Here is a 57,671-nt window from a genome sequence, read left to right as displayed (position 1 = left end):
CTGGACTACGAACGTTTAGTCTTATCCGGTGGCCCGCTAGGCATCATGCAAGCGGCAATGGATATCTGCGTACCCTATATCCGCGACCGCCAGCAGTTTGGCCAGCCAATTGGTGAATTCGAGCTGGTACAAGGCAAAATTGCCGATATGTACACGCTGATGAACGCATCAAAATCCTATGTTTACCTCAACGGTATGGCAGCAGAACGCGGCGAAACATCCCGTAAAGATGCTGCTGGCTGTATCCTCTACTCGGCCGAAATGGCAACTAAGATCGCTCTGGATGCGATTCAGTTATTGGGTGGTAACGGCTATATCAATGAGTTCCCAACAGGTCGTCTATTGCGCGATGCCAAGCTTTACGAGATTGGCGCAGGGACTTCTGAGATCCGCCGTATGTTGATCGGACGCGAGCTGTTCCTTAACAAGTAAGCTCCCCTTCGCAAAAACCTTCTAATTTTAGGACTGATACAGGTCTGACGGGTGCCCATCACCCCTCAGACCAGAGAGGAAAGGCTATGTCAGTAATCCAGAGCAAAGTGAACACACGCGCCGAAGACTACCTCGCTCGCCAAGAGTTGATGGAGCAAGCAGTAAAAGATCTGCGCGAAAAAGTCGGCGTTATTGAACAAGGCGGTGGCCCTTCATATCAAGAGCGCCACACCTCACGCGGCAAACTTCTCCCTCGTGACCGCATCAATACGTTGATCGACCCAGGCTCAGCATTTTTGGAGCTGTCGCAGATGGCAGCATATAAAGTCTACGAAGACGTTATTCCAGCTGCCGGTATTATCACCGGTATCGGCCGCGTGTCCGGCCAAGAGTGCATGATCATCGCGAATGATGCGACGGTAAAAGGCGGCACCTACTACCCGCTTACGGTTAAAAAGCACCTGCGTGCGCAAGAGATCGCTGAGCAAAACCACCTGCCATGTATCTACTTGGTGGACTCTGGCGGTGCCAACTTGCCACAGCAAGATGACGTTTTCCCAGATCGCGACCATTTCGGGCGCATCTTCTTTAACCAAGCGCGCATGTCATCGAAAGGTATTCCTCAGATCGCCGTTGTTATGGGCCTCTGTACAGCAGGTGGCGCCTATGTTCCAGCGATGGCTGATGAGTCAATCATCGTTCGTAACCAAGGCACTATCTTCTTGGCAGGCCCACCGCTGGTGAAAGCCGCAACCGGTGAAGTGGTATCCGCAGAGGACCTAGGGGGTGCCGATGTGCACTGTAAGGTCTCTGGTGTTGCTGACCATTACGCAGAGAACGATCAACACGCGCTGCAAATTGCGCGTACGGTTGTATCCAACCTAAACCGCAAAAAGCCACTTGATCTGGATGTCAAAGCACCGCAAGCGCCGCGATATCCAGCAGACGAGCTATACGGCATCGTGGGTACGGACTTGAAAAAGCCATTTGATGTTCGCGAAGTGATTGCGCGTATCGTTGATGACTCTCAGTTCGATGAGTTCAAAAAGAACTACGGCACAACACTGGTTACCGGCTTTGCGCATATCTACGGTTACCCGGTTGGCATCATTGCCAACAATGGCATCCTATTTAGCGAGTCTGCTCAAAAAGGCGCGCACTTTATCGAGTTATGCTGCCAACGCAAAATTCCATTACTGTTCCTGCAAAACATTACCGGTTTCATGGTAGGCCAGAAGTACGAATCTGAGGGGATAGCCAAGCACGGTGCCAAACTGGTGACAGCGGTTGCTTGTGCTGAAGTTCCAAAGCTTACCGTTCTGATTGGCGGCTCCTTTGGTGCGGGTAACTACGGCATGTGTGGCCGTGCTTACAGCCCTAACTTCTTGTGGATGTGGCCCAATGCGCGAATCTCAGTAATGGGCGGCGAGCAAGCAGCAGGCGTAATGGCAACGGTAACTCGGGACGGTAAAGAGCGTCGCGGCGAGAGCTGGAGCGAAGCAGAGGAAGCGGAGTTCAAACAGCCGATCATCGATACCTACGAGCATCAGGGCCACCCTTACTACGCATCGGCTCGCCTCTGGGATGATGGTGTTATTGATCCAGCCCAGACACGTGAAGTGATCGGTATGGGCTTATCAGCTGCACTGAACAAACCTGTTGGCGAAACACGCTTCGGCGTCTTCCGTATGTAAGGAGCACGAAAATGACTGATACAACTCGTGTTCTGTTAGAGGTCGATGATCAGGGGATTGCGCAGCTAACCCTGAATCGCCCTGAGGTACACAACGCCTTTGATGATGATGTTATCAACCAGTTGATCTCATGCTTAAAAGAGGTGTCTGACAGTACCACAGTGCGTGCCTTGATCTTACGCTCTAACGGCAAGAACTTCTCCGCAGGCGCCGACCTTGCTTGGATGAAGCGGATGGCACAAAACTCCCATCAAGAGAACCTCGAAGACGCAGGGCGCCTTGCTGAGCTGATGGAGCGTTTAAATAGCTTAAACAAACCAACCATTGGTCTTGTTCAAGGCGCCGCTTATGGCGGAGCGGTTGGGCTTGCTGCCTGCTGCGATATTGTGATCGCCTCAGCGGAGGCTCAATTCTGCTTGAGCGAGGTAAAAATTGGCCTAATTCCAGCGGTAATCAGCCCCTATGTCGTACGCGCGATAGGTGAGCGTCAATCACGCCGCTATTTCCTGACCGCAGAGCCTTTCTCTGCGGAGCAAGCATGTGACTTCGGTTTGGTACATGAGGTCGTGGCAACATCCGAACTGCTAAGCGATGCAGCAGCGCGCTTCACCAAGCAGCTGCGAAAAAACAGCCCGCAAGGGATGCACGCAGCCAAGGAGTTGATCTTTGCCGTCAGTAGCAAGGTGATCGACCCAGCAGTGATCGATGACACAGCCCAGCGTATTGCGGATATCCGCGTCAGTGCTGAAGGCCAAGAGGGCTTAAGCGCCTTTCTTGAGAAACGCAAACCGAACTGGATTCAGGAGTAAGTCACCATGTTCAGCAAGATTCTAATTGCAAACCGTGGCGAGATCGCTTGCCGCGTGATTCAAACAGCACATCGTATGGGTATTCGTTGTGTTGCCGTCTACTCCGAAGCCGATCGTAATGCCCGCCATGTGGCGATGGCTGACGAAGCCTTTCTTTTAGGCCCAGCACCGAGCAGCGAGAGCTACCTGCGCGCAGACCGTATTATCGAAATCTGCAAAGAGTCCGGTGCACAAGCCGTGCATCCAGGTTACGGCTTCTTATCAGAGAACACTGAGTTCGCTGAAGCGTTAGCCGCTAACGGCATCACGTTTATCGGCCCACCAGCATCCGCAATCGCAGCCATGGGCTCAAAGTCTGCGGCTAAAGCGATCATGGAGAAAGCTAACGTACCTTTGGTACCGGGTTATCACGGTGATGATCAATCGCCTGAGCTGCTCAAAGCTGAAGCTGAAAAGTGTGGTTTCCCGCTATTGCTCAAAGCGATCGCCGGTGGCGGTGGTAAGGGTATGCGTGTTGTTAACGGCCTCGATGAGTTTGATGCAGCGCTATCAGCTGCTCAGCGCGAAGCACAAAACGCGTTTGGTAACCCAGACATGTTGATCGAGCGCTACCTGACGAAACCACGTCATGTGGAGATCCAAGTATTCTGCGACTCACAGGGTAACGGCGTTTATCTTGCAGAGCGTGACTGCTCGGTACAGCGCCGCCACCAGAAAGTGATCGAAGAAGCACCCGCACCTGGTCTTTCAGAAGAGACGCGTGTTGCGATGGGTGAAGCAGCCGTTGCTGCCGCAAAAGCGATCGACTACGTGGGCGCAGGTACCGTTGAGTTTCTATATGACGAAGATGGCTCTTTCTACTTCATGGAGATGAATACTCGTCTTCAAGTAGAACACCCTGTCACTGAAATGATCACCGGCCAAGACCTCGTTGAGTGGCAGTTACGCATCGCTGACGGTGAAGCTTTGCCACTGCAACAAGCGCAGATCAAGATCCGCGGCCATGCCTTGGAAGCGCGTATTTACGCTGAAGATCCAGACAACGACTTCCTGCCTGTTACAGGCAACTTGCGCTACCTTCGCACACCAGACGAGAACGCTCACGTGCGTGTCGATACCGGTGTTATTGAGGGTGATGAGGTTAGTGTGTACTACGACCCAATGATCGCCAAACTGATCGTCTGGGACGAAAACCGCGAGCAAGCGCTAAACCGCTTAGTGCATGCCCTTGAGTCTTACCGTATTGGCGGCATGACCACAAACATTCGCTTCCTGCGTCAAGTCGCGGATAGCCAACCCTTCCGTCAGGAGGAGCTGGATACGGGCTTTATCGATAAGCACAGTGACCTGCTGTTCAAGCGCGGCAACGCGGATATTCAGAGCCAGCTCGCACTAGCAACCTGCTTTGCACTGGAAAACGAGCGCTCTGATAACCTAGTGAAAGGCGATCCTTACTCTCCTTTCAACAAACAAAACAGCTGGCGTCTAAATGCAACATACGCGCGCCCAATAACATGGGTGGTTGGCGATGAGACTCACCAAGTGAGCATCATCGAAGAGAATGATTGCTACGAGATCACCGTGGATGATGCCACGTTTAAGGTCTCGGCAACACTCAACGACGATCATCTACATGCCGTTGTTAACGGACACCGTATCAGCGTGCACGGTTTCATGAACGACACCGAGCTAACCCTGTTCCGCGAAGGCGATCAGTTCAAAGCAATGCAGTTCCGCCCAACCTTCGACGATAATGAAGGCGCCGCTGGCGGCTCGTTAACGGCTCCAATGAACGGCGCTATTGTTGCCGTGCTGGTTGAAAAAGGCCAAGCGGTGAAAGAAGGCGACGCTCTCGTGATCATGGAAGCGATGAAGATGGAGCACAGCATCAGCGCACCACATGACGGTGTCGTTGAAGATATCTTCTTTGCCGAAGGTGAGCAGGTTGCCGAAGGGGCAGCGCTGGTTGCTGTTAGCAACGAGGAGGACTAATCATGGCCCTGCCAAGTTCAGTACGCATTGTGGAGGTCGGCCCGCGGGATGGTCTCCAGAACGAAGCAGGTCCAGTCATCGCTACCGATATCAAGGTCGCGTTGATCAACCGCTTAGCGGCAGCTGGGGTATCCCATATTGAAGCTGCGAGCTTCGTATCACCAAAGTGGGTACCACAGATGGGTGATGCAGCGGCGGTTATGGCCGGTATTACTCGTCATGACGGGGTCGCTTATGCGGCCCTGACACCAAACCTGCGCGGTGTCGAAGGTGCGATTGAAAGCGGCGCCGATGAAGTGGCAATCTTTACCGCGGCCTCCGAGTCATTCACACGCAAGAATATCAACTGCTCGATCGCTGAATCACTGGAGCGCTTTGTTCCAGTGGTTGAAGCGGCTAAGCGTAACAATATCCGTATCCGTGGCTATGTTTCTACTGTTTTGGGTTGCCCCTATGAGGGGGATATCGATCCATCACAAGTAGCGGCTGTCTCCCGCGAGCTGCTCGATATGGGCTGCTATGAGATTTCACTGGGCGATACGATCGGTGTGGGTACGCCCGTGCGCGCACGCAAAATGCTAGCGCGGGTGGCGAACGAAGTGCCAATCAATCAGTTGGCAGCGCACTTTCATGATACCTATGGCCAAGCACTGGCTAACTTGTATGCGGTTTTGCAGGATGGCATCAGTGTCATAGACTCATCCGTAGCGGGCTTAGGCGGCTGTCCATATGCAAGTGGCGCATCCGGCAATGTTGCTAGTGAGGATGTCGTGTATATGCTAGAGGGCCTCGGTATCAAAACGGGGATCGACCTAAAAGAGCTGGCGGCTACCGGCAACTGGATTACCCAGCAGCTTGGCCGCAACAACGGTTCCAAAGTTGGCTTAGCCTTAGGGTGCTCAAGCTAATTAGGTAAACAACAACGCTCTCGCTGAACCAATAAAAATAAACGAAGGACAGCATCATGAGTCAAAACAATATCACCGCTCTGGATCTTCCAATTCCTGAGCAAAGCGACCTTAGCGACGCGCACCAGCGCTATTTTGCCAAGTGCGAAGAAGCTCTGGGCATGATTCCAAATGTGCTCGCAGCCTACAGCCAAAATGAAGCACAACTTGAGGTGTTTTCACGCTTTTACAATGAGTTGATGTTTGGCGAGAGCGAGCTAACCACTCTCGAAAGAGAGATGATCGCAGTGGTCGTTTCTAGCCACAACCACTGCTACTACTGCCTCACTGCACATGGCGCAGCGGTGCGTGAATACTCAGGCGATCCCGTGCTTGGCGAATTGATGGTGATGAACTATCGCGCGGCTGACCTCAGTGAGCGTCATCGCGCCATGCTGGACTTTGCTGCAAAGCTGACCGAAACACCCGACCGCATCCTAGAGAGCGATCGTCAAGCATTACGAGATGCAGGGTTCAGTGACCGCGGGATCTGGGATATCGCCAATATTGCAGGTTTCTACAATATGACCAACCGTGTTGCAGCGGCGGTAGAGATGCAACCAAACCCGTCATATCACGGCAGTAATCGATAACACCTTCTAATAAGAAAGACCTGATAACGAAAAATATTACAGGGATTTGATCATGACAGCTAAATTGCCAAGTTACACCAGTGGAGTATCAGAGAAGCCGTTGATCGGCATGACCATCGGCGACAAGTTTGACGAAATCGCAGCAGCCTACCCAGACAATGATGCACTGATTGTGCGTCACCAAGGGTTGCGCTACAGCTATAAAGAACTACAAACCGCAGTTGATAAAGCTGCGCGTGCCTTCCTTGCCATTGGCGTACAGCCTGGCGACCGTGTGGGTATGTGGTCACCTAACTGTGCCCAATGGACAATTACACAGTTCGCCACGGCTAAAGTAGGCGCCATTTTGGTGAACATCAACCCAGCATACCGTTTACACGAGCTTGAGTACGCGCTTAACCAATCTGAGGCAAAATTCCTCGTTACAGCAGATACCTTCAAAAGCTCCAAGTATACGGAAATGTTGTTCGAGCTTGCGCCGGAGCTAAAAGCTTCAAATGAGGGTGCGCTCAAAGCAATGAAGCTGCCGCACTTAAAAGGCATCGTAAACCTAGCCCAAGAGAAGCACTCGGGCATGTGGCGCTGGGATGACTTCTTTGAGATGGGCGCTGAAGTATCCGCCGAAACGCTTCAAGAGATACAGTCCAAGCTGCAGTTTGATGATGCTATCAACATCCAGTACACGTCTGGCACCACAGGCTTCCCGAAAGGCGCGACGCTGTCACACCACAATATCCTGAACAACGGATACTTCGTTGGTGAAAGCATGAACCTAACTGACCAAGACCGCATGGTTATTCCCGTGCCGCTGTATCACTGCTTTGGTATGGTGATGGGAAATCTCGGTTGTATGACCCACGGCGCAACCATGATCTATCCAGATGAAGGCTTCGATCCAACAACCGTGCTGGAAGCGGTCTCGGAAGAGAAAGCAACAGCGCTGTACGGCGTGCCAACGATGTTTATCGCGGAGCTAGATCATCCAGATTTCGAGAAGTTCGATGTTAGCTCATTACGCACCGGCATTATGGCTGGATCGATCTGCCCTGCTGAGGTGATGAAAGCGGTTAATTCACGTCTACACATGGAAGAGGTGCAGATCGCTTATGGCATGACCGAGACCAGCCCGGTATCAACGCAAACCGCAGCGAACGATCCGTTCGATAAGCGTGTCACCACTGTAGGTCGCACCCAACCGCACCTAGAAACGAAAATTGTTGATGCAGCTACCGGCGCAGTTGTCCCACGCGGCGAGATTGGTGAGCTTTGTACCCGCGGCTACAGCGTGATGCTGAAGTACTGGAATAACGAAGAAGCCACAACCAAGTCGATCGACTCCGCTGGCTGGATGCACACAGGTGACCTAGCCACGATGGATGAAGAGGGCTACATCCAGATCGTTGGCCGTATCAAGGATATGGTGATCCGTGGTGGCGAAAACGTCTACCCGAAAGAGATCGAAGAGTTCCTATACACTCACCCATCGATCTCAGATGTTCAAGTCACGGGCGTGCCTGATAAGAAATATGGCGAAGAGCTGATCGCTTGGATTCGCCTGCACCCTGATGCAGAGAACGTATCTGAAGAGCAACTTCGCGAGTTCTGTAAGGGTAAGATTACCCACTTCAAGATCCCACGCTACTTCAAGTTTGTTGACGAGTTCCCAATGACGGTCACAGGCAAAATCCAGAAGTTCAAAATGCGCGAGATTTCGATCGCAGAGCTGGGCTTAGACGACGTTTAACCGAAGATAAGGGCCTCACGATGAGGCCCTTTTTCGTTGCAGCTAATACGTTATCGTGACAGGTGGTTAGAGATAATCCCGCAAGATGGGATTGGCTTGTAGCAGCGGAGCAATCAGCTTCTTATGTTCGTTGATCACACCCATATCATGTCGATGCTTTAAGCGCTGATCCACTTGGACATTCGCAGGCAGTTGCCAACGCTGGCCCGCTACATTTTTGAGTGCCTTAGCTAACGCAGGAGAAATTAACAATGTAAAACCCCGGTAGGTTTCCTCGCTGTTTATCCGGCTATTGAGGTAAGGATAATCGGGACTCACCAATTGAAAGCCACTACCGAACTCAGGAATCAGAAAGTGCTCACTGCGCCAAGCAGGTGTTGCGTAAAAATCCCAATACTGCTTCGGCACCACAACGTAAACAGCATTACTCCAGTAGGGCTGCGACGGGACATTGGAGAGGTACTCAACGTACCAGTCGCGGCTGTGGTAGTAGATACCGCTGAACAGGTTATTGGGTTCACGGCGCTCAACTCGGCCCTGCTCCCAAGCTTGCCAAAGGGGTTCAATTTGGGTGAGCAATGCAGTGTTGTTGTAGACAGGAAACATCACATGATCGATGCTCAACACCTGCTCAGATAGAGCACTACGCGGCCACAAGGCGGCGAAAAGTAATACAAGCGTGAGTAATTGGGGTGAGAGAGAACGCATAGTAAACCTCCATTTCAAGCGCTAAACGACTCGTGTACTTACCAAGTGACGATGTCCGATCTGTTATCTCGCGAAATAAAAATAAAGAGAAAAACCATGAACTATCTTATTTTAGGGCTGATCGGGTTAGCATTTGTGCTAATCGTGCTGGAAGATGTGATCCATCTTAATAAAGCAAAATCAACGCTATTTATCGGCACGCTGGTGTGGATACTAGCGTTTATCTTTCCTCAAGGACATATCCACGAGATCAAAGAGGGGCTGAACGAACAGCTACTCGAGATCGCTACATTGTGGCTCTTCTTGATGGCAGCGATGACCTATGTGGCTTATCTAAACCAAAAGGGGCTCATTACGCAGCTCGTCTATCGACTGCTACCCAATCAATTGAAGCTAAGCCAACTCATGATGCTCATTGCACTGCTAGCCCTTGGGTTTTCATCGTTGGCCGACAACATCACCGCATCGCTCATTATGCTGTCACTGCTCGCTTCACTAAATCTTGATAAGCGTACAACGCTCAAGTTCGCGACGCTGATTGTTTTTGCAGTCAACTCAGGCGGGGTATCACTGATCACGGGTGACGTAACAACCTTGATGATCTTTCTAGCCGATAAAGTCACCGTCACCAACCTGTTTATTCTGATTCCACCAGCCGCCTTTGGTGTTGTTATTTTGGTACTTTGCCTGATGCGCGGCTGCAGCGAAGAGGTCACTCTTCCCAAGTTCAAACGCCCGATTGCTCGCTCTGATCAACTGATCGCAGTGCTCTTTCTCGCCACCATTATTAGCACGTTAACTTTTAGTATTCTCTGGCAAGTACCACCGGTACTCACCTTCTTATTTGGCTTATCCGTCATGTTTATCGTGCATCGTTTGATCCACAAAGATGAAGCCAAGCCCAACATCCTCGAATATGTGCGTGATATCGAGTTTGATACGCTCTTGTTCTTCCTCGGTGTTTTGCTGCTGGTGGGTATGCTGCGTGAGCTCTCGGTATTGGAGCTGCTGCCACAACTGTACACAGTGATGCCAGCGTACATCGCCAATTTTATCGTTGGCATTCTCTCCGCACTTGTCGATAACGTACCGCTCACCGCGGCCATCTTGCAGTCGGGCGTAGAGATGACGCTATCTGACTGGCTCGGTCTAACCTATGCCGTCGGCGTGGGAGGATCAATCCTGATCATCGGCTCTGCTGCTGGTGTCATTGCGCTGAGCAAGCTCGAAGTGCTCTCGTTTATCAGCTACCTGCGTTTCATCCACTGGCTGCTTGTCGCCTACAGCGCGGGATACCTCGCCGTATTGGCGATTTCACACACAGTCTACGGCTAACGATCAGTACCGCGCGGGGCTGTACACCCCGCGCGGAATAAGCGAAGAAGAAAAATCTGATATTTTTACAAAAAAGTTATTGATAATTATTTTCATTACCAATAATATTAACTCGCTCGCAAGTCATACAAAGCTTTGCAGTTGCAAACACAGTATGTGCTTCACCTCATCAGTTGATGGGCCCTTCTCTTCAACTGATATTATGGTTCTTGTCATTATAGGGGTTGGCTCTGCCGACCCCTCTTTTTTTATGGCTATTTTCCAACCAGCCATCTCGCCAAAGAAGAATCTCCTGTTTCACGATTTCCAAACAGAACTTTCTAAATTCCAACAGTATCGTTTCACGGTTTCACTCGCTTGACGGCCCTAAAAAACTGCCCTATCTTCGCTTTCAGCTTCACAAGAGCAACAGACGAACCTGCCAAGATAAGCAGGATAAAAATAACAAATTTCCAGTACATGACTGCGATCCAGTCCTGTCGAGGAGTCTAGTCAATGACAACAGCATACCCTATCGCCGACACCGGCCTCGCATCCATTCTTCCAACGTCAGAACTGCAATCAAGCCGCATTACGCCGCGCTGATTTAGTCACTTACGTTTAATCACCTTTAATTACCCGCCAACACCGGCGGTAACGGATCAGTCTATTCTGCACCCGCGTTTGTAGTCGCGCGCAAGACCGGTCTGTTCAAGGTTTTGGGAGAATTCCGATGAAAGACGTTACCTTGAATGACAAGTGGGAACTCAACTCTGGCCGTGTTTACCTAAACGGCAGCCAAGCCCTCGCTCGTCTACCTATGCTGCAAAGCCAACTTGATAAAAAGATGGGCCACAATACCGCTGGATTTATCTCAGGCTATCGCGGCTCACCACTGGGTGGCTTCGACAAAACCCTATGGCAAGCGCGTAAATACCTAGAGCAGCACAATATCTATTTCCAGCCCGGCATTAACGAAGACCTTGGCGCCACCGCCGTATGGGGGTCTCAGCAGGTCAACGTATTTGAAGGGGCTAAGTATGATGGTGTCTTTGGTCTCTGGTACGGCAAAGGGCCCGGCGTTGATCGCACCGGCGATGTTTTAAAGCACGCCAACGCGTTCGGGACTTCGCCTTTGGGCGGCGTACTCGCGGTTGCTGGCGATGATCATGCCTGCAAGTCGTCTACCTTACCGCACCAGAGTGACTACGCCTTTATGGATGCGATGATGCCAGTGCTCTACCCCTCTGGCATTCAAGAGATGCTCGACTTTGGCCTCTATGGCTGGGCGATGTCGCGCTTTACCGGCTGTTGGGTGGGTTTCAAGACACTCGCTGAACTACTCGACTCCTCCATCTCTGCCGACCTTGATCTGGAGCGTATCCAGATCAACCTGCCAGAGCACTTTGAGCTACCCAGCGATGGCGTTAATGCACGCTGGCCAGATAAGCCGATGCAGCAAGAAGCCCGCCTGCATACCTATAAGCTTAAAGCAGCAGAGGCGTTTTGCCGCGCCAACGAGATCGATAAAGTTATCATCAAAAGTGATCAGCCCCGCCTAGGTATCGTTACCACAGGTAAATCCTACCTAGACGTCTTACAAGCACTCGAAGATCTGGGGATCAGCCATCAGCGTGCCAGCGAGCTTGGAATCACCCTTTACAAAGTGGGCATGGTCTGGCCGCTAGAGCCTGAGGGTATTCGTGAGTTTGCGAAAGGTGTTCCTGAACTGCTCTTGGTCGAAGAGAAACGCGGAGTGATCGAAGATCAGATCCGCAGTTACCTTTACACGTGGCAAGATGATATTCGCCCGCGCGTCGTCGGCAAGCTTGATGAGCACGGCCAAGAGCTGCTAACCACACTCGGTGAGCTGACACCCGCAATGATTGCCCGCGCCATTGCTGCGCGCATGGCACCCTTCTATACCAGCGATCAGGTTTCACAACGTCTGGACTTTCTGACTCAAAAAGAAGCAGAGCTAACCCAACCGCGGCAGCTCGTGGAACGCACGCCACATTTCTGCTCTGGATGCCCGCATAACACCTCAACCACGGTGCCCGAAGGCAGTAAAGCACTCGGCGGAATCGGCTGTCACTACATGGCAACATGGATGGACCGCGGCACCGAAACCTTCACCCAGATGGGTGGCGAAGGCACAACATGGATTGGCCAAGCGCCATTCACCACCAACAACCATGTTTTCCAAAACCTAGGCGACGGCACCTACTTCCACTCTGGTTTGCTGGCGATTCGTGCAGCGGTTGCCGCCGGTACAAACATCACTTACAAAATTCTTTACAACGACGCCGTTGCGATGACAGGCGGCCAACCGGTTGATGGTCAGCTGACTGTACAGCAAATTACCCACCAGCTGTTTGGTGAGGGCGTCCGCCGTATCGCTGTGGTCAGCGACGAGCCCAACAAGTACCCAAGCCGAGCCGAGTTTGCTGATGGCGTCACATTCCACCACCGAGATGATTTGGATGCCCTGCAGCGCGAGCTGCGTGATACCGCAGGTTGCACAGCTCTAATCTTTGACCAAACCTGCGCTGCCGAAAAACGTCGCCGTCGTAAGCGCGGCCAAATGCCCGATCCCGATAAACGTGTTGTTATCAACAGCGATATCTGTGAAGGCTGCGGCGACTGCGGTATCCAGTCCAACTGTCTATCCGTGTTACCAAAAGAGACTCCACAGGGCCGAAAACGGGAGATCGATCAATCAGCCTGTAACAAAGACTTCAGCTGCGTCCGCGGCTTCTGCCCAAGTTTTGTCACGGTAAAAGGGGCCAAGCTCAAAAAAGCCCCGGGGTTGAACCTTGCACCACCCGCAGCACAACTACCGGAACCCAACGTGGTGCAATGCGACACACCGTACAACATTTTGCTCACAGGCGTCGGTGGCACAGGGGTTGTGACTGTCAGTGCTTTGCTGGGTATGGCAGCGCATATCGAAGAGAAAGGGGTCGGTGTGTTAGACCAGATTGGTCTTGCACAGAAGTTTGGCGCAGTGATGAGCCATATTCGCATCGCCCCTTCGCAGGATCAGATCCATACCGTGCGTATCCCCGCCGGTGAGACAGACTTGTTAGTGGGCTTTGACCTCATGGTCGGCGCCAGCGAAGAGGCTCTAGGTAAGCTCGACCGCCAACGCAGCGCTGCGATTATCAACAACCACGAGACGATGCCAGCCGCGTTCACGCGTAACCCTGACCTGCATGTACCTAATGCAGAGATGCAAGCGGTGATCGAAGCCACCGCGCGCTCAGAGGGCAGCTTCTGCTTTGATGCAACCCAACTGGCGACCGATCTAATGGGTGACGGTATGGCAGTTAACCTATTTACCATTGGCTATGCATGGCAGAAAGGCTTGATACCTCTGCAGCGCACCTCAATTGAGGAAGCCATTCGTCTCAACGGAGCATCGGTTGAGGCAAACTTAAAAGCCTTCCTGTGGGGGCGTTGCTATGCGCATGATGCCGCGGCTGTAGAGACAATTCTCGACCCGCAAGCGAAACCGCAGCCCCTTCGCATCATGCCCTCACTTGATGAGGTTATCAGCCGCGAATCGGCGCATTTAATCGCCTACCAAAATAGCCAACTGGCTGAGCGATACCGCCAACGCGTCGAAGCACTGCGCAACCATGAAAAATCAACAACAAATCGCAGCCAGATTGCTCAGGCAGTGGCCGAAAACTATGCCCGCGTCCTCGCTTACAAAGATGAGTACGAGGTAGCGCGCTTGCTCACCTCGGACGCTTTTAAAGCACAGCTGGAAAGTCAATTTGAAGGCGACTTTGAACTTGAGTTCAACCTTGCACCACCGCTGCTGTCACGCAGCAAGCAGGGTCAGCGCCCCAAGAAGATAACCTTTAGTGAACGCATCCTGCCGCTCTTTAGAGTACTCGCCAAGTGCAAAAGTGTCCGCGGCACGCCACTGGATATCTTTGGCTGGGGAGCTGATCGCCGTTTAGAGCGCCGCTTTATCAAAGAGTATGAAGCAGACCTTGCGCTGATCACCGAGCACCTTAACTCAGAGAACCACGCTTTGGCTCTACAACTGGCGCAACTGCCAAGCCAAGTGCGCGGCTTTGGCCCGGTGAAAGAGCAGAACTACGAGCAAGCTCAACAGCTGCGGAGCACATTACGTGAACAACTAACGAGCCCTGAAACACCTGAGATGTCATTGGGTTCTCCGGCAGTTTAGCCCGTGAAATGAACAGATTATTGAGGTAATACATGTCTATCTTTAGCCATCCAGAGTTTGACCAACACGAGCAGGTCAACTTTTTTCACGACAAGGAAACGGGCCTAAAAGCCATTATCGCTGTCCATAACTCAAATCGTGGTCCAGCGCTTGGTGGATGCCGCATGTGGCAATACGGCAGCGATGCCGAAGCGCTCACCGATGTGCTGCGCCTATCGAAAGGGATGACCTACAAGTCAGCTCTAGCCAACCTTGACCTTGGCGGCGGTAAATCCGTCATCATCGGTAACCCTCGCGAGCACAAGAGTGAAGCCCTCCTAGAGATGATGGGCCGCGCACTGGAAAGCCTGAGTGGGCGCTATATTGCCGCTGAAGATTCAGGCACGAGCGTACCTGATCTGCAGGTGATGGCGCGCCATACCCACTATGTGGCGGGTATTACAGAGCGCACCGGAATTGACGGTTTACCTTGCAATGGCGACCCCTCCCCCGCGACAGCCTACGGTACATTTGTTGGCCTTAAAGCCGCGGTGGCACATAAGTTTGGCACGCAAGATTTAACGGGTTTACGCGTGGCTATCCAAGGTGTGGGCAACGTTGGCTTCCGACTGGCAAAACACCTGCACGAAGCAGGTGCCGAGCTCATCGTATCCGACATTTACCCCGCTTTTGTCGAGCGAGCGGTTAATGGCTTGGGAGCTACAGCCGTTGCTGCCGACGCGATTTTGGCGCAAGAGGTTGATGTGGTTGCCCCCTGTGCACTCGGCGCCACGATAAACGATCAGAGCTTAGCGCTCATGAAAGCCAAAGTGATTGCTGGCGCGGCAAACAACCAGCTTGAGCATGCAGCACACGATCAACAAGTACGCGATGCTGGCATCCTGTATGCGCCAGATTTCGCCATCAACGCCGGCGGTATCATCGATATCTTTTACGAGCGCACCGGCCATACGCCCGATAAGGTGCGCACTCACATCGAGACCATTGGTGACACTCTTGCAGAGATCTTTAAGCGCAGTGACGCATCTGGCGAAGGCACCGGCGTTATTGCCAACCGCTTGGCAGAGGAGCGCTTTATCCGATAGCGCTGGTTGCGCCAGCGGGCTATAACGGCGCGCTGAAATCACCACGTTACTTGCAATAGTTAGTAGACCCTTTGGCGTGAGGGATCACGCCGTTTTTTTGCCATGGACGCTCGAGGCAACGCCTGCCTCTGCTGGGCGAATCTATCTTGAAAACACGATAAAAATAAATACGTGGAGAGAGAAATAGTGACAACGCAAACTCATCAAGCATCCGGTGATGCGATCGCCGATGCACGTGCAGACAACCCAATGTGGTCCTCACGTTTAGCCTTTATTCTTGCCGCTAGCGGCTCAGCTGTTGGCTTAGGCAATATCTGGAAGTTTCCCTATATCACCGGTGAGAACGGTGGCGGTGCTTTTGTTATCGTTTACCTGCTCTGTATCGCCATGATCGGTATCCCGATTATGATTGCCGAGGTGATGATCGGCCGCCGCGGTGGTCGCAGCCCTATCAATACGATGCGTATTTTGGCCAGCAGAGATGGCTTGAGCAAGCGCTGGGGTTGGCTGGGCTGGATGGGGATTATCGCCTCATTTATGATCTTATCTTTCTACTCAGTGATCGGCGGCTGGGCGATCTCCTATGTGGGCCATGCCGCCTCCTCCACTTTTAGTGGCGCCGATACCGAAACGATCGGCGCCCTGTTCGGCGGCCTATTAGGCGACCCATCCACGCTATTGCTCTGGCACTCGATCTTTATGGTGGCAGTGATCATGATCGTCGCTCGCGGTATTCGCTCGGGGCTTGAGAAAGCCGTGAACGTTTTAATGCCGCTACTGTTCTTACTGCTGCTGGTGATGGTTGGCTACGCGTTGGCAAGCGGTGATTTTGCGCAAGGCTTCGCGTTCCTGTTCCAGCCAGACTTCAGCAAGCTATCAACTGAAGGAGTGCTGACAGCGCTTGGCCACGCCTTTTTCACGCTAAGCTTAGGTATGGGCGTGATGATGGCGTACGGATCATTTCTGCCTAAAAAGGTATCGGTTGTTAAAACCGCGGTGACGGTTTCTATTGTTGATACGGTTGTCGCACTGCTCGCAGGCCTTGCTATTTTCCCACTGGTGTTCGCAAATGGATTAGAACCTGGCGCGGGCCCCGGTCTTATCTTCCAAACTCTGCCACTCGCTTTCGGCCAAATGACAGGCGGCGTACTGTTCGGCACTCTGTTCTTTGGTTTACTGGTGGTGGCTGCGCTCACCTCAGCAATCTCGCTACTCGAGCCTGTGGTCGAGTGGCTTGAAGAACAAAAAGGTATTAGCCGCACAGTCGGGGCACTTATCGGTGGGCTATCGATTTGGGTACTCGGCATCGCAACGGTGTTGTCTTTTAACGAGTGGGCAGACTTCCACCCTCTAGCCTTTATTCCCGTCTTCGAGGGCAAGACTGTTTTCGACCTACTCGATTACTTTACCGCTAACCTGATGATGCCGCTTGGCGGAATGCTGATAGCAATCTTCGCGGGCTGGTTTATGAACAAACAAGCCGTTGAGAACGAGCTAGATATAGGTAATGGCGCGCTGTTCAAAAGCTTTATGTTTGTACTGCGCTTTGTGACACCGGCCGGTGTGGCCGTCGTATTTGTCTACAATCTGCTTTAAAAGCACAAGGGCCGCTCAGCGGCCCTTTTTATAACGGCCTGTATTAGCGCTCACCAAGGACCTCAAACAGGTCGCTCTTTAAGCGTGCTTTGCCGTCTTCATCAACAACCCAATGTTCTGAATGAACCACACCAAACGCTTTGTTCATCTTCCACTTAGCCGATAACAGATAACCACCTTCATCAACCTTTGTCCAAGTCACATCGGTGTAAGCAACCTCTTTGAAGCCTTGATCAATAATATTCTGCCAAAACGCTTGTATCGCTTCACGCCCTTCAAACACCCCAAATGGACGTGCTTCCATAACCGTATTTTCTAGGTACTGAGCTGCACACCCTGCGGCGTCTTGCTCATTAAACGCAGCGCGCCACGCATCAATTCCCGCTTTACATAGCATAAGTTCAGTATCTTGCTGCATTGTTCTTCCTCGTTGGTTAACTGACAGAATCCATACTAGGAGGATCATTGACATCAAAAAACAGACATATAAAAATTCATTGTTTAATTTTTACGGACAATAGTTATGAACCGTTCCCGACAAATGTCCATTTTTACTCATATCGTTGAGCAAGGCTCTATCTCCGCGGCCGCTGATCATCTCGAGCTGTCTAAGTCTGTTGTCAGCCAACACCTAAAGACGTTGGAATCAGAACTCGGCGCCACTCTTCTTATCAGAACAACACGCAGGCAGCACTTAACAGATGTAGGCCAGCTGTTCTATCAACGCTGCCGCGAGATGAATGAGGTCATCGATTCCGCTTGGGATTTAGTCAGAAGTTATCAAGTAGAGCCGCAGGGGCGCGTCACCATTACCGCTCCCGATGCGTTGATGAATGCGTTAGTCGCCCCCGCAATAGCGGCGGCGATGTCTCGCTACCCAAAGCTGCGCGCCGAGCTGATCAGCTCCGATGAGCAGCTATCACTCAGTGCAGACACCATCGATCTCGCGATTCGGGTAGGCTCATCTGCTGCAAGCACCCTCAAGCAGCGCCGCATCGGTAGTTTTCGAGATCAGCTATGTGCTACCCCAGCGCTAGCAGCCGCGGGAATAAGTGAGAACACGCTCTATATTGCGAACCGTTGGCAAGGCGATAACATCGAACACCATTTGCAGCCCCAAGAGCAAAATGCAGCAGCGATCAACTTTAAGCCTCGTAACCTATGCCGCGTCAACTCACTCAATACCGCCGTAGCGATGATCAGTTCAGGAGGTAGTATCGGTTTGGTACCGGATTTTTTAGTACGCCAGCTAAACACGCTTGTACCGCTCTTCCCAGACCATCAACTGATCGAGAATCCGGTCTATGCACTGCACCCTTACAATAACCAAGTGCCTCGTTCTGTTGCAGCATGTCTAGCCGCGATTGAGGACTCATTGGAAGATACTTTTTCGCGCAGCGGTGGGTGATTAAATCACGAGTTACGAAAAACGAGCGACTTAAAATAAGCTACTTAAAAAAGCGCAGTACTTGGCGTAACTGAAGATTTGTAGAGGTGATCTTGGCGATGCGCGGGTCCGCTGCAGCCGAGGTAACAACCGGCTCTTCGACCACAGGCGATATATCAAGGCGAGCAAGTGAATCAACCACCTCCTGTATAGCCACGTGTGAATGCTCAGCGCAAAACAGACTATCTTGAAGCGCATGATCGCTTTCGCTTAGTGCAGTTCTGATCTGGCGTGCAGCTTGAGCAGCATCGTTAGCCAGTTCACGAACTTCCCTTGCCACAATACGGAACCCCGCACCACGCTCACCCGCCCGCTCAGCCTCGATCGACGCGTTAAGCGCCAACAGGTTGGTTTGAAATGCGATACCATCAACGACCTCTGACAGCCGCTGAATATCAGTATTAGAGGTCACTACGCCCTGCAATCGTAAAGCAAAACTATCGACTACTTCAGCGGCATGCACTGAGCTTGTACGTGCATCTAATAACGGGTTGATCGCATCATCCGAAGCCTTAGGAGCCGCCACGCTGGTATTATCCATTTCAAGGGGTTTAGCGGCGGCCTGCGCAATCTGATGATTTAATTGATAGAGCGATCGGACTGTTTGAATCAGGTGCTTGATCGCAATATTAGTTTGGTAGTTTAACTCACCAAAACGGCCGGGAGCGTGCTTACTCAGGCGCCCTTTCAAAGGTTTTAACTGCCCTTCGCTAATCGATTTGGAGACCTCTTCTAACTGCAAGAAGTAGGTATCTAACAGCCCCATAAGATGGTTCGCTTTATCGTTAACGCCGCCTTTGGGCAACCGCTGGCTAAAGTCTCCGTTAATCGCAGCCTCGAGTAACGTTTCGAGCGCACTTTCTTCTGCATCACCCACTGAGTCAAACTGCTGCACAAGTAACCACCCGCAGTCAGGCAACGAATGCACGTAAAAGCGGCCGACACGATCAATCACAACGTGTTGCTCTGCTAGCTGGCTCGGCTCAAAGCGCGTGGGTAGGTCATCATTTTGATAGTGTACAGCATCGCTCATACACTCCACATTGCCCTCGCGATCCAGCAGAATCAGAGGTAGGCTGATCGCTGGAACAACCTGCTTGAGTGCTGCAGTTAGACTCGGCTTTCGCAGAGTTTCTGGCTGTTTAGGTAAAGATGCGGGTGGATCGATAGCCGTATTTCGATAGCTAGATAAGCCAGTAAGGACAGGAGCGGGCTCATAAGCACTCACTGCACGTCGGGATCGGTACCATCCGATAAGCAGGGCAACTGCAGCACATACAATTCCCGCCGCCACTAGCAGCTGCGCAATACGCCATCGCTTGGTCTGTTCCATTAGCTTTGGCTGGAACGCCGCTTTGGACCATGCCCGCAGCGACAATATCTCGCTTACGAGCTGACTCTCTGTGAGAGCTAACGAGAACCAGTCCTGCTCTGCAGCAGCCAAGCGGCGCTGCGCTATGACTTTATTGTAGTAGCGGCTAAGCAGTGCTAAAGCACTATGTGTTGGAGCAGAGCCCTGTGGATGGCTCAATCGCAACAGAACCGTTCTGGCATAAAGGAGTGCATCCGCGGCTTGGTCGAGCGCGGGGTCATCCAATGATGTTTTCGCTGGCGCGTTTAGGGCCGCTGCCGAAATAGCCTCCAGAGCGGTTGTCACCGCATCAACATCAAGGTCGATCTGGTGGCTCTCGCTAAAGAGTGTATCTAGCTTGTGCGATTGGATATAAAGATTGACCACCGCAGCGATACATAGCAGCAGCGCAAAAATAATCAGCCAGCGCGGTTTAAATGCAGATTGCAAGCTCGCCATTAGACGACTCGAGTAACTTTATCAAACACAGTGGATGCGAGGATGGAATCAATAGCGCTGGCTAATCTCATAACTTGTGCGCAGATTCCCATAAGTTCGAATCCAGTAACCAGCGTCCTGTACCCCTTGAGGTAGCGTTTTTGCCATCTTTTTACTTGTACGGTTGTTCGGATAATCGCCATACAACAAAACATAGCGATAACGGCCATCTTGGCGTGCGTTAATAAAGAACGCCTTATCACCAAGATCGTATTTATCGATATATTCGATAACACCCTCAACGGTGCTCGCTTGGACTAGCTGAATCGCATAGCGCATTTTTGGCTGTGCATCGACCCACGCCTTATCTCGGAAGAAGCGCTCTGCATTGAGAGAGGTCGCCACTTTCTTCACTGCGGCTTTAGCAGGCTCGTTAGCTACCCGCGGCTTTACGGGTTCAGGTTTTGCTACGTCGGGCTGTGCCGCAGTTTGCACGGACTCGCGTGTTTGCTCAGCTGCGACCTCAGCTTCAGCGGCATCGACCAGTTGCTGCTCAAGATCTTCACTGATGGTTACGACAGGCTTTACGGCCACCGCTTCAACCGCTGCCGCCGGCGCTGCGACCGCAATACTCGTCTCTGGAACGTCTGGTGCAGGTGCAACGTCAGGTTCGTCTGCGACAACAGTTTTAACGCTACTCGCGGTGGACTCTGCAACCTCAACATCCTGCACAGGAGCGGTGGATGGTTTCGATAAAGCAGGGAAAACTGACAGGATCTTCTCTAGCACATTGCCTGTGCGCTGTGTCTGTTGCGGAGAAACCGCAACCGCAGGTGCTGCATCAGCGACCTCTGGCTCCTGAGCCGAAGAGGCCACTGGAGCAACAGCATCCTCAATGGTTGCAGGTTCGATTACGACCACGTCAGAACGACTATCGTTTTGTCGTACTCGGATTCTTGTTAGCAGGTCGCGGCTTTTATCAAAGCCCGCTGCAACACCAACCTCTAGTAACTCAGTTGCTTTAGCGTAATCTTGATTAACGCCAATTCCGTAGTAATACAGCTCTGCAAGGCGATGGTTAGCATAAAGATTGCCAGCCGCCGCAGAGCGCTTAAAAAGTACCGAACTACGCACGGGGTCAGAGTCCACGAGCAAAATGCCCAGCGCAAGCTCAGCATCATGATTGCCGTTGATGGCCGCTTGGTTTAGCCAAGACATACCTAATTGCACATCACGCTGAACACCTCGGCCCTCAAGCAGCATAAGAGCAGTGTTTAGCTGAGCCGTCGAATTGCGCTGCATCGCGCCGTTGCAAAACCAGCGATACGCTTGCTGCATATCTTGCTCAACACCTGCACCATTGAGGTAGTTTTCACCCAAGCTATTGCTAGCAAGACCACCTACCGAGGCGTTCACATCCTTCGACCCGTTAGCATGGCACGATAACGTCGTTCCCGCTTGCGGTGATGCTGAGAGGTACCCCGCTCCGGCGAGTAACGCTCCGACTACAACGAAAGTTAGTTTGAGAGTTGACTGCACTACGCTTAATCCATTTTATCGAATGCACGGATAATCATTGGCTCATCCTACCCTTTGTATGTGAACTTCGCTACTGCTTAACGCACGAACGTAATCGAGAAAGTAACTTAAATTCATAGATATAGGACAGGATTACTGTATGCAGATCAGCATAGCAGGGAAAGCGCAAACACCCCAAGATCAGGTGCGGATATCCCCCTGAGACAAAAAGAATCTCAGAGGGATGCTGATAGCCGTTAAGCGCGCTTACGTTTGCGGCCAACAAATAGGAGACCTAGGGCGAACGCCGACAGCGTTCCATTGATGGAGACAACCGCAGACTGAGGTGCTCCATAAAGATATTGCATACCTGCAATGTCATCAGGCTGTGGTCCATAAAAAGCTTCGCTGTAGTATGCCCCCATCAGCGAGTTCGGCACCTCTGTATGCGCTAACCCGAGCGCATGGCCAAGCTCATGCGTGAACACCTGAAATAGGCTAAATCCGGGCGCTACCAGTTCTAAGCTCCATAGGTCACCGGCATCAAAGTGGATATCCCCTGCCGCACCGCCGCCATTACGTGGCGGATAGTAGCCAAAGGCTAGCGTGCCGGCATTGCCATCAATATCTTTACCTGCGATGCGCAAATCAGCACTACCGTAGTGGCCGAACGGCTCGCCAGAGTCCTCTACCTGTACGAAAGTCAGGTCAGCTACGCTCGACCAAATATCGAAACCCGCCTCGATCACTGCTTCAAAACCCTCAGGCATGAAGGTCTCGAGTCCATGGCACGTTTGTCCGCCGCAATCGGAGCCATCTTTAGTAAAGCTCCACGTGATCGTAGCCCCTGTACCCAACTCTGGGTCTCCCCACTTACCTGGCGTTGTCGGACCTAATACGTAAGCGGAGGTGCTGGTAGAAAGCAGCAATGCGCCCACCGCCAAGCCGGTACCAATAGCGTGACGGGATTTTTTGTACGAGGCTGTTAAAAATTTCGAAACATACATAAGCTCAATCCATATCCTTCTGATAAGCGATAGCAACACAACAAAGCAATGTCGGCGGCACTTCCTACTGCCATCGCGCGTCCAAACTGCGTAACAAGCCGACAACAAACAACTACTTCTCTTTACGTCACACTCAATGTGGTAAAGACATCTTCTGTTTACGGCTAATACGCTGTATTCCTTAACGAAATAGGCCAATTTAACGAAATAAAAGTAGCGCACCCCAGGGTTTTCAAACGTACGTTTGTATCTGAGGCGGCGAAATAATAAAGGATTATTTTTTGAGCATCGAGTCTAAACCCGAAAAAAAAGTAAGGATTTATTGATTACTCCCAGGTCGCTTCCGAGTGATCGGCTTCAAATTCAAGGTCTCGGCCATCGGAGCATAACTGCACCATATGATTGGGGCGCCCCTCACCATCTAGTGTAAGCCATCCGATGCCCGAGGCATTGATAAGGCGCTCTCCGCGTTTTGCATCTTTAGGCTTACGTGGCACAACGCGCATACCACGGCGCTTAGTAAACCAATTCAAAGGTGACCATGGAGCATAGAGCCAACGGTTCACGCGATCGAAAATGTCGAGCAACGTATCGGGAAACTCGTTCTTAACACCACTACTGGTGATTTGCCAAATATCTGGCCCACCAACATGGTCACGCAACTCGATATCGTAAACAAAGGAGTAGTGAACATCACCGGACAAAATAACAAAGTTATCCGGTGTACGCGGGTGTCGAAATAAGTTCATCAAAGCATGTGCAGAGCCTGAGTGCGCCATCCAGTTCTCGGCATCCACCAGCAGTGGATAACCTAATGCTGTAACGATGCGTTGAATCGCTTCGATCAGTTTGACACCAAAAATCGGTGCAGGAGACACCATGACCACCGCGTTGTGCCCCAGCAAATGGCTTTGCAGATCAGTTATCGCCTCCCAATCCATGAGGCCAGATGGCTTATCAAAGCTCTTCTCTGAACGCCACCGATGGGTCCGCGTATCCAACACGATCAATACCGGTTCGGTATCCCAGCTATAGTGCCAATGGGGAAAGCGTATCAGCTCTTCAATAAGGTGTTTGTGTGTCTCACAGCCTGGTGCTGCCATTGCCTGCTGCGTCTGCGCCATTAACGCACTAGAAAACTGCTCTGGCGCATTACCCCAGCCTTGGCAAACTAAATAAGCCACCAGTGCATTACCGATAATCCGCTTTGAAAACGGGTTGCCATAGGCTGTTTGCTCCCAAGCTGCGGTCAAATTCCAATCATCGGTCACATCGTGATCATCAAAAATCATCGCGCACGGCAAATGCGCCATCACCCGCCGAGCATGATGCAGCTGTGAAACGAAACGCCCGATCACCTCAATCTCGTGGTCGTATTTGTCGCGGTGCTCCTCTGGGATGGTGCTTGGTGCTTCTAACGACAGGCCATGCCAAGCAGTCGGTGACCACGCCAACAGATACATAGCGAGCATCTCAGCCAAAGAGACTAAGTGATTGTGTGCGTTGTCTGAGGTAAAAATCGGCTTTTTAGCGCCACCGAAGAAAACCCGCGTTAGTTCACCCGACGCTTTATCATCAGGTAGTAGCTCAGCACGGCGATAGTAATAGGGCGCCGAATCGTGTAGCAGTTGCGTTGAGCTAATATCCGCGCCCTCCAGTGTTCCATGCGGGAGCTCCAATTGGGCGATTAAGCGGTGAATGGCCACCAGCATAGGCCCGGCGACATCATCAACATAGACTTGGTCGCCCGACATCATCAAAACGGATGGCCAATGTTCCGGCGTTTCAAGGTGCTTCTCGACTTGTTGGTCGGCACGCACTAAGCCATCATCGCTAGCATGGTGAGGCTTGCGGCACGACCCATGTAAAATACGGTCTAAACGATGACGGATGACAAAGCCCGGTGTCTCTTTGCCGCCGTAACACAGTTCTGCCCCCCACTGTTTGATACTTTGCCAAGGCTTTTCCGCCACGCCTAGCGACAGGTCATAACCTATCCAGCGATTCGTTGTCAGTGGCTGATCCAATGCGAGGTCGATAAGGTAAAAGTACAGATATTTACCTGCCGTCAACGTTTGCGTTGCCGAGGCAAGCGCGGACTCATCGTAACGCTGCTCGATACCATCAGCAGGCATGAGTTGCAGCTGTAGGCGCACGGGTTCGCGCGTAGCAAGCCACAACGTGATGCGTTTGGTAGTAATACGTCGCAGAATTGGCCCTGCTAACACAAGAGGTGGGACAGCATTTGTCATAGAACGAGTGATTTCCTTTCTTACAGCAATCGAGGTAGCGGGTACTATGCTGGTACGCTATCTCAAATAGATCGTTTTAATACGTTACACGGCCTTACTTGCAAACACTATGAGCCAAGCATCCGAGCATTCAACGGCGCTCACCGCTGCCGATATCAACAACCCATTTTACTATCAAGAGAACTTTATCACCGTCATAAAGTGGGTTACCGAGTTCCATGCACGCTTATTACTTAAAGCGGAGCTTGAGCTCATTGATCGCTTCCTTACGCTACCCCAGCAGCCCCAAGCACTGCTGATTAGACTACTACTGCGCAAAGGGCCGCTGTTTCGTGTCGCTAAACTATCCTACCCTGAAATCGATAGCATCACGGCTAGCATCTGCGCACTTGAAACAGACGGCTGGCTCACGACAGAAGCCTTATTGGGTCTGGAAAATTTAGCCAACCTATTTACTAAAGCCGAGTTAGCCGTGCTACTCGACGAGGATACGGCTCACAACTACAGCCTCGCCAAGCACAATAAAGCCACATTCATTGCAGCACTGAGCAAGCAAAGCGGCCAGTTTGCTGCACCGGAGCAGGTGGTTTCTCTTGGCCACCATGCCCTCTTTCAGCGCCTTCGGCTTATGTTCTTTGGTACGTTAAGACAAGATTTTTCGGCATTTGTTACCACAGAGCTCGGACATACCCGCTACGAGCAGGTAAAACTCACAACAGACACCTGCGCGTTTCAATGCCGCAGTGATGTTGATACCTACCTCTACTTAGATGAGCTAAGTCAAAACCCCGAACAAGCTTGCGCTGCTGATATGCTCGCAGCACTCAAGAGCCAAGCGGCACAATCAACAAGCCTATGGTTGACGCGAAAGCGTTCGCGATTGTTATTCGATCTTGGCGTAAAGAGTGCTCGTGAGCAGCAGTTCCTCGTCTCCAATGAAGCGTTTGAGCACTCTACCCACCCGGCAGCACGGCTGCGCTTAGCACGCTCACTCGAGCGTCAAGGTGCACTGGAAAACGCTTTCGAGCTTGCATGCGCAGACCCTTTGAACCTCGATGAAGAGGTTGGTTTCGAGCGATTAAAGGTACGTGTGGGTAAAAAGATCAGCCAAAACTATACCACGGTGGTAAAAGCCTTCTCACCACCTAGCTTTCAGTTAACGTTAGCGCCTCATGATAATAGCGTTGAGTGGGCCGCTCTCGAAGCGCTGCAACGCCTTGATGACACATCAAGCTATCACTACTGTGAAAACAAGCTGTTTTGCGCCCTGTTCGGCCTCACCTTTTGGCCGGCGATTTTTGCCCCCATTCAAGGGGCTTTCTTTCATCCCTTTCAACGCCAGCCCAACGACCTGTACGACGCGGATTTCTACTCACGTCGGCGGGAGATTATCGAGCAGCAATTTGAATTGTTAACCCAAGACCCCTTGCGACTATTGCAGCGCTGGGATGAGAAAATAGGTTTGAGCAACCCTTTTGTTGATTGGCGCAGCATTGACCGCGCACTGATAACACTCGCGCTCTCGTGCATTAACACCACTCAATTGATAGCGATCTTTCGACGGATGTTATCCTCACTCTATAACCTGCGCCGCGGTTTTCCCGATCTGATCGCCTTCAATCCAACGGCCAGCACTTTTCAACTTATTGAGGTAAAGAGCCCCACTGACAAGCTGCAAGACCACCAGCGCGCTTGGCTACAGTTCTTTGCTGAGCAAAAGATCAAAGCCAGCGTATGTCATATTCTTTATTCTGGATAACAAGGGGTCGATAGCGGCGATGTTAAAGAAAATAGCGGCCCGCCCAAAGTACACACATTCCGCCAAGAATCGGCCAAATGATGCTTTTGAAGCGTACAGCCAAAAGCAGAGTTACCAGCCCCGCCATCACCTGTAACCAGTCGACCGCAGCCGAATGACTATTCAGCACAATGGGCGGGATGCAGAGCGCGGCCAAGACAGCCGGTGGCAAGAGAGCAAGCACAGGCTGCACACGTTCCAAATGCTTAGCCAAATGTCCATGTAACTGCACGAACGACAGCCGAATACTAAACGTCAACAAGCCACATATCGCGAATAACAACCAAAGCGTCATATCACTCATAAAGATCTGCCCCTCTGCGGCGTAACTTCGAAGCCACATGACCAACACCCACACCAATCATCACCGCAGCGATAAAGCCCATGTTTAGCGGCAGCGGCCGTAACAACACTGCAAAAGCACCGGATGCCACAGCCACCAACAACAGCGTCCGATTCCTTACTGTGCCAACGAGCATCGCTAAGAAGGCTAACGGGATGGAAAACTCTAAGGACCATTCAGGCGGTATACTGGCCCCGACCGCCACACCCAGCAGCACGGCCATCACCCAAAAGCTGCACATGACAATAGCGCCGCCAAAGTAGTACCAGACACGCTCAGGCAAACCGGCCGATTGCCGCTCTGGTGAAGAGCACAGCCCATATGACTGGTCTGTCAGCATATATGCCAGTGGCCAACGATAACGCTTCTTAAGAGGGTGCAAGGTGGGTGCCATAGTCGCGCTATAGATCGCAAAACGCAGATTGATCACCACCGTTGTCAGCACAATCACAACAAAAGCCGCATTATCCTGTATCAACTGGTAAGCTGCTAACTGTGCCGACCCCGCAAAAAACAGCATCGTCATCCCAAAAACCTGCTCGGGAGACAAACCGAGCGCGATACCGTTTGCTCCCGTGATCAAGCCAAAGGGCAGCACGCCGGATAGCAACGGCAACATATCTTTAACCCCAAGCCAAAATGACTCGCGATATTCCTGAAACGACATGAAAAAGTCCCTTTGCTGGCAAATATGGCTGAGAAAGCCCTTCAGACTATCGACTTAATGGCGAGATGCCCAGTACGAATGGAGAGCAATTACTGCAACAGAGCGTTGCTATTGTGGGGGAACAGATCAAGGCTGTGCTGTGAGCAGCTCGAAGAGCGCAGCCTCTTGCATGGGTTTGTGGAAAAAGTAGCCTTGAGCCCGATCACAACCTAAATCGCGCAAAATCTGCATCTGCCCCTGAGTCTCCACCCCCTCTGCCACCGTTGTGAGGGCAAAGCGTTTGGCAATGTTGATAATCGATTCTACCAGCAGCATCGCGCTTTCATCAGTCTCAATGTCAGCAACAAATGAGCGGTCAATCTTTAAGACACTAAAAGGGTAACGATTGATATACGCTAAAGATGAGTAACCTGTACCAAAATCATCGATAGAGAGGCTAAAACCCACATCACTCAGTACCGACAGTTTTCTAAGCGCCGCTTCAGGGTCACTCAACATCAGCGACTCAGTAATCTCGATTTGCATATCCTGGGGCGTTAAACCGTAGCCGGACAAGTAGTTCGCCCAACGCTGCGGTGCATCCACCTGATCCAGCACTTCCGGAGGCGAGCGGTTTATAGAGACCGTTAGGTCTGCATTCGTGTTTTTGCGCACTTTAGCCAAGAACGCACAGGCGTGATGAAACATCACATCGCCTAAGTCTCGGACTAAACCTGTGCGCTCGCACACATCCACAAACTCCACCGGCGATACATGACCTAGAAGTGGATCATCCCATCGCGCTAGCGCTTCACATGCAACAATAGCCCCGCTCTTCAAAGAGACAATAGGCTGGTACACCGCGTATATTTTGCTCAGCCCGCCATCTTTAGACAGCTGATTATAGATCTGTTGGAAACGTTCGGTGCGCTTGCGAATCGCTGGCGTAAAGTTGGCGTGGGTGTTACGGCCATTCTGCTTTGCTTGACTCAAGGCCATCGTGGCCGCATTAATCAACCCCTGTACATCACTCGCATCCGTCGGGAAAATACTAGCACCCGATGAGATCGTGATAGAGCTGGTATAGCCCGCAACATTAATACCGCCTTTTAGGTAGGTTCGAAATGCATCGAGCGTGCTACGCCAGTTGCGCGTATCTGGTCCGGTAATAAAGAGCGCGAACTCATCAGCTCCCACCCGAGCAGCCATCGCGCCTCGCCCCATGATCGATCGAGCAGCCGAAGCAAAACGACGGATCACTCGATCTCCGATATCCTGCCCAAAGACATGGTTCACTGACTTAAAGTTATCGATATCCAACACGACGAAGACACCAATATCGCCACTGACCTTCAGGGCTTCTAGCTTCGCATTGACCTCGCGAATAAAGTGGGTCCGGTTCAGTAGCCGTGTGGACTCATCATACTTCGATTGAAAATCTAGCAACCGCTGGCTGTGAACACTGTCCGTCACATCGCGGCTAAATCTGACATAGTGTTGAACCCGATCACTGGCAGGATCTTTGATCGCGATAACCCAAGACTCAAACGACCGAACCCCCAAATTGGGAATGATTTGCTCTTCGGTAACCGGTATCTCACTGAGGTGCGCTAGTGGGATAGCAGAACCTATCACTCGCTCAGCGGGCTGTGCAAAAATCGCTTCGAACGCTTTGTTCACTTTTTGTACCACAGCATTGGCATCGGTGATGACAATAGCCTCGCGCGCAGAGGCGTAAATATGCTCAGCCAGCAACAGCTCATTATTCTGGCGCTGTAACAGCTCTACCCGCTCATTGAGCTCAGCTTGGTGTTGAAGGCGCTCGAGTTCGGCGCTTAGCCTAACGGCAAACAGTTCAAGTAAGCTCAGCGCCCAATCAGGTTCTAAAATTTGCCGCTCAAACAGCACATTAAGTAAGCCGATCTTCTCACCACGATTGCTGGTGAGCACGACACCCATATAGGCATCAACATCCATCTCAGCGAGCACAATATCGGCTGGAAACAGGGCTTGAATATCGCCATTGAAGACACAGACGCCATCCACGGTCAGCGAGTCACATGGCGTATCTTTGAGCGAGTAAACAAAGTGGCGGGCACGAGCACCGCGCTCCCACCCCGCAATCACTTCAGCTGAGTGAAGGTCGTCCGTTAGCCTGGCGATATAAACATATTGAGCGCCCAACAGTTCAGCTAAGCGCGTTGTCAGCTCATTTAGAAAATCAGTACCAGTAAACTGGCTCACTTCCCTGATCACCAGAGCTAACGCTCTATCCTGCTCAATATCGTGCAAAGAGTTCATACTGCTGCTATCGCGGCTCCATAACGAAAGTGCAAGGTGGATACCATGAAGTATGTGCAGTGAAGCGGCAACTGTCCACTTTTAGACACACGAAACCGATAGAAAGGAAGGAGGACGAGAATACCGCCATACGCTCGCATGGCGGTATAACAAACCGTGCAGGACGGTTTACTGATAGGCAGCGGTTACAGAGAACTCGACCAGTATTTCAGGGCGGGCCATACGTGCTTCAACACAGGCACGTGCCGGCTTGCCAATATTAGCCACCCAAGCATCCCACACGGCGTTCATGGCAGCAAAGTCCTTCATGTCACGAATGTAGATCGTTACAGACAACATCTCATCACGACTACTGCCGGCTTTCACCAGCAGGTCTTCGATCTTATCTAAACAGCGCTGCGTTTGTTCAGCGATATCCCACGCAGCATCGCCTGCTGTTTGACCGCACAGGTAAACAGTGCCTTGGTGTTTAACGATACGGCTCATACGCTCGGTGGATTCAATACGTTCAATAGACATTATTACTCTCCAAACTTACTTATAAACTTTATGCACGCGGCGTGTAATGCCGGTAAATAGTGTGTAGGGAATAGTGCCACAGCGGTCTGCGATCTCATTCGCGCTGATCTGCTCACCCCAGAGCTCGACGTGCGCGCCACACTCGATACCCTCTAGACCAGTTAAATCTACGGCTAGCATGTCCATAGATACCCGCCCAATAATGCGGCTTTTCTGGCCGTTCACCATGACCGGTGTACCGGTACCGGCATAGCGCGGGTAACCATCTGCATATCCCATAGCAACCGTGCCAATACGCATCGGCTCTTCGCAGGTAAATGTGCAGCTATAACCTACCGACTCACCCGGCTCCAGATCCCGAATAGCGATCACCTCGGATGTCAAAGACATCGCAGGCTTAAGCTGATCGGCAATCTCTTGCGGTGCAGCAAAGGGCGATGCGCCATAAAGCATAATGCCCGGACGCTGCCAACTACGGCGCGCCGTTGCATGGGCCATCGTCCCAGCGGAGTTAGCCATGCTGACTGGTGCTTCAATACCTTGGGTTGCAGCATCAAAGGTCGCCACTTGCTCTGCGGTAACCGGCAACTCCGGCTCATCCGCTGATGAGAAGTGAGTCATCAGGGTCACAGATGCGGCTTGCGGCAACGCGACGAGGCGGTCATACGCTTGGCGGTACTCTGATGGCAACACTCCCAAGCGATGCATACCGCTATCCATCTTGAGCCAGAAATGGATTGGGTTTGCTACGTCTGCTGCGGCAATTTGCTCGATCTGAGCAGGGCTGTGTACCGCACACCACAAGTTCTGTTCGCTGATATATGCGAGCTCATCGGGAGTAAAGAACCCCTCTAGCAACAAAATCGGCTTCGCAATGCCGGCCTCGCGCAGCTCAACAGCCTCCTCGATACATGCTACGCCGAAAGCAGCAGCCTCATCTTCGAGCGCCTTTGCCACTTCAATAGCGCCGTGTCCGTACGCATTGGCTTTAATAATCGCCATCGCTTGCTGCTCGGGAGCCATCGACTTGGCCAGCCGATAGTTGTGACGAATCGCGTCTAAGTGAATCGTTGCCGTTGCTGCTCTTGCCATAAATCCTCCATACATGCGCTCAAGCGGCTATCGCCAGAGACGCCAAGCCCGGACAACAGGTCCGGGCTCTTTTCTTAAATATTATTAAATGAACTATCGGTATCGGGAGACTGACATCCCTTCTGGATCAATATCTGTGGGGCGTTTTGAGATAATGTCCGCCACAAACTTCGCCGAACCCAAAGACATCGTCCACCCTAGGGTGCCGTGACCGGTGTTAAGGAATAGGTTGTCATAGCGGGTTTCGCCCAGGATAGGTGTTCCATCCGGCGTCATCGGGCGTAACCCAGTCCAAAATTCTGCCTGATCAATGTCGCCGCCGCCTGGAAAGAGATCACCAACAACGTATTCAACATTAGCACGACGCTTCTCCATCAACTCTTTGTTATAAGAGGCAATCTCTGCGGTCCCGCCAACACGGATACGATCATCGAAACGCGTTACCGCCACTTTGTAGGTTTCGTCCATGATGGTTGAGACAGGCGCGCGCGCAGCATCAATGATCGGCAGCGTCAGAGAGTAGCCCTTGATCGGATACACGGGCACTTTAACGTCGATCTGACTTAGCAGCGGCGTCGAGTAGCTCCCCATCGCGCAGAGGTAAGCATCCGCTGTTAAGCGGCCCGCAGACGTCGACACACTGCTAATTTTTCCGTTCTCAACATTGAGGCCGATCACCTCGGTTTTCATGCGAAACTTCACGCCTAGCTCTTTACATGCCTGTGCGAGTGCTGTTGTAAACTTGAAGCAATCGCCAGTTTCATCCCCCGGTAGGCGTAAGCCACCGACGATCTTATCTTGCACAAATCCTAACGCAGGCTCATGGCTTACACAGCCAGCACGATCCAAAACCTGATAGTCAACACCGCACTCTTCCAGCACCGCAATATCTTTCTTCGCCGCAGCGACCTGCTTTTCTGTCCGAAAAACCTGCAGTGTCCCGTTAGTGCGCTGATCATACGCAATCGCTTGCTCTTCACGAAGCGCCTTAAAGCAGTCGCGGCTGTATTCAGCTAAACGCATCATCCGTGCTTTATTGGTGTGGTAATCTGCTTCGTTGCAGTTGGAGATCATTTTAGACATCCAACTGAGTGTGTTCAGGTCGATCTCTTTACCCTTAATCATGAGGGGAGCGAGGTCTTGCATCATCCATTTGATCGCTTTCATAGGCACGCCTGGCGCTGCCCACGGTGCAGAATATCCGGGCGAAATTTGGCCCGCGTTGGCATAACTTGTTTCAAGTGCAACCGCGACTTGGCGGTCCACAACCGTCACCTCATGGCCAGCCTTTGCCAGATACCAAGCACTGGTTGTCCCAACCACGCCACCACCTAAAATAAGAACATGCATAGATAACCCCAATGATTATTTTTATGATCAGAGAAGTCGCCTATGATATATCCATTTAGTTTTATTTATTTTCTATATTTTAATAAAAAAGCAATACATTTTAATAAAAAACAAACAAAAAGCATAAAATTAACCTTCAAAAATAATCAAACTAAAAACCATATTGTCCGCGACCTCTGTAACGATCCATAAGATCGCTTTCAGCTACCAGCGAGCAGGTTAAGCACCACGTTGAAACGATGCAAAAAACACCTTGACCCTACGGTTTATAGGGGTTTCAAGCCTTATGCAAAGTAAAATAAAAATGAACTCTAAGAAGCCCCACTCGTCATTTACCTCTATAGTAACTACATAAAATACACGAGTTAGAAGTAGCACCTCGTGCTTAAGTGATAGGAATCTGAGAGCTATAAAGGACGTGTATTATGCTCATTTTTCGGCAGGCGATCCGGTACCGGCGGATCCTACTGCTCATTGTCATCATGGCATTGGTAACGAGTTTAGCCACATCCACAGCGCTGTGGGCGTTGTATACCTCGACCTTCAATAACAAAAAAGATGACTTAACTGCCATCGTGACGATGAAGGCCAACTTGATCAACGCTGTGGCACGCTTCGATGCCATTCACGCCAGCGCCTCATTTCCTGAGGATCCTTTTGCGGCAACGCTCAGTCAAGTGATTGATGCAAACCAGCGTTACCATGGGTTCAGCCAGACGGGTGAGTTCATTCTCGCGCGCCTCGAAACGGAACAGATCTACTATATCGTCCGTTCTCGGGCTGAAAATCCAGCGTTACAAAAGCGGGCAGTCATAGCCACTTCCGCAGCACTGCAAAAAGCTTTTGCGGGCGATACAGGTGTCATACTTGATCACGACTATCGAAACAGGCCTGTGTTAGCTGCCTATACGCCTCTGGAAAACCCTGAATATGCGCTAGTGGCTAAAATCGATCTGCAAGAGCTCCAAGCACCTTTTTTTCGCGCGGCCTCAGTCAGCCTGACAGTCGCACTTGCCTTGATCATGCTTGCAGTGTACCTAATTCATCACCTTGCAAGCCCTTTGATTTTCCGCCTTGAAGCGCTGGTTGCGGAGCGGACTCGCGCACTACACGATACAAACAAAGAGCTAGCCCTTCGCTCGCAGCAAGACCACTTAACAGAGGTGTGTAACCGAAGCCACTTTTTTAACGTATTGAGCGCAAGCCGACGCCAAAGTGACACGCAACGCGCCATTCTCTTCATCGATTTAGACAAGTTTAAACCGATCAATGATGAGCTTGGGCATCATGTGGGGGATCAACTGCTACGCCACGCGGCTCAACGCTTTGTCAAAGCCGTTCGCCAGCACGATACAGTAGCCAGAATTGGCGGCGACGAATTCGCTATTTTGCTCAACAACATTGAGACCATCCACCACGCCATTGAAATCGCAACAGATATCACCTCTTTGATCCAACAACCCTTTTCTATCCAAAACCACCGCAACCTGCGTATCGGCTGCAGCATAGGGATCGCTCTAGACGACAATCCAAAAGAAACGGAAGAAGCGCTCGTCAGCCGTGCAGATACCGCGATGTATCACGCAAAAAACTCTGACCACAGCAACATCGCCATCAGCTAACTCGCACCTCCAATGAGAAAACGGCTCACCTTTTTAGCCGCTTCAGGCCCTTTTTCACTCTTTTCTTGGCACAAGAGCCGCTTAGCTTAAGGAGCAAGGCCGCCAGGCTGCAAATAAATAACTTTGAAAACAAACACTTAAAAACCACATTTTTTATATGATACATTTTTACAAACTTTGTAAAAAATTTATGTATCATTTTATTTTTGTTCGATGTACATTAAGCCCATGGTATTACCAAGTATCAGGCCTAAAAGCTGGCAGCCTACGTACAAGCTAACAGCACGCCACACCATCAGACCTGATACATAAATGGTGCTATCGAAATAAAAATAAGTTTCATAGCGATAAAGAACCCGAGATCGGAGAGCAGAATATGACGCCCGAAGAACAAAATTTCATGCGCAAGATCGAGAACGAAGAGAAGATCGAGCCTAAGGACTGGATGCCTGAGGAGTACCGCAAGAACCTTATCCGTCAGATTTCACAGCACGCGCACTCTGAAGTTATCGGCATGCAGCCAGAAGGTAACTGGATCACCCGCGCTCCTTCTTTGCGCCGCAAAGCCGTTCTACTGTCCAAAGTACAGGATGAAGCAGGTCACGGCCTTTACCTATACAGCGCTTGCGAAACACTCGGCATCTCTCGTTCTGAGATGATCGAGCAGCTGCAAACGGGTAAAGCGAAATACTCCTCTATCTTTAACTACCCAACGCTGACTTGGGCGGATGTTGGTGCCATCGGCTGGCTAGTTGACGGCGCTGCTATCGTGAACCAAGTATCACTACAGCGTACCTCTTACGGCCCGTACTCCCGTGGCATGATCCGTATCTGTAAAGAAGAGTCTTTCCACCAGCGTCAAGGCTATGAAGCGATGCTAGCACTTGCGAAGGGTTCACCTGACCAAAAAGCGATGGCTCAAGATGCATTGAACCGCTTCTACTGGCCAGCGCTCATGATGTTCGGCCCTCACGACTCGGAATCTGCTCACTCTCAGAAGTCGATGGAGTGGAAGATCAAGCGTGAAACTAACGATGACCTGCGCCAGAAGTTTGTTGACCAAACCGTGAAGCAGATCGAAGTACTAGGACTTGAACACCCAGACAAGAACATCAAGTGGAATGAAGAGCGCGGTCACTACGACAGCTCTGACCTGAACTGGGATGAGTTCTGGAGCGTTATCGCAGGTAACGGCCACTGTAACCGCCAGCGCATCGAGCACCACGTTGCTGCTCATGACGAAGGTGAGTGGGTACGTGATGCCATTACTGCATACAACGAGAAAAAGCGCGTTAAAAAAGCGCAAAACGCGGCGTAAGGGGAGCCTGAAATGACAAAAGTAACTGAGAAACTAGAACTATTTGAAGTGTTTGTTCGCTCTAAGCGCGGCTTGGATCACAAGCACGTTGGCTCCCTACACGCAGAAGATCATGAGCAAGCGCTTGAGTACGCGCGCGACTGCTACACGCGCCGTAGCGAAGGCGTAAGCATCTGGGTTGTTAAGTCCAACGACATCTGCTCTTCTCAGGAAGATGATGCGGATTGCTTCTACGATCCAAGCGATGACAAGCCATACCGTCACGCGACTTACTACGTTCTGCCTGACCCAGTAAACAACATGTAATTGGCGGGGATAACAGAATGAGTGATATCAAAGCAGCAACGCTTGAATACGCAACCCGCCTAGGCGATGACTCGGTTGTTCTGGGTCACCGCATCTCTGAGTGGGTAAGCTATGGTCCTTTCCTCGAAGAAGACATCGCTTACGGCAACGTCTCTCTGGACTACATCGGTCGCGCGCGTATGTTCTACACATACGCAGCTGAACTGGCTGATGATGGCCGCGACGAAGATGATTTCGCATTTATGCGCAATGATCGCGAATACCGCAACCTACTGTTGATGGAGATGCCGAAAGGCGACTTCGCCTACTCTCAGGTGCGCCAACTGTTCGCAGATGTTTACTACACAGTTCTGCTACCAGAGCTGCTGCAATCAAAAGACGAAACATTGTCTGCGATTGCTGCAAAAGCGATCAAAGAAACGAAATACCACCTGCGCCGCAGCCGTGATTGGGTTTTGCGTTTGGGTGATGGCACAGAAGAGAGCCATAAGCGCACACAGAAAGCGGTTGACCAACTGTGGGGCTACACACACGAGCTGTTCGACATGGATGAAACTGAGCAGTTGCTAGCCGACGAAGGTATCGGTGTTGATGTGTCCAAGCTACGTGACGCTTGGTTCAAAATGGTTAGCGACATTCTGACCGAAGCTACCCTAACTGTCCCAGAAGACAGCTGGGCTGTGCGTGGTGGCCGTACCGGTTACCACACAGAGAACCTAGGTCACATGCTAACAGAGATGCAGATCGTGCATCGCTCACACCCTGGATGTAAGTGGTAGAGCGTTATGAATGAAATCTCACTGATGCCGGAAGAGCAGTACCAGCGCTTGCAGCAACGCAACGCTGAAGATGTAAAGGAGCTCTGGAATCTGCTTGATCAGGTAAAAGACCCAGAAGTCCCGGTACTGAGCATTTGGGATCTTGGGATTCTGCGCAATATCGAACGTGACGGCGAACGTATCGTCGTCACTATCACTCCAACGTACTCCGGTTGCCCTGCGATGGACAACATCAGCAGCGATGTAACCGAAGCACTAAACTCCGCAGGCTATAGCGATGTCTCCATCAAAACATCGCTCTCCCCTGCTTGGAGTTCCGAGTGGATGTCGGCTGAAGGACGCCGCAAGCTTCGCAACTATGGTATCGCTCCTCCAGAGGATGCAGAGCTTGATGAAGACGGACTAACGCCAGACGCTCATGCGCAGTGCCCCCATTGCCAATCCCGCAATACGCGCCGGGTAAGTGAGTTTGGTTCAACGGCTTGTAAAGCACTCTTCCAGTGCAATGACTGCAACGAGCCATTTGACTACTTCAAAAAAATCTAGGGTCAACCCGATTTAAAATAATAGGTGAAGCAATGTCTGACACCAATTTCTACACACTTAAGGTTGCTGAAGTACAGCAGGAGACTGATTCAGCAATCGCGGTTACATTTGCTGTACCGCAAGAGCTAAAAGAGAAGTTCACCTTTATCCAAGGTCAATTTTTGACACTCCGTGCGATGATCGATGGTGAAGAGGTACGCCGCTCTTATTCCATCTGTTCAGGTATTAACGATGGACACATGCGCGTTGGTATCAAGCGCGTTGATGGTGGTAAGTTCTCGAACTACGCGAACGATAACTTCAAGCCAGGTATGTCTGTTGATGTGATGCCGCCGCAAGGTAACTTCTACACGGAGCTGAATGCCGATAACGCGAAAAATTACATGTGCATCGCGGCAGGCTCAGGTATCACACCGATGATCTCTATCATGAAGTCGGTGCTAGACGTTGAGCCGAACAGCCGTGTTACGCTGATTTACGGCAACCTACGTAGCAACACCGTGATGTTCAAAGATGAGCTTAACTTCGTCAAAAACCGTTATATGGATCGCTTTCAGTGGATCAATATCATGGATTACGAAGATCAGGGCGCAGATCTCCTGAATGGTCGCATCGACAACAAAAAAGGTTATGCCCTTCAAAAGAGCGGCCTAATTAATATCAAGAACACCGATGAAGCGTTCATCTGTGGTCCTGAGGCGATGATGACTGAAGTATCCCGTGGCTTCCGCCTAGAGGGTCTAACGGACGATCAAATTCACTATGAGCTATTTGCAAGCTCCTCTGCTGATGCGAAAGCCACGCTTGAAAAAGCACAAGCGCGTGTTGCTCAGTACGGTGAAGAGAAAACTAGTAAAGTAACTGTTATGGCTGATGGCCGTTCGGTTATGTTTGACCTAGCAACGGTTGGCCAGAATATTCTGGATGCAGGTATGGAAGCAGGTATGGACCTGCCTTACTCCTGTAAAGGCGGCGTTTGCTCAACATGTAAATGTAAGCTGGTTGAAGGTGAAGTTGAGATGGATATTTCTCACGGCCTTGAACAGCACGAGATTGAAGCTGGCTATGTTTTAAGCTGCCAAGCTCACCCGCTGACAGACACCGTAGTTGTCGATTTTGACGCTCGTTAATTGTCTCTGATAGCAAAAAAGCCCAGCACTTGCTGGGCTTTTTCGTTGAGTTTGCACATTTTACGCAACCAGTGTTCCAGCTTCTGCTAAAGAGGGCTGACTCTCTAGCCAATCATACTCAAGCAGCACATTTTCACCAGATAAGCTCAGCACATGGCGCTGCCGCTCTCCAGCCCTCCCTTCAACCCAACGGGTAATCCAGATTTTACCTTCATCATCAATACGCTCTACAGTATGAACTTCATTCAGAAGGGAGGAGAGAAAGTTGATTTGTGACAAATTATCAAATCGGTAGCGCGCGATATCAATATTGACCACCCTGACTGCCATACCAGCAGAAACAGGAATACCCTGAATATCGAGTGCGCTGCGCAATAAGATATTATTTTTTCTTGCAAAGATAGAGTACTCCACGTATCACCACCTGCACCAAAACGACTCAAAAGAGAAACGAAAATTAAAAATTCACCTTCAATATCAGCTATTTAATCAGCTTTTTCAGCGGATAAATCTAGCTTAGTCGTAAATTTAAATTTTGCGAAAAATACTTCCGTTTTCCTTAACACTGAACAGCAAGCACCGAAAAGCCGAGGTTTACAGGAGCAAAAACTCACTCTCTCTTCATAATTTATATAACATTGAAATTAAACAAAAGTAGGGATAAAAAATCTGCGCAACAACACAAGCAAAGAAAGAAGAGGACAAGAAAAAACTGTCACAGCGAAATAATAGATTCTTATAAGCTATTAACTATAAAGATTTTTTAATTCGAACAATGAGTTCACTTTCTAGTGGAGATATTTCAAATAGCAACTATATTCAAAGGATAGTTTCAAACAAAATCTACTGGTATATCTATGACGGTCCGACATAAGCTACTCGCTCTCGTAGCCTTTATTGTGCTGAGTACAGCCGCTCTTTTCTTTCTCAACCTTTTTACCGTAGAGAAAGTACTCCAATTTGAGGATGCTCTGTTAAAGATTAACGAAGTCAAAGTGCGCAAACTCAAACTAATCGATAGTGAAAACAGATTTATCATTCACAAGTCTGATCAAACCCTATCTAAGTTTGATTCCGATTTAGTCACGTACAAACAAGCACTAACAGAGCTTCAAGACCGCATCCACCAAATAGGTTTACAACCTTCAATTTTAAGCGACCTAAACCGCACATCAGAGAGCTACGCAACGGCGTTCTCTGAACTTGCCGAGCAATATCACACCATAGGGTTCGATCAAAATAGCGGGCTTCGAGGTAAGCTACGAAGCGCCGTTAAGTCGGTAGAAACAGACCTTCGGGCAAGTAACAACTTAGAGATACTTGCTCAAGTTCTCCAGTTGCGCCGCGTAGAGAAGGACTTCATGCTTCGTTTCGATAAGAAATATGTGGATTCATTCGCTAAAGAGCACGATAAGATCAAAGAGATCATCGCAGCTCAACCGCTTAGCACAGCTGAAACCGACACAAAACTGCGTAAATTAGAAACGTATCGTCAGGGCTTTCTGCTCTTAACGCAAGGATACGAAAAAGCAGGCTTGAGTGAAAAGAGTGGACTGCGCGCAAACCTGATATCTCATGCACAAGCTTCAAACGAGCACCTGCAACGCGTCGCTGACAAGGTCGGTCGGTTCTCGGAAGAGGGCATCCAAGAACTCCAAACGTTAAGCGCAGCTATCGCGATCAGCTTAATTACCATTGCACTGGTAATATCTGCTCTTATTGCAAAGAGCATTATTGGGCCAATCACATTGCTTAACGTCACGATGAATACCGCAAGGAAAAACAAAGATTTGACGCTTACGTTTCAGCCAAGTACTCAGGACGAGTTCGCCACCATCGCCGAAAACTTTAACGGGATGATGGAAGAGTTCCGCCGAGTAATTGAGCATGTTTACACCGCGTCGAATGCTCTGAATCAATCTGCAGCGCAGGTATCCAACATTTCCCAACAAACCCACCAAGGATTCGCCGCTCAAAGGGATGAAGTTTTGCAAGTTTCGTCAGCGATTCGGGAAATGAATACCGCTATGAAAGACATTTCTACAAGCACTGAGATGTCCGCCAATACCGCTCAAAACGCTCAGTCAAACGCAGTCACAAGCCAAACAGCTATCCGAAAAACGATCGAAAATATGCGCCACATCGCCACGGATGCAGAGCAGTCTTCTAAAGCGATTATTGACCTCGAAAAAGAAAGTAACGCGATTTCCGCAGTACTTGATGTAATCAAAGGCATCGCTGAACAGACAAACTTGCTGGCTTTAAATGCTGCGATCGAAGCGGCCCGCGCCGGCGACAGCGGTCGAGGCTTCGCCGTGGTAGCGGATGAAGTCCGCGCCTTAGCAGCACGGACCCAAACATCGACCGTTGAGATTGAGGAGATGATAGCTTCACTGCAGAATCAGACGACAAACTTCTCGAACATGATCCGGAGTTTGACTGAATTAAGCCTAACGAGTGCTAACGATGCGCAAGGGTGTATTAAATCGATCGACAACATTATTGAAGGTGCCCATCATATTGTCGATATGACGACCCAAGTAGCTTCAGCCGTGGAGGAGCAGTCGGCAGTAGCTCATAACATCACGTCTAATACCGACAATATCAACGAGATCGTTGAGCACTCTAGCCTCAAAGTAAACGAGAATGCCTTGGCAAGCGATGATGTTTCAAAGCAAGCAACGCTACTCAAAGAGACAATAAGCCAATTTAAAGTCCGGTAGGGCTCGACAAGCGCCCCATAACAGGGGCGCGTTTTCGTCTGAATAAGAGATCGTTATAACGGCTACGACCGGATCGAATGAACTTTGAAGGCTGGCAACGCCAATTGTGCTTTAACGGCGATAACCCGCACAGAAAATACCAGCATAATACCCGCTAGCGTACTTTCCATTGAAGACCAACCTACCCATAGTAAAAAACAATAAATACTGCCTCCCATTGCACTGGCGATGGCGTAAATCTCACGCTGAAAGATAAGCGGAATCTCATTACAGATAACATCGCGAATCACGCCACCAGCAGCCCCTGTCATCATCCCCATCATGACTGCCACAGGTTCGGAAACACCGGCTTTTTCCAGAGCAACCTGAACACCAATCATTGTAAATACAGCCAGCCCCAATGCATCTGACAACAATAAAATACGCCGACTGCTAGCATTTACACCGGGCTGCCAGAGCATCGTTAACAGCACAGTGGCACTGATAATGAATAGATAATTTACATCGAACATCCAGCTAACAGGATGCACCCCTAATGCCATGTCACGCAGGGTTCCACCGCCCAGCGCTGTCACAAATGCAATCACCAATGCACCGAAGAGGTCCATATCACGACGTGCCGCTGCAAGCGCCCCGCTGATGGCAAACACAGCCACACCAAAGTAATCTAACGCAACTAACCATCCCATAAAGGCTCTTCCTTAAACCTATTCCGGTTCCACCACCGACTCAACTCCCAGCAGTTTGATTATCATATTAACCAAAGCTAGGAGCGCCCGTTCCTTTGTAATCTGCTCTCGGACCACCCGATTCCCAACCGCTTCTATCGCACCATGGATCGCGGCCAAGTATGTCGTTGCTTCCTCAACACTGCTTGGAAGGTAAGGTGTGAAGATCTGACGATAAGCGTCTATAAAGTAGTTACGAATGCGTTCTTGTATATCACTGTGCGCTGGGTAGCCTTGTAGTGCAGCAACGATGGCATCATAAACAGGGCCCACGCTTACCATGCAATCGATATAGGCACCACACACCACGTTAGCTCGCGCTGCTAACGTATGTGAGCCCTGACCTAGAGCTTGATTCATTGAGTGAATAAGCCGCTCATCGAGATCCTGGTATAACTGCTCCAAAAGTCCCTGACGATGCTCAAAGTGTCCATACGTGACCGGTTTAGTAACCCCAGCTTTTGCTGCCAAATGACCGAGCGTTAAAGCATCAGCCCCCTCTGAGCGAATAATCTCCAGTGCGACAGCAAACAACTGTTCACGCCGCTCTTGCTTCGATAGACGTTTTTTCATAGAAAGCCACAATAAGTTACCAATAGTAACTATACCATTAGTAACTTAACGTGCGATAGCCTTTTATGCAGTGTCTCGTCCGCAACACCGATCAACCAGATATACAATCGACTGGTAATCAATTCCGGCGTGTTCACTCAGGCCTATCTCACAGGTGCGGCTGGTGGAGTAGCCCGATTCACAGTGGCCCACCTGTTTCGCCAACGTGCTCAGCGCAGAAGCATTCAGCTCCGGAGTAGTGAAGCCCTTATCGCCAGCAAAACCACAGCAGGTAATCTGCTCAGGCACCACCACGTTATCGCTACAGGCCTGCATAATCGCTAGAGTTTTATCGGCCAAACCAAGTCGTCGCGCAGAGCAGGTAATATGCAATGCCACCGGCTCGGATTGCTTCTGCAGTGGCAGCTTATCCAGCAGGTAACTGTGGATAAACTCCACCGGTTCAAACAGTTTTACCTTGCTGTGCTGCTCGGCCATATGCTCTTTCAGGCGCATCACACAGGGGCTGGTGTCACAGTAGACCGGAATATCTCCTTGCTGCGTAGCGTCTTCCAGCATCGCCAGTGTCTGGGCAGCTTTCTGCTCAGCCTGATCAAACATGCCCTTACTTTTAAACGGCATACCACAACACTGGTCACCTAAACCTGCTGGGTAGATCACCTCGTAACCCGCTCGTTGCAATAGCTTTTCGGTAACCTGCTGTAGCGATTGCTGGAACTCTGCGCCACGCGCCGGGCCCATGGTGCGGCTGGCACAGCTGGGCAGGTAAACCACTTTCAGTTTCTGATCACCGTTATGTGGTGAGCTATCAGTTACAGCATCAGTGGTGATCAGTTGCTGAGGTTTGATTTTCGGAGCCGCTGTCGGCGTAGACGGACTCCAATGGCCTAAGCGTTCACCAGATAGCTTACGCGCACTACGGGTGACTGCTCCCATCGCCTTGCTACCCAGCAGGCGGTGGCCGCCATCGGCAATACCAAAGGCGGTGCGGGCAGCAGAGGCCAGGCTGCCAAAGTGATCCGCCGCCCACTGGGCCATATTGCTGTGGCTGGCGTTGCGTTCATGACGTAGATCGCGGATCAGATCGCCGGTGTTGATCTGTACCGGGCAGACGGTCGAACAAAGACCGCAGCCCGCGCAGGTATCGATACCCATATAATCGTATTGATCAGAGAACTGATCAGCGTCTTTGCCTTCCAGCCGCATCAGCTCGCGGCGGGTGATAATGCGCTGACGCGGACTCAAAGTTAGGTTACGCGATGGACACATCCTCTCGCAGAAACCACATTCGATGCACTGGTCAACCACATCGCTCACTTGTGCCAGCGGTTTAAGATTGCGGATATGCAACTGCGGATCATCGGTGATCATGACATCCGGGTTCAGAATCCCTTGCGGGTCAAACAGCTGCTTGATTGAGCGCATAATCTGATAGGCCTCATCACCCCACTCCGCCTGCACATAAGGCGCCATATTACGACCAGTGCCGTGCTCGGCTTTCAGAGAGCCGTCGTAGCGCTCTACCACCATCTTGCACACCACATCCATGAATTCATGGTAGCGCTGTACCTCGGCATCCGTTTGGAAGCCCTGAGAGAAGATAAAGTGCAGATTGCCATCTAGTGCGTGGCCATAGATCACACCATCATCATAGTTATACTGCTGCATCAGTTGCTGCAACTCGACCAGCGCATCAGCCAACGACTCAATCGGGAAGGCAACATCTTCAATAAGCGCAGTGGTGCCCGCTGGACGTGTGGCACCAACAGCCGGGAAGATCCCTTTGCGCACCTGCCAGTAGGCAGAGTACTCCTCTGGACGGTCGGTAAACTGTGCCGGAACTGCCAGCTCCAGATCAGCGATCATCGCTTCTACTTCCGCCACCTGTTGCCATAGCTGTTCTTTATTGTCGGACTCAACCTGCACCAACAGCGCGGTGGCACCAGTGGGAATATCCGCAAGATAACCCGGTACGCCGTCCATATGCTGTACCGCTTTCAATGCGTAGTAGTCGATCATCTCGGCGGCGCTGACTGGCGCTTTATCCAGCTTGAATCGAGTAACGGCGACGCCGGCATTGCGAATATCGTTAAACACCAAGAAAGCGGAAGCTTTATAGGGCTGCATCGCAATACTGCGATGAGTGATCTCGGAGATAAAGCCCAGCGTACCCTCGGAGCCGATCATCAGGTGGGCTAGCATATCGATCGGGTCGTCATACTCCAGCAGGCTGCGCAGACCGTAGCCGGTGGTATTTTTGATCTGATATTTACGCGTGACGCGCTCCGCTAACGCTGGGTTACTGCGCAGTTGATCAGCCAGCTGCTCAATACCCGCTAGCAATGGCCCCTGCACCTGACGAAAGGCCTTGCGACTAAGCGGATCAGCAGTATCCAGCACCGTGCCATCTAACAGCACCAACCGCATGCTCTCCATCATGGTGTAGGTATCGAGCGAGTTCATTCCTGCGGCGTTGTTAATCGCCATACCACCGACAGTTGCGGCATCAATAGAGGCAGGCATCAGCGCCAGCATCCGTTGGTGTGGTGCCAGCGCCCGGTTAGCTTCGCTGCCCAACACGCCACATTGCATCTTAATTCGCGCACCATCATCCAGCACCGTTAGGTCTTTCCAGTCAGAAGTCAGCGCTAACATGATCGAATCGGTAATCGACTGGCCAGATAAACTAGTACCAGAGCCACGGAAACAGATAGGTAAGGCTAGCTCAGCGGCCAAGCGCATCAGCGCTATCATCTCTGCTTCATCTTTTACCTGCACGAGTATTTTCGGCACCAAGCGATAAAAACTGGCATCGGTACCATAGGCCAAGGTGCGAAAGCGATCAGTAATCAGGCGCTCTTCGGGAATAAAACTTTTAGCCTGCTGGTAGAATTGCTGATAGTTGGCAGTAAGCATAGAGCGCTCCATGACGAGTTGGTGGAAGCTCTAGAGTATAAAAAGCCATTTATGCTAAATTAATAGAAACAATAGAATCTTATAGTTTCTTTTTCTTATGTAATTAGCAGGAGAGTTATTGCCAATGCGAGTGGATGATTTAATGCTGTTTGCTTTGGTTGTCAGACTTAAGTCATTTCGTGCCGCCGCGGAGCAACGTGGCGTAGCAAGCTCGGTGGTCAGCAAACATATCTCTCGCCTTGAAGCAGACCTTGGCACCCAACTTTTACGGCGCAGCACTCGCAAGTTAAGCCTCACTGAAGCCGGTGAGTTACTCTATCGCCACTGCCAAAAGCTCGAACACAGCGTAGAGCTTGCGAATGAGGAGCTCAGCGCCTACCAATCTGAACCTTCTGGCGTTTTACGGATCAGCGCACCGGGCGTCTCGGGGCAGCTATTTTTGCCTAAGGTTATTCGTCGTTACATGGCACTTTACCCCGACGTTGAGATTGATATGGTGATCCAAGACCGCTTTGATGACCTTATTGAGCAAGGTTATGATCTTGCTATTCGCACCGGCGATTTAGAAGACTCTAGCTTGATATGTAAACGCCTAGTAACTTCCTGCTGGCATGCATTTGCATCTCCTAGCTATCTTCAAACGCATGGCACGCCGACCTGTTTATCGGACCTCGCGGATCATGAGTGCCTACTCTTTAGTCATCAACAAACCGGCGATAGTGGCTGGCCCTACTTATCGCCCGAAGGCGAGGCTGCCGTCAGCGTTAGCGGCCGCTTTCGCGCTAACTCGCTGCTCGCTCTTTGTGAAGGCGCACTTGATGGTATCGGGATCGCTTTCTTACCTCTTTATATGGCAAGACACGAGCGTGCTGCGGGCACACTGGTACCTGTATTAGAGCACCAGCTGTATCGGCGCGTTGGCATCTATGCGCTTTACCCTCAAAGCCGCTACTTACCACCCAAGACACGCGCTTTCATTGAGCTATTAACGCAGATGTTCGCCGCAGAATCGGCGCTCTTTCACCATTAGCCCCCCAGAGTTACGACTAGCTTCTTATCGTACGCGCGGCGCGGCTAGTATATAATTTCGCTATTTCGCCCCATTTAGCACTCTGATCGACATCTATTGCCACCTAAAATGGTGAACAACGTAATAAGACTCATTGCGGCCATATTGGCTCAACGGTTACCACTCGCTAAATGTGACGCGAAACGACATAAACAACGGAAAACCAGCACTTGCAAAACACTGTAGAATCAAGCTCTAAGCCAATGAACACGCGGAATACACTGAACCGACGTTTCTGTATTGCACCTATGATGGACTGGACAGACAGACACTGCCGGGCCTTTCATCGCACCCTCTCTAAACATGCTGTTCTCTACACCGAGATGGTCACCACCGGCGCTATTATCTTTGGCGATCAAGAGCGGCACTTGGCCTTTAACGACACCGAACATCCAGTAGCACTTCAGCTAGGTGGCAGTAACCCAGAAGAGCTGGCCAAGAGCTGCCAAATCGCGGAGCGTTATGGTTATGACGAAATCAACCTAAATGTCGGCTGCCCGAGTGATCGTGTGCAGAACAACATGATAGGTGCTTGCTTGATGGCACATCCCGAGCTAGTGAAAGACTGCATGATTGCCATGCGTGAAGCCACCCAACTGCCCGTCACAATTAAGCACCGCCTCGGCATTGACGACTTAGATAACGATCAACACCTACACAACTTCGTGGCGACCGTAGCAGAATCAGGCTGCAAAACTTTTATTGTCCATGCCCGCAAAGCGATCCTGGCTGGGTTAAGCCCAAAAGAGAATCGCGATGTTCCACCTCTGCAGTACGACCGAGTCTATAAGCTAAAAGCGCTGTTTCCGGATCTCGAAATCATTATAAATGGCGGGATCAAAACGCTCTCTGATAGTGAAACACACTTGCAACATGTTGATGGCGTGATGCTTGGTCGAGAAGCCTATCATAATCCCTACTTAATGGCCGATGTCGACCACACGATTTACGGGGCCCCGTCGGCAGAGGTCAGCCGCAGCGACATACTACGAAACTATGTGCCGTACATTGAGCAACAACTGAGTTTAGGGGTACCGCTAAACCATATCTCCCGACACATATTAGGTCTGTTTCATGGCGTTCGGGGTGGTAAGCAGTTTCGTCGTCATATCAGCGAGCAGGCCCATAAACCCGGCGCTATGATCAATGTTATTTTAGATGCACTCGATAAAGTGCATGAAGAACCGAAAAAGGACTAGAACGTGGAAAACCAGTTAGCCCAACTCAAACAGATGACGGATGTGGTTGCCGACACCGGCGATATTGATGCGATTCAGCTTTACACGCCACTTGATGCAACAACAAACCCATCTTTGCTGCTAAAAGCCGCCGCATTACCTCGTTATCAGCCGCTACTCTCTGCCGCAAAAGTTTGGGCACAAAGCCAATCGGATGACTCGAGCGAGCAGCTCAACCTCATGGTCCAGAAACTCAACGTTCTCATCGGCACAGAGATTCTGCGTATCATCCCTGGGCGCATTTCTACGGAGGTGGACGCACGCTTATCCTTCGACCGCGACGCTACTATTGCTCAAGCCAAACGCTTGATTGCTCTCTATGAAGAAGCAGGAATTAGTCGGGAGCGCGTATTAATTAAGATCGCTTCTACATGGGAAGGGATTGAAGCTGCCAAAGCACTGGAAGCACAAGGCATCAACTGCAACCTTACGCTGCTTTTCAGCTTTGCGCAGGCCGCAGCATGTGCGGAAGCAGGTGTGTACCTTATTTCACCTTTTGTCGGTCGAATCTTGGATTGGTTTAAACAAAATAACAGCGACACCGTTTATACCGCTGAAAACGACCCAGGCGTTGAATCAGTTACCAAGATTTACAATTACTACAAGGCTAATGGCTACAAAACTATTGTCATGGGCGCAAGCTTTAGAAACATTGGTGAAATCCAGCAGCTGGCAGGCTGTGATAGATTGACTATCAGCCCGAACTTACTGGAAGAGCTTGCAAAAACAACAGCACCGCTTGAACAAAAGCTAACGCAAGCGAACGGCAAGTCGGAGCAACAAAAAGTGGTTTTAGATGAGAAAGGCTTCCGCTGGGCCATGAACCAAGATGCAATGGCCACAGAAAAACTAGCTGAAGGAATACGCAACTTTGCAGCGGATCAAGAAAAGCTAGAGAAGCTTCTTAGCGAGATATAGAAAAAACAAAGGGCTCTGTCGCATCCTGCTACGAGCCCTTCCCCTGCGATCCTTGCAGGTCACTACTAACATCCCGTTGTAGTTGTCCGAGGTTCATTCCATATTGAATCACCAAATCCTTCTGGCGTACATCCGTGTAACCTCACTGACAAGGCTTATGTTACGACCTTCACGGGGTTTAAAATATAGGAAAAGTTCTTAATTTCTCGATATCCCTATAATGCTTTAGTTCTAACTTTTCTCTAAAGTTTGCACCAAACTACTGAACGCTTCAAAGTTGTTCCTATTCATCGACATTAAAACACGATGAGCATTGATGATTCTTTGCTGCATATCTTCAGCAGCCTCTTGAACAAGATCTAACTTATCAGCGGCCAAATGCGAGCACTCCAAACACTCTGACATTACAAACACTTGATCAAAGCCCATGCACTTCAATGTATGATTAATGTCTCCGTTGGTAGAGATCAATACCGGCATTTGCAGGCCCTGTATCTGCGCCTTATTTGCTAACTTAGCGATCAAGCCTAACGTAGTGCTATCGAGACAGTCTGATTCAGTCAAATCCACAAGAATGTCGTCAAACTCTTGATGTGCAAATGCGTCTTCAATATGCAGATCTAATGACGTACATAACGTAAGCCTCACATCTCCAACAAATCGAAGAATGTAGTGTCCATCATGAATACCATGATAGATTGCTCCCTCAGTCATAACTTGCCTCGCGATACGTGCATAACGGTTAAATCGTCGGCGCGCTCGTTGCTATTCTCGTGTACTCGAATCAGTCGGTCAGATAATGACTCAAAATCATTCGCCATCGACTGAACCAAATTAGATAGGCGCTTTCGCTTCTTGTCTACGCTTTGCTCTGGTAGCAGATCAAACACACCATCTGAGCAAAGCACTAAAGTAAAGTCTGTCGGCAGCACCACACTAGCCTCAGAAAAGATAGGGTTAGGAAACAGACCTACCGCCATACTCTGACACTTGAGCTCCGTCACAGCATCACGGGTTATCAAAATAGGAGCAGGATGATGTCCCGCTACGGTATAGAGCAACGTCTGCAATTTCGCATCAAAAAGACAAATGACGATGGTCAGATGTTTATCTAAAGAGAGACTAACGAGTTCTTTGTTAATGCGCTCAGCAATATGCTTTGGTGATAATATGTCAAAACTGGATCGCCTGTGATAATTACGCACCAAACGACTCATTAAGTTTTTTAACAACACTGTAACCAGTGCAGACGATGCACCATGGCCGGAGACATCGGCAAGATAAAATATCGTTAAGCTATCATTGACACTAATCACATCAACAAAGTCACCGCTCACAATAAGCGACGGCATTAGGTAATACTGAAAAGTCAGACCATTGATCGACTCTAAGGCAGCAGGTAACAGCTTCTTCTGCACCTGATAGGCGGCTCGCTGGTCCTCTTCCAACTCTGCAATGCTGTTTTCAAGCTGCTCTTGATACGACGGCCCGCCCGCTGCAGCTTGGCAAAGTCTTAACGTTGTAGTCAACCATGCCTCGAAACAACTCAGGTCCTGATCTATTGCTGCAAGGCTGAAGGCATTGCTATAACCTGCGCGCAGCGCCAACAAAGCGAAATCTCCAGATAGCGCGTTGGGAACGATTGCAACTTTAAGTGCGTCAGATGGTAATGACTCTAGAATGAGATTCGCTTGTTCAGGCAGAGAAACAAAAACAACAAACAAACCAATATCAGATAGGGGCACTCGATCAGAGATATCAGGTACCAGATCGAATCCAGCACCTTTCAAGGAAGACTTTAAAGCATCAGTGCTTAGCTCATCGGGGAAACCAATAAGGGCCGCTTTAACATCTAAATAAAGCATCGCTCGCGCACTGCTCTGGTTTAAAAGTCACTCTCATCAAATTGCTGGTCAAAACGCCCATCCTGCACAAGAAACTCTCGTCTTTGCATATAAGCATCACGGACGAAAACGTATTCATCTCCGCTTACAAGTCGCTCTGCGGGGAAGAGCTGAACCCGACGATCCAATAGTCGCAATCCTGTACCCACATTTTTAGAGTCAGTTGGCTTAGCTTCCCTACCCCAAACATCCGTGTTGATATCAACGGCCAAACCAACGGTATCTCGTACATTTGAAGGACCGAGCAAAGGCAGAACGACGTAAGGCCCGGATGGTGCCCCCCAGTAGCCAAGCGTTTGACCAAAGTCTTCGGTCTGTTCTCGCAAACCCATGGGGGTCGCCACATCAAGAACACCACCCAAACCAAAGGTTGTATTAAACATAATACGCGATAACGATATAGCTGAAGCCTCACCTTTCAGCTGTAAGACGCTGTTTAGCAATGTTGTGACATCGCCAATATTCGAAAAGAAGTTATGTACTCCCTTCTCAACAAGATCTGGCGTAACGCTAGTATAAGCTTGAGCTAACGGTTTGTAGACGACACGATCTACGGCCTTGTTGAAGCTATAAACACTTCGGTTAAAGCCTTCTAAAGGGTCTACGTCACTATCAGCACTCGCAGGTTGGAGCGAGATCACACCAACCATTGCAACCGCCGAAAAAAAACGCTTATAAGTGAACGCAAACATAACAGAGCCCTAGATACGAAATAAAATGCAATTTTAAGTCATACAGAGATAAATAAAAACCTATAAGTTTTTAGCCAAGCTAAGCTAAGCATCAGATATACCATAAACGCAAAAAGACTCCCGAAGGAGTCTTTTTAAGAGCTATCTAATCTTAAGAGATTAGAAGTCTACACGCATACCTACAGAGATAGCGTCTTTCTTGCCCATGTCTTCTGCGTCATCGTTAACTTCGTAGATGTTAGCAAATACGCGAGACTGCTTGCCTAGTTTTTGCTGAACTTCTAGACCGAAACCGTTACCGTCGTTGTCGAAGTCGATGTAGTTAGCCAAAACTTTAGTGTCGCCGAAAGCGTAAGAACCAGCTAGTTCCCACTGCTTAACGTCAGCAGCTTCTTTGTCTTGGTACAAAGCAGCAACGTATAGAGGACCTGCAGCGTAAGCAGCAGATACCGCAGTCATGTCGTTGTCAGACGCTTCGTCTGTCAGCAAAGATGCACCAACTGTGAAACCAGCAACAGAGTACTTAGCTGCAACGTTGTACGCGTCAACGTCTTCGCCATTAGCGTTGTCATCAGCGATTGCAACCAAAGCGCCTTGGAAACCGCCCATTTCTGGAGAAACGTAAGCGATAGCGTTACCAGTACGGAAAACGTCTTGTGTTGGAGCAGTAGACTTACCGTCTAGGATATCAGTAGCGCCAGTTACGAACGTGTAGTAAGGAGTCCACTGTTGACCGATAGCAGCAGTACCGAAACCGCCAGTCAGGCCAACGTAAGCCAGACGACCTGCACCGAAGTCAGCGCCGTCAGCAGTGTTTACTTTCCACTCGCCACGGTAGATAGCTTTAACGCCGTCGATACCAGTGTCAACAGAACCTTTGATACCGATACGAGAAGAGTTATCAGCAACGTTTAGTTCGCTGTCTTCTTGGTCAACAACCATTACACGCAAAGAGCCGTACAGTGTAGCGTCAGCTTGCGCAACCATTGGAGCAGCCAGAGCGCCAGCAACAGCCAGAGCGATCAGTGACTTTTTCATCAACATTTCCCCTTCAATATTCAACATACTAGTAGTGAATTCTAGTTTTTCTTGATGCCTGCCCAAATAAATGAACACAGCTAACCAAGAAAATACTATACATTTCGAATATTTCAAACAAATGAAAGATATTTTTTTGGTTTCTTTCACTTGTTTATTCGTATTACTTTTTATTTAACCCGCCAAATTCCTTGGCACGTCGATTTAAATTAGGCGCATTACAGCACACGCATTGTATCAGTGCAACCCCCAAGGAACTCAAATCGTTAGCAAACCTTAACAGCATCTGATTCATTGATTCTAATCACTTTGTAGCTGATTCCAACGCTGCTTCACGCGCTTGTCAGACACGACTTCAGCCGTGCCTAACTGCTGTGCGAAAAGGTGTACGCGATACTCTTCCAAATACCATCTAAAGCTATCTAAACGCTCATCCCATTGCCCTAGTTTAAGCAAGCTTTCTGCACGTTGTTCATAACGACTCATGTAGCCTTGCAACTGTTCACTAAAGTGTCTTTGTTGAGTTAGCTCCCGAGGATATTTTTCTAAGCGGATTTCAACAGCTTTCATATATCTTGGGTACTCTTTGAGGTTTTGCCACGATATATGGGCAAGGTACCCTTTGTAGACCAGCCGTTGAACTTGCTGCTTGATATCGCCCAAAATGGTCACTGAATCAAATCCAACTTGTTTATTGAGCGCTTTTTGCACCTCATGGTAGGAGCGATGCACCTCAAAAGACAATGCCGCCACCTCTTTCACAGTATCGACAAGATCGCGCTTCACCGCTGCCAAGGCGGCATTAAAAGCCGACTGACTTCTCACCATCTGCTTATCTAAACAGGCAATACGCTTGATGGCTGCAATGACCAGATCATCCTCTAATTGCTTCTTAGTATAGACCTTACTTACGAAGAGCAGATTCTGGTTTAGAGCCTTGAGGCTGGATTTGGCGGCACGAACTTGGCTATTTGCAGCCAAAATCATCAGGCGACAGATACCTTGTACCGTCTTTTTTGCAGCAAGGTCGGGAGACATAGCTACGGTCAGTTCAACCGAGTCCCCTCTATCAACCAACATAGGCCAAGCATCAACGTACAATCCGCCTGCCTGTTTAATCTGTATCTTCTCTTCGAGATCTTCGAAGTCCCAACGGGTAAGCCCCTTCTTACCCCATTGGTCCCCCGGTGCGCTTTTGATCTCCTCATCAGCTAGATGCCCATACTCGGCGCACAACGCTTCCCAATCGCGACTTTGGGCAATCACCTTGCCCCTGGCATCCACAAGCTTTAAGTTGAAGAGATAATGACCATCCAATGCGACAACACGTAACGCATTCGGATCAATACGCACACCACCGATACGCAGTAATTGGTGGGCCATCGCTTCGAATAGATCGCCATCAGCAAAAACCATCGCTTCCGCCACCGCATTTGCGTAATCGGGTACAGGAACGAAGTTTTTACGCAGTTGTTTAGGCAACCCACGCAGCAACGCTTCACACTTATCCCGTAACATTCCTGGTACAAGCCAAGGTAAACGCATCATAGGCAGCTGCTTTAGCAAAGCGACCGGCACATGAACCGACACACCATCGTCTGGAGCTGCGGGGTCAAAATGGTAACTCAACTTTAATTGAACGCCTCTATGGGGCAATGTATCAGGATAGGCTCCTTTACTGACGTGAGTATCAGAGCGTTGCAAGATATCGCTCTTGGTCAGAAAAAGTGCCTTAGGGGCGTCGGTTTCAACTTTCTGTCGCCACTGTTCAAACCCTGCGCCATTCACAATATGGCTGCCATCAAGCTCTGCAAACTTCTGATGATAGAAACCAAATAAAGTCTCTTCATCAACCAGTAGGTCTCGACGGCGTGACTTCGCTTCAAGCAGCTCAACGTGCTCAAGTAGTTGACGATTGTGTTTGAAAAACGGGCCTCGTGTATGGAAGTCCCCCTCGACTAACGCACAGCGGATAAAAATTTCGTGGGCTACTGCTGGATCGATGCGGCCATAATTGATGTTGCGCTTGGGCACGATCAACAACCCAAACAGGGATACTTGCTCAGTCGCAACCACCTGCGCCCGCTTCTTGTTCCAGCGAGGCTCAATGTAAGATCGTTTAACCAAATGCTTTGCGAGCGGTTCAGCCCAAACGGGATCGATACGCGCCACCATGCGGGCATACAATTTAGAGGTCTCAACCAGTTCTGCAGCCATAACCCATTTGGGCGGCTTTTTGAACTGACTTGAAGCGGGAAAAATATGGAAGCGCCGGTTTCGTGCTCCCAAGAACTCTTTATTCTCTTGCTTAAAGCCCATATGGCTGAGCAATCCCGCCAATAAAGCAGTATGCACCGCTTGGTAAGTGGCTGGCTCTTTATTGTCGGCCATGCCTAGCTGCTTACAGCTGATATGCAACTGCCGATGAGTATCACGCCATTCACGCATGCGCATAAAAGAGAGGAAGTGTTTAGTACAGAACTTACGCAGCTGGTTTTGAGAAAGCTCCTGACGCTGCTCCTCGTAAAGGTTCCAAAGGTTAACCATCGTCATGAAGTCAGAGTCTTCGTGCTCATACTCTTTATGACGCTGATCGGCGGCTTGCTTTTTATCCGCCGGTCGCTCGCGCGGATCTTGCACACTCAGCGCACTGGCAATAATAAGCACCTCATGTAGCGCTCCTTGGTGCTCAGCTTCGACAATCATACGCGCAATACGAGGATCTACAGGCAGCTTACTGAGCTTTTTCCCTAAGCTGGTCATCTTACGCTGCGTGGTGACAGCGCCAAGCTCTTCGAGAAGCTTAAAACCATCGTTGATATAGCGGCGATCTGGCGGATCTATAAAAGGAAACTGAGCAATATCACCAAGGCGCAGATTTAGCATCTGCAAAATAACCGCCGCTAGATTGGTACGCCGAATCTCAGCATCAGTGAACTCGGGGCGCTGTTGGAAATCATCTTCGCTGTACAAACGAATACACGTACCGGGAGCAATACGTCCGCAGCGGCCAGCTCGCTGATTAGCGCTAGCTTGCGAGATCGGCTCAATCGGAAGACGCTGTACTTTCGAACGATAACTGTAGCGGGAGATACGCGCCACACCAGTGTCAATAACATAACGAATATTAGGCACCGTCACCGATGTTTCCGCCACGTTCGTTGCCAACACAACTCGTCGTCCGGCATCACGTTTACCCTGAAAGATACGATTCTGCTCCGCCACACTAAGCCTTGCATACAGTGGCATAATTTCCGTGTCTTTTAGTGCCGCTTTACGCAAACGCTCAGCGGTTTCGCGGATCTCACGCTCTCCACTCAGAAAAACCAAGATATCCCTTGGCCCTTGAGTTTTACCCTTATCTAGCTGAATAATCTCTTCTACTGCATCGAGGATACCCTCTTGCTGGGTACGATCTTGCTGCTCCTCTTGCGCATCTTCACTCAACAAAGGGCGATAGAGCACCTCAACCGGATAGGTGCGGCCGGACACTTCGATGACCGGCGCGTCGTTAAAGTGTTTTGAGAATCGCTCCAGATCAATGGTGGCCGAGGTAATAATGAGCTTTAAATCGGGGCGTTTGGGCAGAATACGCTTAAGGTAACCCAGCAGGAAATCGATGTTTAAGCTACGCTCATGAGCCTCATCAATAATGAGTGTTTGGTAACGCGAAAAGAGCGGATCGTGTTGGCTTTCTGCCAGCAGAATACCGTCGGTCATCAACTTGATTTGCGATGCATCACTGACTTGATCAGTAAAGCGTACTTGATAGCCGACCATTTGGCCCACTTCAGTTTTCAACTCATCGGCGATGCGTGTCGCCACCGTTCGCGCAGCAAGACGGCGCGGCTGGGTATGACCGATCAACCCGAAGCGCCCTAAACCCAACTCCATACAGATTTTGGGCAATTGGGTTGTTTTACCAGAACCTGTTTCACCCGCGATCACCACAACTTGATGCTTTTCGATCAAGGCGGCAATCTCGTCGCGCTTCTGCGAGATAGGGAGGTCCGGGTAATCGATTTTACCCACGGCTGCTGTTCGCTCTGTTACAAGCTGAGAACTCTTCTCGAACATGGCAACGAACTCTGCTTCAAGCTTATCGATCGGTTGGCTCTTAGCTTCGCGCTCAACGATTTTATCCAGCTTACGGCGTAACGCCGCACGATCTTTGATCAAACATTCATCAAACTTGGCTGAAACAGCAGCAATAGCATCTTTCAAACGGTGTTCCTTTAGACGTTTATCTGTCGAAATTATCTGGTGGGAAGGGTAACAGCGTACGCTGGCTAAATGCCAGCGGATCAGGTGTCAGTGTGACTGCAGGGCAGACGGTAGATAGCTGACCGGCTTACATCGTTAATAGATTAATCGGCCGCAACAGCATTGCTCGTCAGGTGGAGCTGATCAACACCATCGCGAAACAGCACTAGCTCGCCACTTTGCAAAGCGGTCCACTGTTCATTATCGGTGAGAGGTTCTGTTGCTATGACTGTCACGATATCGTTTGGAGTGGTCTCTTTACAAAAGTCGACGGTGAGTTCGTCATCCATCAACGTGGCTTCACCAAACGGAGCGCGGCGTGTAAGCCATGACAGTTTGCTCGAGCAATACGCATAGAGCAGAGAGGAGTCAGACAGCAACATATTGTAAACGCCTAACGCACGCAGCTGTTCGCAACACTGATGGATAAAGTCGCTCAGTGCCGCCAAATCTTCCGGCCGCTCAGGGAAGCGCTCGCGAATCTGCCCGAGTAACCAGCAAAATGCGTACTCGCTATCAGTACTACCGACTGGCTTATAGAAGTTCAGCGGCAAATCAAACAAGCCTTTATCGAGCTGGCCGTTGTGTGCGAATACCCACGTGTAACCCCAGAGCTCACGCATAAATGGGTGCGTGTTCTCTAAACAGACCGAGCCTACGTTGGCTTGGCGGATATGGCTGATCACCGACAGGCTTTTAATCGGATGCTCTTTGATGAGCTGAGCAAT

Annotated in this window: 45 protein-coding genes (2 of these 45 running past the window's edge); 23 read left to right on the top strand and 22 right to left on the bottom strand. The window is 50.3% G+C overall.

Annotated features, from left to right (window positions below; translation table 11 throughout):
- The 7 genes from EOE65_RS01295 to EOE65_RS01265 form a co-directional block, all read left to right on the top strand.
- Positions 1-432, top strand: the end of a protein-coding gene (locus EOE65_RS01295) for an isovaleryl-CoA dehydrogenase (protein WP_127692484.1). The gene continues 735 nt to the left of window position 1, outside the view; the window shows 432 of its 1,167 coding nt (coding positions 736-1,167); its start codon lies beyond the left edge, outside the window; its stop codon occupies positions 430-432.
- Positions 433-518: 86 nt separating this feature from the next.
- Positions 519-2,126, top strand: a complete 1,608-nt coding sequence (locus EOE65_RS01290; protein WP_127692483.1) for a carboxyl transferase domain-containing protein — start codon at positions 519-521, stop codon at positions 2,124-2,126.
- 11 nt (positions 2,127-2,137) lie between these two features.
- On the top strand, positions 2,138-2,935 hold the full coding sequence (locus EOE65_RS01285; protein ID WP_127692482.1) for an enoyl-CoA hydratase/isomerase family protein: 798 nt from the start codon (positions 2,138-2,140) through the stop codon (positions 2,933-2,935).
- Positions 2,936-2,941: 6 nt separating this feature from the next.
- On the top strand, positions 2,942-4,927 hold the full coding sequence (locus EOE65_RS01280; RefSeq protein ID WP_127692481.1) for an acetyl-CoA carboxylase biotin carboxylase subunit: 1,986 nt from the start codon (positions 2,942-2,944) through the stop codon (positions 4,925-4,927).
- Positions 4,928-4,929: 2 nt separating this feature from the next.
- Positions 4,930-5,835, top strand: a complete 906-nt coding sequence (locus EOE65_RS01275; RefSeq protein WP_127692480.1) for a hydroxymethylglutaryl-CoA lyase — start codon at positions 4,930-4,932, stop codon at positions 5,833-5,835.
- Between the two features lie 56 nt (positions 5,836-5,891).
- Positions 5,892-6,467 (top strand): peroxidase-related enzyme, encoded by a 576-nt coding sequence (locus EOE65_RS01270; protein WP_127692479.1) that lies wholly within the window; start codon positions 5,892-5,894, stop codon positions 6,465-6,467.
- Positions 6,468-6,519: 52 nt separating this feature from the next.
- Entirely contained in the window at positions 6,520-8,211 is a 1,692-nt protein-coding gene (locus EOE65_RS01265) for an AMP-binding protein (RefSeq protein ID WP_127692478.1), read from the top strand.
- Between the two features lie 66 nt (positions 8,212-8,277).
- Here the strand turns inward: EOE65_RS01265 and EOE65_RS01260 are convergent, their stop codons facing one another.
- Complete coding sequence (locus tag EOE65_RS01260) at positions 8,278-8,919, bottom strand: hypothetical protein (protein ID WP_127692477.1); 642 nt, start codon at positions 8,917-8,919, stop codon at positions 8,278-8,280.
- A gap of 96 nt (positions 8,920-9,015) precedes the next feature.
- Between EOE65_RS01260 and nhaD the strand changes: the two genes are divergently transcribed.
- The 4 genes from nhaD to EOE65_RS01240 all read left to right on the top strand — a co-directional run bounded on the left by nhaD (position 9,016) and on the right by EOE65_RS01240 (position 17,118).
- Positions 9,016-10,254, top strand: a complete 1,239-nt coding sequence (gene nhaD, locus EOE65_RS01255; protein WP_127692476.1) for a sodium:proton antiporter NhaD — start codon at positions 9,016-9,018, stop codon at positions 10,252-10,254.
- A 712-nt stretch (positions 10,255-10,966) separates the two neighbouring features.
- Positions 10,967-14,437 (top strand): indolepyruvate ferredoxin oxidoreductase family protein, encoded by a 3,471-nt coding sequence (locus tag EOE65_RS01250; protein ID WP_206052584.1) that lies wholly within the window; start codon positions 10,967-10,969, stop codon positions 14,435-14,437.
- Between the two features lie 32 nt (positions 14,438-14,469).
- Positions 14,470-15,522 (top strand): Leu/Phe/Val dehydrogenase, encoded by a 1,053-nt coding sequence (locus EOE65_RS01245; RefSeq protein ID WP_127692474.1) that lies wholly within the window; start codon positions 14,470-14,472, stop codon positions 15,520-15,522.
- Positions 15,523-15,771: 249 nt separating this feature from the next.
- On the top strand, positions 15,772-17,118 hold the full coding sequence (locus tag EOE65_RS01240; RefSeq protein WP_127693131.1) for a sodium-dependent transporter: 1,347 nt from the start codon (positions 15,772-15,774) through the stop codon (positions 17,116-17,118).
- A 43-nt stretch (positions 17,119-17,161) separates the two neighbouring features.
- Here EOE65_RS01240 and EOE65_RS01235 read toward each other — a convergent pair whose 3' ends face one another.
- Positions 17,162-17,536 (bottom strand): nuclear transport factor 2 family protein, encoded by a 375-nt coding sequence (locus tag EOE65_RS01235; RefSeq protein ID WP_127692473.1) that lies wholly within the window; start codon positions 17,534-17,536, stop codon positions 17,162-17,164.
- Positions 17,537-17,641: 105 nt separating this feature from the next.
- Here EOE65_RS01235 and EOE65_RS01230 point away from each other — a divergent pair, with 105 nt between their 5' ends.
- Positions 17,642-18,526, top strand: coding sequence for a LysR family transcriptional regulator (locus EOE65_RS01230; protein WP_127692472.1), 885 nt, complete (start codon positions 17,642-17,644; stop codon positions 18,524-18,526).
- Positions 18,527-18,566: 40 nt separating this feature from the next.
- Here the strand turns inward: EOE65_RS01230 and EOE65_RS18285 are convergent, their stop codons facing one another.
- The 4 genes from EOE65_RS18285 to EOE65_RS01210 all read right to left on the bottom strand — a co-directional run bounded on the left by EOE65_RS18285 (position 18,567) and on the right by EOE65_RS01210 (position 25,131).
- The gene (locus EOE65_RS18285) at positions 18,567-20,375 is read right to left on the bottom strand and encodes a methyl-accepting chemotaxis protein (protein WP_276317491.1); all 1,809 of its coding nucleotides are present in this window, start codon (positions 20,373-20,375) and stop codon (positions 18,567-18,569) included.
- A 48-nt stretch (positions 20,376-20,423) separates the two neighbouring features.
- Positions 20,424-21,893: an SEL1-like repeat protein gene (locus tag EOE65_RS01220; protein WP_127692471.1), complete on the bottom strand. Its 1,470-nt coding sequence runs from the start codon at positions 21,891-21,893 to the stop codon at positions 20,424-20,426.
- Positions 21,894-22,129: 236 nt separating this feature from the next.
- Positions 22,130-22,879: a matrixin family metalloprotease gene (locus tag EOE65_RS01215; RefSeq protein ID WP_127692470.1), complete on the bottom strand. Its 750-nt coding sequence runs from the start codon at positions 22,877-22,879 to the stop codon at positions 22,130-22,132.
- Positions 22,880-23,205: 326 nt separating this feature from the next.
- Positions 23,206-25,131 carry an alkaline phosphatase D family protein gene (locus EOE65_RS01210; protein WP_127692469.1) on the bottom strand — a complete coding sequence of 642 codons (1,926 nt, stop codon included), beginning with the start codon at positions 25,129-25,131 and terminating at the stop codon, positions 23,206-23,208.
- A gap of 109 nt (positions 25,132-25,240) precedes the next feature.
- On the opposite strand from EOE65_RS01210, the gene EOE65_RS01205 reads away from it, so the two are divergent.
- Complete coding sequence (locus EOE65_RS01205; protein WP_127692468.1) at positions 25,241-26,890, top strand: VRR-NUC domain-containing protein; 1,650 nt, start codon at positions 25,241-25,243, stop codon at positions 26,888-26,890.
- Between the two features lie 22 nt (positions 26,891-26,912).
- Here the strand turns inward: EOE65_RS01205 and EOE65_RS01200 are convergent, their stop codons facing one another.
- The 6 genes from EOE65_RS01200 to EOE65_RS01175 form a co-directional block, all read right to left on the bottom strand.
- Positions 26,913-27,233, bottom strand: a complete 321-nt coding sequence (locus EOE65_RS01200) for an AzlD domain-containing protein (protein WP_164846985.1) — start codon at positions 27,231-27,233, stop codon at positions 26,913-26,915.
- Entirely contained in the window at positions 27,226-27,939 is a 714-nt protein-coding gene (locus tag EOE65_RS01195) for an AzlC family ABC transporter permease (protein WP_127692466.1), read from the bottom strand. The genes EOE65_RS01200 and EOE65_RS01195 overlap by 8 nt, the downstream gene beginning before the upstream one ends.
- A 126-nt stretch (positions 27,940-28,065) precedes the next feature.
- Positions 28,066-30,219: a putative bifunctional diguanylate cyclase/phosphodiesterase gene (locus tag EOE65_RS01190; RefSeq protein WP_127692465.1), complete on the bottom strand. Its 2,154-nt coding sequence runs from the start codon at positions 30,217-30,219 to the stop codon at positions 28,066-28,068.
- A 168-nt stretch (positions 30,220-30,387) separates the two neighbouring features.
- Positions 30,388-30,738, bottom strand: a complete 351-nt coding sequence (locus EOE65_RS01185) for a RidA family protein (RefSeq protein ID WP_127692464.1) — start codon at positions 30,736-30,738, stop codon at positions 30,388-30,390.
- A 15-nt stretch (positions 30,739-30,753) separates the two neighbouring features.
- Entirely contained in the window at positions 30,754-31,830 is a 1,077-nt protein-coding gene (gene alr / locus EOE65_RS01180) for an alanine racemase (RefSeq protein WP_127692463.1), read from the bottom strand.
- A 93-nt stretch (positions 31,831-31,923) separates the two neighbouring features.
- Positions 31,924-33,180, bottom strand: a complete 1,257-nt coding sequence (locus EOE65_RS01175; protein ID WP_127692462.1) for a D-amino acid dehydrogenase — start codon at positions 33,178-33,180, stop codon at positions 31,924-31,926.
- A 425-nt stretch (positions 33,181-33,605) separates the two neighbouring features.
- On the opposite strand from EOE65_RS01175, the gene EOE65_RS01170 reads away from it, so the two are divergent.
- From EOE65_RS01170 to paaE, 6 genes are all read left to right on the top strand, one after another.
- A complete protein-coding gene (locus EOE65_RS01170; RefSeq protein WP_127692461.1) occupies positions 33,606-34,802 on the top strand; it encodes a sensor domain-containing diguanylate cyclase in 1,197 nt (398 codons plus the stop codon).
- 376 nt (positions 34,803-35,178) lie between these two features.
- Entirely contained in the window at positions 35,179-36,120 is a 942-nt protein-coding gene (paaA, locus tag EOE65_RS01165; RefSeq protein WP_240656891.1) for a 1,2-phenylacetyl-CoA epoxidase subunit PaaA, read from the top strand.
- A 12-nt stretch (positions 36,121-36,132) separates the two neighbouring features.
- Positions 36,133-36,426 (top strand): 1,2-phenylacetyl-CoA epoxidase subunit PaaB, encoded by a 294-nt coding sequence (gene paaB / locus EOE65_RS01160; RefSeq protein ID WP_127692459.1) that lies wholly within the window; start codon positions 36,133-36,135, stop codon positions 36,424-36,426.
- Positions 36,427-36,443: 17 nt separating this feature from the next.
- A complete protein-coding gene (gene paaC / locus EOE65_RS01155) occupies positions 36,444-37,205 on the top strand; it encodes a 1,2-phenylacetyl-CoA epoxidase subunit PaaC (protein ID WP_127692458.1) in 762 nt (253 codons plus the stop codon).
- A gap of 6 nt (positions 37,206-37,211) precedes the next feature.
- A complete protein-coding gene (gene paaD, locus EOE65_RS01150) occupies positions 37,212-37,751 on the top strand; it encodes a 1,2-phenylacetyl-CoA epoxidase subunit PaaD (RefSeq protein ID WP_127692457.1) in 540 nt (179 codons plus the stop codon).
- Positions 37,752-37,783: 32 nt separating this feature from the next.
- On the top strand, positions 37,784-38,881 hold the full coding sequence (gene paaE / locus EOE65_RS01145; protein ID WP_127692456.1) for a 1,2-phenylacetyl-CoA epoxidase subunit PaaE: 1,098 nt from the start codon (positions 37,784-37,786) through the stop codon (positions 38,879-38,881).
- A 60-nt stretch (positions 38,882-38,941) separates the two neighbouring features.
- Here the strand turns inward: paaE and EOE65_RS01140 are convergent, their stop codons facing one another.
- Entirely contained in the window at positions 38,942-39,295 is a 354-nt protein-coding gene (locus EOE65_RS01140) for a hypothetical protein (protein WP_127692455.1), read from the bottom strand.
- A 443-nt stretch (positions 39,296-39,738) separates the two neighbouring features.
- On the opposite strand from EOE65_RS01140, the gene EOE65_RS01135 reads away from it, so the two are divergent.
- Positions 39,739-41,604, top strand: coding sequence for a methyl-accepting chemotaxis protein (locus tag EOE65_RS01135; protein WP_127692454.1), 1,866 nt, complete (start codon positions 39,739-39,741; stop codon positions 41,602-41,604).
- Positions 41,605-41,666: 62 nt separating this feature from the next.
- Here EOE65_RS01135 and EOE65_RS01130 read toward each other — a convergent pair whose 3' ends face one another.
- From EOE65_RS01130 to EOE65_RS01120, 3 genes are all read right to left on the bottom strand, one after another.
- The gene (locus tag EOE65_RS01130; RefSeq protein WP_127692453.1) at positions 41,667-42,293 is read right to left on the bottom strand and encodes a trimeric intracellular cation channel family protein; all 627 of its coding nucleotides are present in this window, start codon (positions 42,291-42,293) and stop codon (positions 41,667-41,669) included.
- An 18-nt stretch (positions 42,294-42,311) separates the two neighbouring features.
- Positions 42,312-42,905 carry a TetR/AcrR family transcriptional regulator gene (locus EOE65_RS01125; RefSeq protein ID WP_127692452.1) on the bottom strand — a complete coding sequence of 198 codons (594 nt, stop codon included), beginning with the start codon at positions 42,903-42,905 and terminating at the stop codon, positions 42,312-42,314.
- A 63-nt stretch (positions 42,906-42,968) separates the two neighbouring features.
- A complete protein-coding gene (locus EOE65_RS01120) occupies positions 42,969-45,821 on the bottom strand; it encodes an FAD-binding and (Fe-S)-binding domain-containing protein (protein ID WP_127692451.1) in 2,853 nt (950 codons plus the stop codon).
- A 124-nt stretch (positions 45,822-45,945) separates the two neighbouring features.
- On the opposite strand from EOE65_RS01120, the gene EOE65_RS01115 reads away from it, so the two are divergent.
- From EOE65_RS01115 to tal, 3 genes are all read left to right on the top strand, one after another.
- A complete protein-coding gene (locus EOE65_RS01115; protein WP_127692450.1) occupies positions 45,946-46,851 on the top strand; it encodes a LysR family transcriptional regulator in 906 nt (301 codons plus the stop codon).
- 242 nt (positions 46,852-47,093) lie between these two features.
- Positions 47,094-48,089 carry a tRNA dihydrouridine(20/20a) synthase DusA gene (gene dusA / locus EOE65_RS01110; RefSeq protein ID WP_127692449.1) on the top strand — a complete coding sequence of 332 codons (996 nt, stop codon included), beginning with the start codon at positions 47,094-47,096 and terminating at the stop codon, positions 48,087-48,089.
- Positions 48,090-48,092: 3 nt separating this feature from the next.
- Positions 48,093-49,046, top strand: a complete 954-nt coding sequence (tal, locus tag EOE65_RS01105) for a transaldolase (RefSeq protein WP_127692448.1) — start codon at positions 48,093-48,095, stop codon at positions 49,044-49,046.
- 231 nt (positions 49,047-49,277) lie between these two features.
- Here tal and EOE65_RS01100 read toward each other — a convergent pair whose 3' ends face one another.
- The 6 genes from EOE65_RS01100 to EOE65_RS01075 form a co-directional block, all read right to left on the bottom strand.
- Positions 49,278-49,760: an STAS domain-containing protein gene (locus EOE65_RS01100; RefSeq protein ID WP_127692447.1), complete on the bottom strand. Its 483-nt coding sequence runs from the start codon at positions 49,758-49,760 to the stop codon at positions 49,278-49,280.
- Positions 49,757-50,911 carry a PP2C family protein-serine/threonine phosphatase gene (locus tag EOE65_RS01095; RefSeq protein WP_127692446.1) on the bottom strand — a complete coding sequence of 385 codons (1,155 nt, stop codon included), beginning with the start codon at positions 50,909-50,911 and terminating at the stop codon, positions 49,757-49,759. Before EOE65_RS01095 ends, EOE65_RS01100 begins: the two co-directional genes overlap by 4 nt.
- A gap of 20 nt (positions 50,912-50,931) precedes the next feature.
- A complete protein-coding gene (locus tag EOE65_RS01090; RefSeq protein WP_240656889.1) occupies positions 50,932-51,642 on the bottom strand; it encodes an MlaA family lipoprotein in 711 nt (236 codons plus the stop codon).
- 159 nt (positions 51,643-51,801) lie between these two features.
- Positions 51,802-52,680, bottom strand: coding sequence for a porin (locus EOE65_RS01085; protein ID WP_240656888.1), 879 nt, complete (start codon positions 52,678-52,680; stop codon positions 51,802-51,804).
- 300 nt (positions 52,681-52,980) lie between these two features.
- A complete protein-coding gene (gene hrpA / locus EOE65_RS01080; RefSeq protein WP_127692445.1) occupies positions 52,981-56,904 on the bottom strand; it encodes an ATP-dependent RNA helicase HrpA in 3,924 nt (1,307 codons plus the stop codon).
- Between the two features lie 143 nt (positions 56,905-57,047).
- On the bottom strand, positions 57,048-57,671 hold the 3' portion of the coding sequence (locus EOE65_RS01075; protein WP_127692444.1) for a class II glutamine amidotransferase. Its footprint extends 177 nt past the window's final position; 624 of the gene's 801 nt are visible here — the last part of the coding sequence; the start codon falls outside the window, past its right edge; its stop codon occupies positions 57,048-57,050.

This window comes from Neptunomonas marina (genome assembly GCF_004005935.1).
GTDB lineage: Bacteria > Pseudomonadota > Gammaproteobacteria > Pseudomonadales > Balneatricaceae > Neptunomonas > Neptunomonas marina.
This window is presented reverse-complemented; position numbering and strand designations above follow the sequence as displayed.

Bases quoted from the DNA above. Each gene is read 5' to 3' on its own strand.
- paaA (WP_240656891.1), top strand. From the start codon at position 35,179: ATGACGCCCGAAGAACAAAATTTCATGCGCAAGATCGAGAACGAAGAG.
- EOE65_RS01115 (WP_127692450.1), top strand. From the start codon at position 45,946: ATGCGAGTGGATGATTTAATGCTGTTTGCTTTGGTTGTCAGACTTAAG.
- EOE65_RS01095 (WP_127692446.1), bottom strand. From the start codon at position 50,911: ATGCTTTATTTAGATGTTAAAGCGGCCCTTATTGGTTTCCCCGATGAG.
- EOE65_RS01085 (WP_240656888.1), bottom strand. From the start codon at position 52,680: ATGAAAAAGTCACTGATCGCTCTGGCTGTTGCTGGCGCTCTGGCTGCT.
- EOE65_RS01230 (WP_127692472.1), top strand. From the start codon at position 17,642: ATGAACCGTTCCCGACAAATGTCCATTTTTACTCATATCGTTGAGCAA.
- EOE65_RS01215 (WP_127692470.1), bottom strand. From the start codon at position 22,879: ATGTATGTTTCGAAATTTTTAACAGCCTCGTACAAAAAATCCCGTCAC.
- EOE65_RS01290 (WP_127692483.1), top strand. From the start codon at position 519: ATGTCAGTAATCCAGAGCAAAGTGAACACACGCGCCGAAGACTACCTC.
- EOE65_RS01275 (WP_127692480.1), top strand. From the start codon at position 4,930: ATGGCCCTGCCAAGTTCAGTACGCATTGTGGAGGTCGGCCCGCGGGAT.
- EOE65_RS01245 (WP_127692474.1), top strand. From the start codon at position 14,470: ATGTCTATCTTTAGCCATCCAGAGTTTGACCAACACGAGCAGGTCAAC.
- paaD (WP_127692457.1), top strand. From the start codon at position 37,212: ATGAATGAAATCTCACTGATGCCGGAAGAGCAGTACCAGCGCTTGCAG.
- EOE65_RS01135 (WP_127692454.1), top strand. From the start codon at position 39,739: ATGACGGTCCGACATAAGCTACTCGCTCTCGTAGCCTTTATTGTGCTG.
- EOE65_RS01205 (WP_127692468.1), top strand. From the start codon at position 25,241: ATGAGCCAAGCATCCGAGCATTCAACGGCGCTCACCGCTGCCGATATC.
- EOE65_RS01235 (WP_127692473.1), bottom strand. From the start codon at position 17,536: ATGCAGCAAGATACTGAACTTATGCTATGTAAAGCGGGAATTGATGCG.
- paaE (WP_127692456.1), top strand. From the start codon at position 37,784: ATGTCTGACACCAATTTCTACACACTTAAGGTTGCTGAAGTACAGCAG.
- EOE65_RS01195 (WP_127692466.1), bottom strand. From the start codon at position 27,939: ATGTCGTTTCAGGAATATCGCGAGTCATTTTGGCTTGGGGTTAAAGAT.
- EOE65_RS01285 (WP_127692482.1), top strand. From the start codon at position 2,138: ATGACTGATACAACTCGTGTTCTGTTAGAGGTCGATGATCAGGGGATT.
- EOE65_RS01130 (WP_127692453.1), bottom strand. From the start codon at position 42,293: ATGGGATGGTTAGTTGCGTTAGATTACTTTGGTGTGGCTGTGTTTGCC.
- EOE65_RS01265 (WP_127692478.1), top strand. From the start codon at position 6,520: ATGACAGCTAAATTGCCAAGTTACACCAGTGGAGTATCAGAGAAGCCG.
- EOE65_RS01100 (WP_127692447.1), bottom strand. From the start codon at position 49,760: ATGACTGAGGGAGCAATCTATCATGGTATTCATGATGGACACTACATT.
- EOE65_RS01280 (WP_127692481.1), top strand. From the start codon at position 2,942: ATGTTCAGCAAGATTCTAATTGCAAACCGTGGCGAGATCGCTTGCCGC.
- paaC (WP_127692458.1), top strand. From the start codon at position 36,444: ATGAGTGATATCAAAGCAGCAACGCTTGAATACGCAACCCGCCTAGGC.
- nhaD (WP_127692476.1), top strand. From the start codon at position 9,016: ATGAACTATCTTATTTTAGGGCTGATCGGGTTAGCATTTGTGCTAATC.
- EOE65_RS01260 (WP_127692477.1), bottom strand. From the start codon at position 8,919: ATGCGTTCTCTCTCACCCCAATTACTCACGCTTGTATTACTTTTCGCC.
- EOE65_RS01120 (WP_127692451.1), bottom strand. From the start codon at position 45,821: ATGCTTACTGCCAACTATCAGCAATTCTACCAGCAGGCTAAAAGTTTT.
- alr (WP_127692463.1), bottom strand. From the start codon at position 31,830: ATGGCAAGAGCAGCAACGGCAACGATTCACTTAGACGCGATTCGTCAC.
- EOE65_RS01210 (WP_127692469.1), bottom strand. From the start codon at position 25,131: ATGACAAATGCTGTCCCACCTCTTGTGTTAGCAGGGCCAATTCTGCGA.
- EOE65_RS01240 (WP_127693131.1), top strand. From the start codon at position 15,772: ATGTGGTCCTCACGTTTAGCCTTTATTCTTGCCGCTAGCGGCTCAGCT.
- EOE65_RS01170 (WP_127692461.1), top strand. From the start codon at position 33,606: ATGCTCATTTTTCGGCAGGCGATCCGGTACCGGCGGATCCTACTGCTC.
- EOE65_RS18285 (WP_276317491.1), bottom strand. From the start codon at position 20,375: ATGGCGAGCTTGCAATCTGCATTTAAACCGCGCTGGCTGATTATTTTT.
- EOE65_RS01175 (WP_127692462.1), bottom strand. From the start codon at position 33,180: ATGCATGTTCTTATTTTAGGTGGTGGCGTGGTTGGGACAACCAGTGCT.
- EOE65_RS01125 (WP_127692452.1), bottom strand. From the start codon at position 42,905: ATGAAAAAACGTCTATCGAAGCAAGAGCGGCGTGAACAGTTGTTTGCT.
- dusA (WP_127692449.1), top strand. From the start codon at position 47,094: ATGAACACGCGGAATACACTGAACCGACGTTTCTGTATTGCACCTATG.
- EOE65_RS01090 (WP_240656889.1), bottom strand. From the start codon at position 51,642: ATGTTTGCGTTCACTTATAAGCGTTTTTTTTCGGCGGTTGCAATGGTT.
- EOE65_RS01185 (WP_127692464.1), bottom strand. From the start codon at position 30,738: ATGTCTATTGAACGTATTGAATCCACCGAGCGTATGAGCCGTATCGTT.
- EOE65_RS01270 (WP_127692479.1), top strand. From the start codon at position 5,892: ATGAGTCAAAACAATATCACCGCTCTGGATCTTCCAATTCCTGAGCAA.
- paaB (WP_127692459.1), top strand. From the start codon at position 36,133: ATGACAAAAGTAACTGAGAAACTAGAACTATTTGAAGTGTTTGTTCGC.
- EOE65_RS01200 (WP_164846985.1), bottom strand. From the start codon at position 27,233: ATGAGTGATATGACGCTTTGGTTGTTATTCGCGATATGTGGCTTGTTG.
- EOE65_RS01250 (WP_206052584.1), top strand. From the start codon at position 10,967: ATGAAAGACGTTACCTTGAATGACAAGTGGGAACTCAACTCTGGCCGT.
- EOE65_RS01190 (WP_127692465.1), bottom strand. From the start codon at position 30,219: ATGAACTCTTTGCACGATATTGAGCAGGATAGAGCGTTAGCTCTGGTG.